The organism is Acerihabitans sp., assembly GCF_036398755.1.
GTDB lineage: Bacteria > Pseudomonadota > Gammaproteobacteria > Enterobacterales > Enterobacteriaceae > Acerihabitans.
In genome coordinates this window covers 1-52,806 of sequence record NZ_DASWOM010000095.1, presented here as the reverse complement: position 1 = coordinate 52,806, position 52,806 = coordinate 1, and the positions used below count along the sequence as shown (strand labels likewise).

At 55.7% G+C, this 52,806-nt stretch carries 44 protein-coding genes and 4 pseudogenes; 31 read left to right on the top strand and 17 right to left on the bottom strand.

What is annotated here, in order from left to right; translation table 11 throughout:
• The 3 genes from VGC33_RS16520 to VGC33_RS16510 form a co-directional block, all read right to left on the bottom strand.
• On the bottom strand, positions 1-496 hold a 496-nt coding region (locus VGC33_RS16520; protein ID WP_331121865.1), incomplete at its 3' end, for an IS3 family transposase.
• 26 nt (positions 497-522) lie between these two features.
• Entirely contained in the window at positions 523-831 is a 309-nt protein-coding gene (locus VGC33_RS16515; RefSeq protein ID WP_331121862.1) for a transposase, read from the bottom strand.
• A 118-nt stretch (positions 832-949) separates the two neighbouring features.
• The gene (locus VGC33_RS16510) at positions 950-2,125 is read right to left on the bottom strand and encodes a citrate/2-methylcitrate synthase (RefSeq protein WP_331121861.1); all 1,176 of its coding nucleotides are present in this window, start codon (positions 2,123-2,125) and stop codon (positions 950-952) included.
• A 239-nt stretch (positions 2,126-2,364) separates the two neighbouring features.
• Between VGC33_RS16510 and VGC33_RS16505 the strand changes: the two genes are divergently transcribed.
• The 9 genes from VGC33_RS16505 to VGC33_RS16465 are packed head-to-tail and all read left to right on the top strand — an operon-like array spanning position 2,365 to position 14,557.
• The gene (locus VGC33_RS16505; protein WP_331121860.1) at positions 2,365-3,513 is read left to right on the top strand and encodes a M20/M25/M40 family metallo-hydrolase; all 1,149 of its coding nucleotides are present in this window, start codon (positions 2,365-2,367) and stop codon (positions 3,511-3,513) included.
• 27 nt (positions 3,514-3,540) lie between these two features.
• The gene (locus tag VGC33_RS16500) at positions 3,541-5,181 is read left to right on the top strand and encodes an ABC transporter substrate-binding protein (RefSeq protein WP_331121859.1); all 1,641 of its coding nucleotides are present in this window, start codon (positions 3,541-3,543) and stop codon (positions 5,179-5,181) included.
• Positions 5,182-5,209: 28 nt separating this feature from the next.
• Positions 5,210-6,154: an ABC transporter permease gene (locus VGC33_RS16495; protein WP_331121858.1), complete on the top strand. Its 945-nt coding sequence runs from the start codon at positions 5,210-5,212 to the stop codon at positions 6,152-6,154.
• Positions 6,155-6,162: 8 nt separating this feature from the next.
• Entirely contained in the window at positions 6,163-7,047 is an 885-nt protein-coding gene (locus VGC33_RS16490) for an ABC transporter permease (RefSeq protein WP_331121857.1), read from the top strand.
• Positions 7,048-7,062: 15 nt separating this feature from the next.
• Entirely contained in the window at positions 7,063-8,421 is a 1,359-nt protein-coding gene (locus VGC33_RS16485) for an MmgE/PrpD family protein (RefSeq protein WP_331121856.1), read from the top strand.
• Between the two features lie 47 nt (positions 8,422-8,468).
• Complete coding sequence (locus VGC33_RS16480) at positions 8,469-10,325, top strand: hydantoinase B/oxoprolinase family protein (RefSeq protein ID WP_331121855.1); 1,857 nt, start codon at positions 8,469-8,471, stop codon at positions 10,323-10,325.
• 18 nt (positions 10,326-10,343) lie between these two features.
• Positions 10,344-12,398: a hydantoinase/oxoprolinase family protein gene (locus VGC33_RS16475; RefSeq protein WP_331121854.1), complete on the top strand. Its 2,055-nt coding sequence runs from the start codon at positions 10,344-10,346 to the stop codon at positions 12,396-12,398.
• A gap of 3 nt (positions 12,399-12,401) precedes the next feature.
• Positions 12,402-13,511 carry an ABC transporter ATP-binding protein gene (locus tag VGC33_RS16470; RefSeq protein WP_331121853.1) on the top strand — a complete coding sequence of 370 codons (1,110 nt, stop codon included), beginning with the start codon at positions 12,402-12,404 and terminating at the stop codon, positions 13,509-13,511.
• Positions 13,508-14,557 carry an ABC transporter ATP-binding protein gene (locus VGC33_RS16465; RefSeq protein WP_331121852.1) on the top strand — a complete coding sequence of 350 codons (1,050 nt, stop codon included), beginning with the start codon at positions 13,508-13,510 and terminating at the stop codon, positions 14,555-14,557. The genes VGC33_RS16470 and VGC33_RS16465 overlap by 4 nt, the downstream gene beginning before the upstream one ends.
• Here the strand turns inward: VGC33_RS16465 and VGC33_RS16460 are convergent.
• The 6 genes from VGC33_RS16460 to VGC33_RS16435 all read right to left on the bottom strand — a co-directional run bounded on the left by VGC33_RS16460 (position 14,522) and on the right by VGC33_RS16435 (position 21,060).
• Entirely contained in the window at positions 14,522-15,109 is a 588-nt protein-coding gene (locus tag VGC33_RS16460; protein WP_331121864.1) for a LysE family translocator, read from the bottom strand. The two genes, VGC33_RS16465 and VGC33_RS16460, sit on opposite strands and share 36 nt — an antisense overlap.
• 135 nt (positions 15,110-15,244) lie before the next feature.
• Complete coding sequence (locus VGC33_RS16455) at positions 15,245-16,063, bottom strand: AraC family transcriptional regulator (RefSeq protein ID WP_331121851.1); 819 nt, start codon at positions 16,061-16,063, stop codon at positions 15,245-15,247.
• A 108-nt stretch (positions 16,064-16,171) separates the two neighbouring features.
• On the bottom strand, positions 16,172-17,071 hold the full coding sequence (locus VGC33_RS16450; protein WP_331121850.1) for a dihydrodipicolinate synthase family protein: 900 nt from the start codon (positions 17,069-17,071) through the stop codon (positions 16,172-16,174).
• A 68-nt stretch (positions 17,072-17,139) separates the two neighbouring features.
• The gene (locus VGC33_RS16445; RefSeq protein WP_331121849.1) at positions 17,140-18,483 is read right to left on the bottom strand and encodes an MFS transporter; all 1,344 of its coding nucleotides are present in this window, start codon (positions 18,481-18,483) and stop codon (positions 17,140-17,142) included.
• 76 nt (positions 18,484-18,559) lie between these two features.
• Entirely contained in the window at positions 18,560-20,080 is a 1,521-nt protein-coding gene (locus tag VGC33_RS16440) for a D-arabinonate dehydratase (protein ID WP_331121848.1), read from the bottom strand.
• Between the two features lie 224 nt (positions 20,081-20,304).
• On the bottom strand, positions 20,305-21,060 hold the full coding sequence (locus VGC33_RS16435) for an IclR family transcriptional regulator (protein ID WP_331121863.1): 756 nt from the start codon (positions 21,058-21,060) through the stop codon (positions 20,305-20,307).
• A 97-nt stretch (positions 21,061-21,157) separates the two neighbouring features.
• On the opposite strand from VGC33_RS16435, the gene VGC33_RS16430 reads away from it, so the two are divergent.
• The 8 genes from VGC33_RS16430 (at position 21,158) to VGC33_RS16395 (ending at position 27,141) form a co-directional block, all read left to right on the top strand.
• Positions 21,158-21,466, top strand: a complete 309-nt coding sequence (locus VGC33_RS16430) for a hypothetical protein (protein WP_331121847.1) — start codon at positions 21,158-21,160, stop codon at positions 21,464-21,466.
• Positions 21,467-21,560: 94 nt separating this feature from the next.
• Positions 21,561-22,418, top strand: a complete 858-nt coding sequence (locus VGC33_RS16425) for a transporter substrate-binding domain-containing protein (protein WP_331121846.1) — start codon at positions 21,561-21,563, stop codon at positions 22,416-22,418.
• Between the two features lie 9 nt (positions 22,419-22,427).
• Positions 22,428-23,087, top strand: coding sequence for an amino acid ABC transporter permease (locus tag VGC33_RS16420; RefSeq protein ID WP_331121845.1), 660 nt, complete (start codon positions 22,428-22,430; stop codon positions 23,085-23,087).
• On the top strand, positions 23,084-23,725 hold the full coding sequence (locus VGC33_RS16415) for an amino acid ABC transporter permease (protein ID WP_331121844.1): 642 nt from the start codon (positions 23,084-23,086) through the stop codon (positions 23,723-23,725). Before VGC33_RS16420 ends, VGC33_RS16415 begins: the two co-directional genes overlap by 4 nt.
• Positions 23,726-23,730: 5 nt before the next feature.
• Complete coding sequence (locus VGC33_RS16410) at positions 23,731-24,543, top strand: amino acid ABC transporter ATP-binding protein (protein ID WP_331121843.1); 813 nt, start codon at positions 23,731-23,733, stop codon at positions 24,541-24,543.
• Positions 24,533-25,789, top strand: a complete 1,257-nt coding sequence (locus VGC33_RS16405; protein WP_331121842.1) for a M20 family metallo-hydrolase — start codon at positions 24,533-24,535, stop codon at positions 25,787-25,789. Before VGC33_RS16410 ends, VGC33_RS16405 begins: the two co-directional genes overlap by 11 nt.
• Positions 25,786-26,484: a DUF1989 domain-containing protein gene (locus VGC33_RS16400; protein WP_331121841.1), complete on the top strand. Its 699-nt coding sequence runs from the start codon at positions 25,786-25,788 to the stop codon at positions 26,482-26,484. The genes VGC33_RS16405 and VGC33_RS16400 overlap by 4 nt, the downstream gene beginning before the upstream one ends.
• A 66-nt stretch (positions 26,485-26,550) precedes the next feature.
• On the top strand, positions 26,551-27,141 hold the full coding sequence (locus VGC33_RS16395; RefSeq protein ID WP_331121840.1) for a cupin domain-containing protein: 591 nt from the start codon (positions 26,551-26,553) through the stop codon (positions 27,139-27,141).
• A gap of 165 nt (positions 27,142-27,306) precedes the next feature.
• Here VGC33_RS16395 and VGC33_RS16390 read toward each other — a convergent pair.
• Both VGC33_RS16390 and VGC33_RS16385 read right to left on the bottom strand, forming a co-directional pair.
• Positions 27,307-27,438 (bottom strand): annotated as a pseudogene (locus VGC33_RS16390) (integrase core domain-containing protein); the annotation flags it as partial.
• Between the two features lie 374 nt (positions 27,439-27,812).
• Positions 27,813-28,706: a LysR substrate-binding domain-containing protein gene (locus tag VGC33_RS16385; RefSeq protein ID WP_331121839.1), complete on the bottom strand. Its 894-nt coding sequence runs from the start codon at positions 28,704-28,706 to the stop codon at positions 27,813-27,815.
• 101 nt (positions 28,707-28,807) lie between these two features.
• Between VGC33_RS16385 and VGC33_RS16380 the strand changes: the two genes are divergently transcribed.
• From VGC33_RS16380 to VGC33_RS16370, 3 genes and pseudogenes are all read left to right on the top strand, one after another.
• The gene (locus VGC33_RS16380) at positions 28,808-29,137 is read left to right on the top strand and encodes a YciI family protein (protein ID WP_331121838.1); all 330 of its coding nucleotides are present in this window, start codon (positions 28,808-28,810) and stop codon (positions 29,135-29,137) included.
• Between the two features lie 20 nt (positions 29,138-29,157).
• Positions 29,158-29,742 carry an NIPSNAP family protein gene (locus VGC33_RS16375; RefSeq protein ID WP_331121837.1) on the top strand — a complete coding sequence of 195 codons (585 nt, stop codon included), beginning with the start codon at positions 29,158-29,160 and terminating at the stop codon, positions 29,740-29,742.
• A 183-nt stretch (positions 29,743-29,925) separates the two neighbouring features.
• Positions 29,926-30,448: pseudogene (locus tag VGC33_RS16370) on the top strand (DNA polymerase Y subunit UmuC family protein); the annotation flags it as partial.
• Here the strand turns inward: VGC33_RS16370 and VGC33_RS16365 are convergent.
• Positions 30,417-31,363 (bottom strand): annotated as a pseudogene (locus VGC33_RS16365) (IS3 family transposase); the annotation flags it as partial. The pseudogenes VGC33_RS16370 and VGC33_RS16365 sit on opposite strands and share 32 nt — an antisense overlap.
• A 64-nt stretch (positions 31,364-31,427) precedes the next feature.
• Here VGC33_RS16365 and VGC33_RS16360 point away from each other — a divergent pair.
• The 8 genes and pseudogenes from VGC33_RS16360 (at position 31,428) to VGC33_RS16330 (ending at position 42,017) form a co-directional block, all read left to right on the top strand.
• Entirely contained in the window at positions 31,428-32,042 is a 615-nt protein-coding gene (locus tag VGC33_RS16360) for an IS110 family RNA-guided transposase (RefSeq protein ID WP_331121836.1), read from the top strand.
• Positions 32,043-32,091: 49 nt separating this feature from the next.
• Positions 32,092-32,259: pseudogene (locus tag VGC33_RS23355) on the top strand (transposase); the annotation flags it as partial.
• Between the two features lie 165 nt (positions 32,260-32,424).
• Positions 32,425-33,459 carry a LacI family DNA-binding transcriptional regulator gene (locus VGC33_RS16355; protein ID WP_331121835.1) on the top strand — a complete coding sequence of 345 codons (1,035 nt, stop codon included), beginning with the start codon at positions 32,425-32,427 and terminating at the stop codon, positions 33,457-33,459.
• Between the two features lie 62 nt (positions 33,460-33,521).
• Positions 33,522-35,024 (top strand): xylulokinase, encoded by a 1,503-nt coding sequence (locus tag VGC33_RS16350; RefSeq protein ID WP_331121834.1) that lies wholly within the window; start codon positions 33,522-33,524, stop codon positions 35,022-35,024.
• A complete protein-coding gene (locus VGC33_RS16345) occupies positions 35,024-36,208 on the top strand; it encodes a mannitol dehydrogenase family protein (RefSeq protein WP_331121833.1) in 1,185 nt (394 codons plus the stop codon). The genes VGC33_RS16350 and VGC33_RS16345 overlap by 1 nt, the downstream gene beginning before the upstream one ends.
• Positions 36,201-37,340, top strand: a complete 1,140-nt coding sequence (locus tag VGC33_RS16340; protein WP_331121832.1) for a mannitol dehydrogenase family protein — start codon at positions 36,201-36,203, stop codon at positions 37,338-37,340. The genes VGC33_RS16345 and VGC33_RS16340 overlap by 8 nt, the downstream gene beginning before the upstream one ends.
• 103 nt (positions 37,341-37,443) lie before the next feature.
• A complete protein-coding gene (locus VGC33_RS16335; protein WP_331121831.1) occupies positions 37,444-38,730 on the top strand; it encodes an MFS transporter in 1,287 nt (428 codons plus the stop codon).
• A gap of 599 nt (positions 38,731-39,329) precedes the next feature.
• On the top strand, positions 39,330-42,017 hold the full coding sequence (locus tag VGC33_RS16330; protein ID WP_331121830.1) for a pentapeptide repeat-containing protein: 2,688 nt from the start codon (positions 39,330-39,332) through the stop codon (positions 42,015-42,017).
• 194 nt (positions 42,018-42,211) lie between these two features.
• Here VGC33_RS16330 and VGC33_RS16325 read toward each other — a convergent pair whose 3' ends face one another.
• Positions 42,212-42,661, bottom strand: coding sequence for a winged helix-turn-helix transcriptional regulator (locus VGC33_RS16325; protein ID WP_331121829.1), 450 nt, complete (start codon positions 42,659-42,661; stop codon positions 42,212-42,214).
• A 181-nt stretch (positions 42,662-42,842) separates the two neighbouring features.
• Here VGC33_RS16325 and VGC33_RS16320 point away from each other — a divergent pair, with 181 nt between their 5' ends.
• A complete protein-coding gene (locus VGC33_RS16320; protein ID WP_331121828.1) occupies positions 42,843-43,463 on the top strand; it encodes an NADPH-dependent F420 reductase in 621 nt (206 codons plus the stop codon).
• Positions 43,464-43,599: 136 nt separating this feature from the next.
• Here VGC33_RS16320 and VGC33_RS16315 read toward each other — a convergent pair whose 3' ends face one another.
• The 4 genes from VGC33_RS16315 to dkgB form a co-directional block, all read right to left on the bottom strand.
• Positions 43,600-45,780, bottom strand: a complete 2,181-nt coding sequence (locus VGC33_RS16315) for a WG repeat-containing protein (protein WP_331121827.1) — start codon at positions 45,778-45,780, stop codon at positions 43,600-43,602.
• Between the two features lie 55 nt (positions 45,781-45,835).
• Positions 45,836-47,254 carry a DUF3999 family protein gene (locus VGC33_RS16310; RefSeq protein ID WP_331121826.1) on the bottom strand — a complete coding sequence of 473 codons (1,419 nt, stop codon included), beginning with the start codon at positions 47,252-47,254 and terminating at the stop codon, positions 45,836-45,838.
• On the bottom strand, positions 47,251-49,971 hold the full coding sequence (locus tag VGC33_RS16305; RefSeq protein ID WP_331121825.1) for a DUF2339 domain-containing protein: 2,721 nt from the start codon (positions 49,969-49,971) through the stop codon (positions 47,251-47,253). Before VGC33_RS16305 ends, VGC33_RS16310 begins: the two co-directional genes overlap by 4 nt.
• A 204-nt stretch (positions 49,972-50,175) precedes the next feature.
• A complete protein-coding gene (gene dkgB / locus VGC33_RS16300) occupies positions 50,176-50,979 on the bottom strand; it encodes a 2,5-didehydrogluconate reductase DkgB (RefSeq protein ID WP_331121824.1) in 804 nt (267 codons plus the stop codon).
• A 390-nt stretch (positions 50,980-51,369) separates the two neighbouring features.
• Here dkgB and VGC33_RS16295 point away from each other — a divergent pair, with 390 nt between their 5' ends.
• Together VGC33_RS16295 and VGC33_RS16290 are read left to right on the top strand one after the other, a co-directional pair.
• Positions 51,370-51,936 (top strand): TetR/AcrR family transcriptional regulator, encoded by a 567-nt coding sequence (locus VGC33_RS16295; protein ID WP_331121823.1) that lies wholly within the window; start codon positions 51,370-51,372, stop codon positions 51,934-51,936.
• Positions 51,937-51,994: 58 nt separating this feature from the next.
• The coding region (locus VGC33_RS16290) for a quinone oxidoreductase family protein (RefSeq protein ID WP_331121822.1) at positions 51,995-52,806 on the top strand (812 nt) is incomplete at its 3' end.

Below are 52,806 nucleotides of genomic sequence, written 5' to 3'. Positions count from 1 at the left end.
TTGAAAAATAAGCTATTTCTAAAGCCTGTTTCGTTAACTGGCTGTTAGGATTAGCCGAAAAAGCCCAACCCACCACTTTTCGCGCGTATAAGTCCATTACCACCGCCAGATAAAGCCAGCTTTTCCCCGCCCAGATATAAGTCACATCTCCACACCAGACTTCATTGGGGCCGTTAACAGTGAACTGACGCTTCAAGTGATTGCTGGCTATCGTGGATTCCACATAATGTGTCTCATAGCGATGACGGCGAGGCTGTTTACTGCTTATACCTGCTTCTCGCATGAGTCGGATGACTTTGTACCGGCCAACGAATTCCCCCTGACCGCGTAGCAGGGCCGATAAACTGCGGGCGCCTGCGGCGCCACGACTCTGTGAATGAAGTGCAATCACCTGTTTTTTAAGGCGCAACCGCGCGGAATTTATCCGCCCATAGTGCAAACGTTGGTAATAATAGCTGCTGCGACTCACTCCGAATGCTGCACATAACTCTTTAATAGAATATTGCTCTTTTAGTGCGGTTATCAGTTTGACTGATTGAGCGAGTCTGACATTAAAAGAGCGGTAGCTTTTTTTAGGATTTCTTTCTCACGTTCAATTCTGCGTATTTTTGCTTCAAGCTCCTGAATGTATTGTTGTTCTGGAGTTATGGCCTTAGAGCCGGCAAGGATGGCACCTCCGCGTTCACTTTGAAGCTGATTGACCCAACGGCGTAAAGCAGTTGGACCGACATCCATTGCTTCACACGCCTGGCGTATAGAATAGCGTTGATCAAGCACCAGACTCGCGGCCTCGCGCTTAAAATCAGGAGAGAAAGAACGATTAGCAACCATAGAAACACCTCCTAAAGTTATCTCAATATAACCTCAATCGGTGTCCAAAATCATTAAGCCACAACACCGCGCGGCGTAGGGCAAGGGGGCGGGCTGACGCATTCGCGCCACCCTGTCGCTAACGTCCCGCGCTGGCGCGCGGCCGGATACGGATGCCGCTCAATTTTTGCTCCATCGCATGGGACATCCAGCCAACGGATCGGCCGGTAATAAACATAGCTTCCGCTGCCCCCAGGGGGAGTTTATAGACTCTCTCCACCACCACCAGCGCCAATTCGATATTGGGCTTCAAGCCGGTGATATGGCCGATGGTTTCGATCAGCCGGGCGACGGGCGCGGGAATCTCCAGGCGGGTAAGGATCTCACGGGCACGCGGATCACCGTCCGGATAAAGCCGGTGAAAAAAACCCGCCAGAGGCGCGGTGGAACGGGTACGGGAGGTGATGAGACGGGTCAGGTCTTCCCCCGCCATTGCCTGGCGCACCAGCTCCCTGGCCTCCGTGACCACCCCGGAATGCTCATAGCCGCAATAGGCGGTCAGGCCGGTAAGCAGGCAGGTCGCCAGATCGACATCGGTGGAGGCCGCAACGCGCACGGAAAAAGAGGACGTATTCAATTCATGCTCAGCGCAGCACACCAGTACCCGCCGGATAATATCCGCGGCGGCCGGCGCGTTCCAGCAGGTGGCCAGCGCCTCATGCAAGGTCTTGCCGATATCGGGCGGCGAGGTGACCACTGTGGCGGTTATCGCCCGCACCAGCCGTGCCGCCGAAACGAATACATCGTCGGATTCCTTGACGGAGCGCCGCACAAACGACATGAGAGTAATGGAACGGTCGATCACCGGATCGTCAATAAGCAGTTTTGCCGTTTCAGACCATCCGGGAATATCAGCGATGTCAAAATCGGCGGCGACGAACGGGTTCACCGGCGCGTTCCATAACAGCATCGCCACATCTTCCAGCGTATGGCTATCGGCCAGCTCCAGGATATCCCGGCCGCGGTAGGTCAGCATACCGTTTTGGATCTGGCTGATGCGGGTTTCCAGTACGGGCAATCCCCAGCTCAACGCGGTAGCGGCGGCCGAAGACGGCTTGCGCGCCAGGGTTTTCTGCCATATGAGCCGTTCAATATCCGCGGCGGAATAGAGCCTGGTGCGGCTACTGCCGGGCTGGGCCTCCGAATGGATAAGACCACGGCTTACATAGGAATATAACGTGGCAAAACTTACCCCCAGCCGGCGGGTGGCTTCACCCGCGTCGATCATTCCATGGATATCGCTATCGTCTATCACTGTGCCTCAGATGCATAATTATGTCATATGTTGAATTATTGATTCAAGATTGACCAAGGTTCAAGCAACAAATATCGTTACATCCATAACATAAGAAAAGCAATTTTCCCATATTACCTATACATCTGCGCTAAATACCGCAACCGGTTTTGGCGCACATTCACACTGTGAATCTTTTCCACAGCCCAATTCACTTGGCCGGTCCGTGCTTGCGGAGCGCAGAGCAGGAGCTATTCCTTATGGAACGTAACGTAACAGCCATTATGCGGCTTGTTGAACAGAATGCCGAACGACTTCTGGATGAAGCGGTGGCCATTGCGACCATTCCCGCCCCCTCATTCAATGAATCCAAGCGCGCCGCCCATATCGCGCGGCGCTTTTCAGAAGTGGGTCTTACCGATGTCGCCATCGATAATATCGGCAATGTCACGGGGCGTCGCCCCGGCAGTGGTCCACGCGTTATGGTCGTTTCCCATATGGATACCGTCTTTCCTCTCGACACCCCGCTGCAACCGCGCATTGAGGGCGATCGCATTTATTGTCCCGGCATCCGGGATAACTCCACCGCGGTGGCGAACCTCATCAGCCTCGCCCGGCTGCTGCGGGAGACGGAACTGACGCTACCATGCGAGGTGATCCTGGCGAGCAGTGTTTGCGAAGAAGGATTGGGCGATCTGCGCGGCATCCGCAAGCTGATGGATACCTGGGGCGATAAGGTTGACGCCGTGGTGGCCTATGACGGCGATCTGGGTACTGTGGTTTATGGCGGCGCCGGCAGTAAAAGATACAAAATCACCTACCGGGCCGCGGGCGGCCATAGCTTCTCGGCTTTCGGCAACCCAAGCGCGGTACATGGCCTGGCCACCGCCTGCGCCCGGTTTTGCCAGCTCCCGGTGCCCAGCGATCCCAAGACCACCCTCAACGTCGGCAAGTTCAACGGTGGCGTATCGGTCAATGTAATTGCCGAAGAGGCGGTCGCGGTGATCGATATGCGCTCGGTCTCCCAGGCGGAGCTGGAAAAGATCGCGGCCGCGGCGCTGGCTATTTTCCAGGACACGGCCAAGGAGTTTGGTTGCCGACAGGAGATTGAGAAGGTCGGCGACCGGCCCGGCGGCGGTATCGATGCGCAGCATCCGCTGATTCGTACCGCATGTGACGTATTGGCGGCGATGCGTATCACCCCTGACGTGACCTATTCCAGCACCGACGCGAACATTCCTTTTTCCCTTGGCATTCCCGCCATCGCCATCGGCTCCAGCCTGGGCAAAGGCGTCCATTCGGTCGGGGAAAGCCTGCACATTCCATCCATTGTTCTTGGCTTGCAACAGCTTATCCAATTTTTGGCCCGGCTCGATAGCACCGTCATCCCGTCCCGTAGCCGGACCTAATTGAGCAACATCAGAGAGAGGGTTCAGATGTCCACGACTACACCGCATGACGCTATGTGCTTATCCCGCCGGTCATTGCTGGCGACTCTGGCGCGAACGGTCGCGCTCGCGGCGCTGCCTGCCGGCGTGACCCACCTTGCCTTCGCTCAGGGCACCGATACACCTTCCGCCGAGGGCGGCGTGTTTACGCTGCCGGTCATCAGTAATCCGGCGCTTTGGCCACTGATCGGCGGCGTGCAAAACGTAATGGTCAATCGCGTGCTGTTCAATAACCTGACCACGTATGACGATCCAGGACAAAAAGTGGTCGGCGATCTTGCTGACAACTGGACGGTAGCGGAAGACGGGCTGAGCTGGACGTTCAATTTGCGCAAGGATGTGAAATGGCACGACGGTACGGCCTTCACCGCGGACGACGTTATTTTTACCATTAATAAGGTCTGGCTCAATCCAGAGATTAGCTTTCCTCAGCGATCCAATTTCACCATGCTGGTCCGGGCGGAAAAAATCGATGACCACAGCGTCAGGTTGATCACCACCGACCCGACCCCCGCATTGCCGGTATTGTTGGGTTACCTGGCGCCGATACTGCCGGTGCATAGTCTGGGCACCTGGACCGCCGGGCAATTCACGCAGCCCGCCGCTTTTTCCAAACGGCCCATCGGCACCGGACCGTTTAAATTTGCTGAATTCGTCCCCGGCTCGTACGTTCGCCTGACGCGGTTTGATGATTTTTTTGGTGGCAAGCCGCAGCTGAGCGCCGTGACGTTCAAAGTCATGCCCGATATTGAGCAGCAATTCGCCCAGTTGCAAAGCGGACAGCTCGATTGGATGCTGATCGAGCCTTACCAAGTGGATGCCATCAAATCCAATCCCAAGCTGCGGATTAACGAAGTGCTGTCGAATACCTATTTCTTCGTTAGCCTCAACAACGCGGTTTTTCCATTCAACGACAAGCACGTGCGTCAGGCACTGGCCTATGCCACCGATCGCCGTTCGATTATTGAAAGCAGCCTGTTCGGTATGGCTGAGCCGGCGGCTTCACCCATTACGCCGGTTCTCGCCAAATACCATAACAGCCAAGTTGAAAGCTACGACTTTAATTTATCACGGGCCGCTCAGATTTTAGATGATGCCGGCTGGAAGGCGGGCGCGGGCGGCATCAGGAGTAAGGAAGGCAAACCGCTCAAGTTTGTGCTTGAGGTGGACGCGGGCAATATGACCCGGCAACAGATTGCCCTGATCCTGCAAGATACCTGGAAGAAGCTGGGCGTCGACATCACCATCAAATCCGGTGATTTTGGGGCGCTGGTACAGCGCTTGCGCGCTAAACCCTCCGATGTCCAAGCGGCGATTACCTGGTATATCACCGCGCCCGATCCCGACATCATCACCTATTACGGTTCGAACCGGTCGCTGAATATCGCCAAGTATTCGAATCCGGAAACCGACGCCCTGCTGGAAAAAGGCCGCCTGACGGTGGACGAGCCCGAGCGCATCAGGATTTACCAGAAGGTACAGGCGCTTATCGCGGATGATGCGCCGGTCATCTTTCTGTATTACGCCCACGATATTGAATGCGTTTCCTCCTCGATCCAGGGGTGGTCGCCCACGCTGGGGTATCGATACAGCCTGGGTAAAATCGCCGCTGTTCGGCGGACCCGATAACAGAATTGACTAAACAAGGCGGAAGCCAATGGTACGGTATTTTATGCGCCGATCGATCAGCGCGGCGGTGCTTCTCCTGGTGGTGTCTTTTGTGGCCTTCATGCTTATCACTATGGCGCCCGGGGGTCCCTCGATTCTGATCGATCCCGGCATGTCGCCGGAAGACGCGGCGTTAATGAAAAAGCTGATGGGACTGGATCAGCCTTTTATCGTCCAGTACGGACACTGGCTAAGCGGCGTTCTGCGGGGGGATTTCGGCACATCGCTCAGCGTCCGGCTGCCCGTCGCGGGCATTATCGCCCAGCAATTGCCTAATACCCTGTTGCTGGCGGCATGCTCGCTGGTGGTCGCCGTGCTGATATCGGTGCCCCTGGGCGTGATGTCGGCCAGGCGGCGCAATAGTCTGTTCGATCATGCCACGGCGATGTTCAGTTTTTTCGGTTTGTCCGTTCCGCCGTTCTGGTTTGGGCTGATTTTGGTGATTATTTTTTCCATCAAACTCTCCTGGCTGCCGGCGGGGGGAATGGTCAGCGAAGGGGGCGGCGGATTTCTGGATGTGGTCAGTCACCTGGTGTTGCCCACGCTGGTACTGGCGGTGGCCAATATGGCGGAGCTGGTGCGCTATACCCGCTCGGCCATGATTACGGTACTGCAGGAAGATTTCATCCGCACCGCCCGGGCGAAGGGACTCAGCGAGCGCGTCACTGTTTACAAACATGCGCTGGCCAACGCCCTGGTGCCGGTAGTGACGGTGATTGGATTATTGATCCCCCGGTTATTCGGCGGCGCAGCGATCACCGAAACCGTATTTGGCTGGCCCGGTATGGGACAGCTTGCCGTGCGGGCAGCGTTTGAACGGGACTATCCGGTCATTATGGCGGTAACGTTGGTGACGTCCGCCATCGTGATAGTCGCCAGTTTTATCGTGGATTTGTTATACGCGTGGATCGATCCGCGCATCTCATTGAAGTGAGGACCGCCATGACACTGCAACAGATACAGCCATTACCCGACGCCGCGGCGCCGATGAGCCGCTCCCCGGGGCGGCGGGCATTGCGTCGTTTTTGCCGCAATAAAGGCGCGGTGATTGCCTTGTTTCTGCTTATCGTACTGAGCCTTGGCGCTCTCCTCGCACCGGTGATCGCGCCCTTCCCGCCAAACCAGATGTCGTTGCGAGACCGCATGCAGCCACCGGGGCTGGTCCATTTATTAGGGACGGATGAGAATGGCCGCGATGTCTTTTCCCGCTTGATCTACGGCGCGCAAATTTCCTTGTCGGTAGGGGTTTCGGCGGTAATTTTCTCAGTGGCCATCGGCACGTTGATCGGTGGGATGGCCGGATTTTCCGGCGGCAGGATCGATAGCATCCTGATGCGGATCACCGATGGCATGCTATCGGTGCCCATCTTCTTTTTTATGCTCACCGTGCTGGCGCTCTTTGGCTCGACGCTGTTCCACATTGTTATCGTCATCGGCGTCACCAGTTGGATGAGCGTCGCCCGCATCGTGCGGGGCGAGGTATTGCGCAACCGGGAACTGGTGTATGTCGAGGCGGCCCGGGCGCTGGGCGCGACGCCCTCCCGGCTGTTCTTCAAGCATATCCTGCCGCAGTCATGGCCCGCCATCATCGTATCAGCAACCCTCGGCATCGGCTGGGCGATCCTGATTGAATCCTCCTTATCCTTTCTCGGGCTTGGCGTGCAGCCGCCGGATCCGAGTTGGGGGAACATGCTTTCCAACGCGCGCGGTTATATGTGGAACGCGCCGATGTTGGCCTTTATTCCCGGCATGGTGATTTTCATCACGGTCCTGCTGTTCAACTGGCTGGGCGACGGTCTGCGTGACGCGCTCGATACCGGCTTATAAACGGGGATGATGGCGATGAACATGCTCGAATATCTCGCCCGCTGGAGCCGGAACGGCGAAGGCTTCAGCTTGGCGGCCCGGCAAGGGGCCGCCGAGGCGATCCGCGATACGCTGGCCTGCATGATAGCCGGCGCCGGGGATCCGGTCGTGCAGATGACCCGGCAGGCATATCGCGCCAGCCTCACCGCCGGCGCCAGCGTCGCGATCGGCGGTGGCGCCGGCGCTCCTGGCGTTGCGGCGCTGATCAACGCCACGGCGGCGCATGCGCTCGATTACGATGACACATTCCGTCCGCTGATGGGTCATGCTTCCGCCGTGCTGGTCCCCGCCTTGCTGGCCACGGCGCAGGCGGCCGGCGCTGATGGCCGGCAGCTGGTGGCAAGCTATCTGGTGGGACTGCAAGCGCAGGCAGTCATCGGCGCGGTGATGAACCCGGGCCATTATGCCGCCGGCTGGCACGCCACCTCAACGATTGGCGCCATCGGCGCCGCGGCGGGCGCGGCCTGGCTGCTGGGGCTGGATGAAGCAGGCATCCTCCAGGCCATGTGCCTCGCCATCAGCATGGCCGCCGGGGTGAAGGGACAATTCGGCACCGCGGCCAAACCGCTTCATGCCGGTCTCGCGGCGCGCAATGCGGTTGAGGCCGCCGCGCTTGCCGCCGCCGGCATGCGCGGCAACCCCGGGATCATGGATCATCCCTTTGGGTTTGCTTCCCTGTACGCCGCCGCCGGCAGGCCTTGGCAGGAGGCGATCGCCGACACCGGCAAGCTGCATGTCATCGAAGCCATAGGTCTGTCGCCGAAACGACATCCTTGTTGCGCCTCTACCCATAACGCCATCGATATGCTGCTGGACCTGAAAGCCGCCCACGGCTTTGCGGCGCAAGACGTTATTTTGCTGGATTGCCTGGTGGGCTCTATCAATAAAGACAATCTTCCGTACACCGAGCCGGCCAATGAGATGCAGGCGCGCTTCTCAATGCATTACTGCCTTGCCGTCGCCTTGGCCAACAACCGGCTGCGCCTGGCGGATTTCACCCCTGACGCCATTTTCGACCCGGCGATTCGCCGTTTCCTGCCGCTGACGCGGATGCATGCGGCGGATCCCGCCAGGGAGGATAAGTCTGGCTATGTGACGCACAAACTCAGCGTTCATCTGCGGGATGGCAGGCGGTTATGCGCCGCGCGGGCCATGGCCAAGGGCGACCTGTCGGAACCCTTTGGTTCAGATGACCGCCGGGAGAAATTTTTTGACTGTTGTCATGGCCGCCTGGATCAGCAGACCGCCAATGAGCTGTATGAGCAACTCCATCACCTTGATCGGCAAGATAATATTGAATTTATAGCGGGTGCCTTACGGCAACCCGGTAATTAAATATGCGTGCGCTACGCCGCGCAATTTATCGGAAAGGGTATTCATTTATGCAAAATCTCGTTGTGGCACGCGGTACCCGGCCGGCGCAGAGCGTTACGCCGGTCATGCTGGAAATCGTCAAAGGGGCGCTGAGTTCCGCGCAGTCTGAAATGGAGCGTCTGTTGCAGCGCACCGCCATGTCGCCGGTGATCCGTGAAAAACAGGACTATTTCTGCGGCCTGTTTGATCGGCAAGGCCGTCTGCTGATTGGCACCAAGTTGCCGCTATTGGGCAATATTCTCGACCCGGTGCTGGAATTTTTCCCCATGGAGGAGATGAAACCGGGAGACGTCTATTGGTATGACGATCCTTATCTCTCCAAGGGCGGTGTGTCCCACACGCCGGATCAGGTTTTTATCAGCCCAATCTTTGTTGCGGGCCAACTGGTCGGCTTTACCCATTCATGGGCGCATTTTCTGGATATTGGCGGCACGCATTCCGGGTCAACCACGCCGGATGCGACCGAAATTTTCCATGAAGGCATTCTGATCCCGCCGGTCAGGCTTTATCGCGAAGGGGTGCTGAACGAAGATCTGTTCCGCACCTTTGTCCGCAACTCACGTTTCCCCGACATGATAAAAGGCGATGTGCGCGCCATGATGGCAGCCGTAGAGCTGGGTCGTCTGCGCATGGTCGAATTATTCGAACGGTTTGGCATAGAGACCGCCCATCAGGCTTTTGAACAACTGATCAATCAGACCAGGGAGTTTGCCCGCGCCCGGCTCGACGCCATCTTTACCCCCGGTAGCTATAGGTTCGCCGAGCTTATCGACCAGGACGGGCATGGCACGACGTCTATCGCCATCCGCATGACGCTCACCGCCGCCAACGGAAAGCTGATCCTTGATGCCACCGATACCGACGATCAAACCCTTGGACCGATTAACTTCCTCATGCATCCGTCCGTGGTGCAGATGGTGTTCGGCATCTATGCCCTGGCGGGACATCCGGAATTTATGTTCAACGAAGGGCTGCTGGGGATTATCGATGAAGTGAAACTGCGCGAAGGCAGCGTCATCCAGCCCCGTTTCCCCGCCTCTCTCGGGCAGCGCTCAGTGACCGTATCGCGGGTGACCAGCGCTTGCCTGGGCCTTATCGGCGTTGCCCGCCCTGATTTGGCCCTGGCCTCCAGCTCCGCCTATAGCGCCAACAAATTGCGCGGCGTGTTCATGGGCAGCGGCAAAGTGTTTCTTAAAACCCTGGCCATCGCCGCCGGCCAGGGCGCGCGCCCCGCTTCCGATGGGCCGGACGCGGTGTATTTCCTCAACCAGCAAAATTATCCCCTTGAGTTCGCGGAACAAAATTACCCCCTGATCATGCGGCAATACGCCATTAATCAGGATTCGGGCGGACCGGGGCGGTGGCGCGGGGGCTGCGGCGTTATCCGTGAATTTGCGATGATCTCGAAGTCCGCCTCCATTTCCATTCGCATGAGCAATGTGGACTATCCCGCCTATGGCGTAAACGGCGGCATGAGCGGCCGCTCCGGCCGGTTCGTGCTCAATCCCGGCACGCCCGGCGAAAAAATCCTGCCCAGCCTGCAAGATGGCGTGGCGCTTGCAACGGGCGATGTATTGCAAATCGCCATGCCGGGTGGTGGCGGGTTTGGCCATCCTTTCGATCGCGAACCCGAGCGGGTATTACGCGATGTTCTGGCCGGCTTCGTCAGCGTCGAAAGCGCGCAGGAAGACTATGGCGTCATTCTTGATGTCGAGTCGCAGTCCGTCAATATGGCCGCGACCCGGGAACACCGCGCGGCGTACCGCTGGCCAACCAAACTATTCCATCGTTGCCGTTATTTTGATGCCGAAGAGTGGTGGGACCACGCCGACACCCTCAGCCAATCCCAACATTCGCGCGTTTAACCCTAAGGGTCGTTTATCATGGATCACATGCTTTCCATCGCTGTCGATACTGGCGGCACGTTTACTGATATTACATTGGTCGATCGCCGTACCGGCAAACTCTATAAGGCTAAAACGCCCTCGACGCCGGAAGATCCGTCGGTGGGTTTCGTGACGGGTATGCGGCGCATCCTCGCCGATACCGGTATGCGGGCTGAGGACGTCAGCCACGTTTTTCATGGCACAACGGTTGCCACTAATACCATCCTGGAGATGGATGGCGCCGAATGCGCCTTGCTGACCACCACCGGATTCCGGCATGTACTGGAAATCGGACGGCACGATATTCCCCGCAACGAGAATATCTATTCCTGGGTGAAGCCGGAACGACCGGTGCCGGCCGAACGCATCTATGAAATTGACGGCCGCATGGATTTTGAAGGACATGAACTGGCGCCGCTATCCGAGGAGAAGGTGCGCGCCGCCATTATCCGCATCAAGCGTCTAAACATTAAGGCTATCGCGGTGTGTTATCTGCATTCTTATGCCAACGCCAGCCATGAGCAGCGGACCCGCGCCATTATCGCGCAAGAGTATCCGCAAGCGCTGGTGTCGCTGTCGTCAGAGGTCTTGCCGACCTTCCGGGAATTCGAGCGCAGCATGGCGACGCTGCTGAACTGTTACGTCATGCCAAAGGTATCGAGCTATGTCATTCGTCTGGAACAACGGATCGCGGCCGATGGCGTTAACGGCCGCCTGCTGCTGATGAAATCCAGCGGCGGCGTGACCGGGGTGGAGACTATTCGCCGCCAGCCGGTCCAAACCGCCTTGTCGGGTCCGGCTGCGGGGGTGATCGGCGCCGGGCTGGTCGGTCGGCTCGCGGGCGAGAGCAAGCTGATTTCGTTTGATGTCGGCGGCACCTCGGCGGATATCTGCCTGATCAATGGCGGTGATGCCAATGTGACCACGGAAGGCCATGTAGGCGATTGGCCGCTGAGTTTGCCGATGATCGATATCCATACTATTGGCGCCGGCGGCGGTTCGATTGCCCGCCTGGTCAATGGTTCGCTGCTGGTGGGGCCCATGAGCGCCGGCGCCATGCCGGGACCCGTTTGCTACGGCCGCGGCGGCAAAGAGCCCACGGTGACGGACGCGCATCTGGTGCTCGGCCATTTAACGCCCCGCCTGTTAAACGGCGAAATGACGCTGGATATCGACGCGGCGGCCAACGCTATCGAAGAATACATTGCCAAACCCTTAGGCTTGTCGGTCGAAGATGCCGCAAGCGGCATTATCGATATCGCCAATAATAATATGATGGGCGCCATCCGCGAAGTGTCAGTGGTGCGCGGCCACGATCCGGCCGATTTCGCCCTGGTGCCTTTCGGCGGCGCCGGACCGCTGCATAGCGGCTTTCTGACCCGCCTGTTAGGTATGAAGGCCGCTATCATCTCCCCAGAAGCCGGCGTGTTATCGAGTCTGGGGTTGCTGTCCTCCGATCTGAAAAACGATTTCTCCGTTACCTGTATCCTGCGCGCGCCGGATTACGACCTCGAACGTCTGGCGCATTCGTTCAGCGAACTGAACGCCGGCGCGGTCGCCTGGCTTGACGCTGAACAGGTGCCTGACGCGGGCCGCGCCATTGAATGGTATGTGGGCATGCGTTATATCCACCAGGGTTTTGAACTGACCATACCCTGGCAAGGCAGCGACGTAACGCTTGATGAATTACAGCGGGCGATAGCGAGTTTTCATGCCGCACATCACCAATTGTATACTTTCTCGCAACCCGAAATGCCGGTGGAAGTGGTGCTGGCCCGCGTCAAGGCCACGGGCCGGCTGGCCAAACCGCAATTGCCTAAGCTCGGTACGGAAGAGGCGCCGGCCACGGAGGCCATGAGCGGCAGCCAGCGGGTATATGCCGGCGGGGAATGGCTGACCTGCCCTATCTATGAACGGGTCCGGCTGGGCGCCGCCGCCGCCGTCAAGGGGCCGGCGATCATCGAACAACTGGATGCGACCACCTATCTGCTGCCCGGGCAAATTGCCCGGGTGGACGCCTACGGCAACCTTATTGTGCGCGAGGACGATTGAGCGATGCCAAAACCAAAACCACTCATTGATGTTCGCGACCTGGAAACGGTCTATGACACCGAAGACGGCGTAGTACGCGCCGTTGATGGCGTCAGCTTTCAAGTCCAGGCAGGCGAGACGCTGGCGATCGTTGGTGAATCTGGTTGCGGCAAAAGTCAAACCTGCCTGTCTATCATGCGTCTGATTGATAAGCCGGGCAGGATTGCCGGCGGGACGATTTTATTCCGCGATCGCCATCTGCTTTCTTACTCAGAGAAAGACATGAGCACCATTCGCGGCAATAAAATCTCGATGATCTTTCAGGAGCCGATGACCTCGCTGAATCCTATTTTCACCATAGGATCACAGTTGTCCGAGGCCATCCGTCTGCATCAGGGCCTGTCGCGCGCCGCCGCCGCCCGGGAGGCGATCGAGGCGCTGCGCCTGGTCGGCATTCCCTCGCCGGAGCGGCGCGTGCGGGATTACCCGCACCAGCTTTCGGGCGGCATGCGCCAACGGGTAATGATTGCGATGGCGTTGTTCACCCATCCCGACCTGCTTATCGCCGATGAGCCGACCACCGCGCTGGATGTGACGATCCAGGCGCAGGTGCTTGAGTTGATGAAGCAGCTTAAACACACGCTTAATATGTCGATTATTCTGGTGACGCACGATCTCGGCGTGGTGGCGGAGATGGCGGAGCGGGTCATTGTGATGTATTGCGGCCGTGTGGTGGAAAGCGCTGATGTATTTTCACTGTTTGCCCATCCCGGGCATCCGTATACCGAAGGACTGCTCAACGCCATGCCACGCATGGACATTGAACAGGAAACGTTATTTGTTATCGAAGGCAACGTGCCTAATCCGAAACATTTCCCGGGCGGCTGCCGTTTCCATCCGCGCTGTATTTACGTCCAGGATATCTGCCGGCAAAACGATCCGCCATTACGCGAAGTTATCGCCGGACGCCACATCGCCTGTCATTTCGCGCAGGAGCGGATTGACGGTATCCCGATTTCGTTCCGGGCGCCGCCAGCTATCGTCCCGCCGTCACCGTCGCTGCCGGGATGCCCCGCACCCGCCGGGGAGCCGGCGGCGGAAAAGCCACCGTTGAAAAGAGGTCAAGCCCGATGACGTCACATCCGTTGCCGGCCAGCAACCCGCTTTTGCAGGTTGACGGCTTGAAAAAATATTTTCCCGCTAAAGGACGGCGGGGTACGATGCTCAAGGCCGTGGATGGCGTGAGTTTTACTCTGGCGAAAGGCGAAACCCTCGCCCTTATCGGCGAGTCGGGGTCGGGCAAAACCACGGTTGGCAAGACTATCCTACGCTTGCACGAGCCGACGGCGGGTCGGGCCATCTTTGAAGGCGTCGATATATTTGGGCTCATGCCTCGTCAACTGCGCAATCGCCGGCGTGATATGCAGATCATTTTCCAGGATCCCTTCGCCTCGCTCAACCCGCGCATGACGGTGGAGGAGCTGATCTCCGAGCCGTTCGATATTCACGGGCTGGCGGGTGGCCCGGACAGGGCGCGACGTATTGCGCGTCTGCTTGATCTGGTGGGGCTGGCCACGTTCCACGCCAGGCGATACCCCCATGAGTTTTCCGGCGGCCAGCGCCAGCGTATCGGCATTGCGCGCGCGCTGGCCCTCGATCCAAAGCTTATTGTCTGTGATGAGCCGGTTTCGGCCCTGGATGTATCCATACAATCGCAGATCCTCAACCTGCTGCGCCAACTCCAGCAGGAGCTTGATCTCAGCTATCTGTTTATCGCCCACGGGATGGCGGCGGTTAAACATATTTCTCATCGGGTGGCGGTGATGTATCTCGGGAAAATTATGGAAATCGCGCCGACGCGCATGCTTTATTCGACACCGCTTCATCCCTATAGCGAAGCGCTGATGTCGGCCATCCCGGTGCCGGACCCCACAGTGAGGCGCCAGCGCATTATTCTGGAAGGCGATATCCCGACGCCGCTTAATGTACCGGGCGGGTGCCGGTTCCATACCCGCTGCCCCTACGCCGCGTCCGTGGGAGATAAGTGCCGTACCGTCGAGCCCACACTTAGCGATATGGGCGATGGCCGCCTGGTGGCCTGCCATTTGCGCGATAAACCCGGCGCTTACCCGTCCGCGGCCACCTTATCCGTGCTTTCCGCTGGCAAGCAGCTCATATAACATAATGGCCGCCACGATTATCAGCAGCCCGCCCATCAATTGGTTGAAGCGTGAGAAATAACCGGTATGGGTCACGCTGCGGCCTATCAATGCCCCCAACAGCGCGTAGCAACCCGGCGCGCCGGCGCCGCCAATACCTAATAGCAACGACAGCAGAAAAATCGTGTTGCCGGTCACATGGGCGGCCGGGAACATCATCGTGGTGATTGGCAGCACCACCAGCATGCTTTTTGGATTAAAAGACTGAATCAAAAATCCATTCCAGAAGGTTAATCTTTTCATCGGGGCCGCCGTGACGTTAGCATCGATATCCACCCGGCTGTGCAGTATTTTTATCCCGAGATAAAAGGTATAAGCGATCCCCGCCACGCTGATATAGGGTAAATACGCGGCGGTGATTAATGACTCGCCAAGATAACCAAACAGAATAAAAAGACAAAACAAAGACATGCCAACGCCGATAAAAAAACCGACGGTACGGCGCAATTGACCGGTTAATCCCGCGCCGAGGCCCATGATGTTAACCGGTCCCGGGCTATACATCACACTCACAGCAAACAAAAATATTTCCACCCTTCTCTCCTCGTGTCCAAGCCACTAATCAGAACAAAATTGAACCCTGATTTATGGCGACGTTGTTGAGAGAGTAAACCGTGCGGAAACGCTATTCTTGTAGGTTTGTGCAGCCTAGGTTGCCGGGGACACCATCTTTTTCCATTTATAAGGCGATATGCCGAAGGCCTGGCCAAAGTGTCGGCTCATATGGCTTTGATCATAAAATCCGGCCGCCAGCGCCGCCTCCACCAATGTTTGCCCGCCTATCAGCGCCTTTTTAACAATATCCAGCCGCCGCATGATCAGATAACGGTGTGGCGACGTGCCGAACATCTGGCGAAAATCACGGGAAAGCCCCCAGCGATCGCGGTTTGCATGTTCCGACAATTGTTCAATAGTGACAGGGGAGCCAAGGTTGTCATGGATAAATGCCCTGGCGCGTTCGGCGGCGGCATAATCCAGCGCGGCCCGCGGCAGAGGCGGGGTTGCGCCGGAAACCGCATTTAACGCCAGCGCCAGATCGTACAGGGCGTCATCCTTTTCCAGCGATTCAAGCGGCGAGTCCAGCGCGCCCAATAATACCTTTGTCGCCGTAATCAGCCGGGCGTCGCAAGAAACTCCCCCCGGGATAAACGGCAGCGACCTGCCCGGTAAAACCTGCTGTATCAGCGCGGGTTCGATGTACATCATCCGGTAGAGAAAACCGTCCTCATTGCCGGCATGACCGTCATGCAATTCGTCGGGATGCAATACCATGATGCCGCCGGGCAGGTTGTTGCGCAGCGCGCCCCGATAGCGAAAACTCTGAACTCCGGCAACCGTCTGGCCGATGGCATAGGTATCATGACGATGGGGATCGTAAGCATGGCCGGAGAAAAAGGCTTCTATGGCTTCGATATGATGCGAACCCGGGCTGTGTACGATCCAGTCCCGGCCGTGGTTTGGTTTCATCGTTGCACGATCCTGTTATTCCGGAGGTATCGCCGTGATGTGATAGGCAAGACACAGTTTGCCACCATCCACAGACCCCCGGCGCATCACTTCGTGCTGCGATCGCCCCTACCTGATATTATGGATAATGTCTTTTACCAGGCTGATTTTCTCCGGGGATAATTTTCTGGCGGGGGCAATGACCTCGGTGGAGATAGCCACCCCGCTGGCGTTGATCGCTTCCTTGATCACCCCAAAAAATGGCGTTTCCAGCGCATAAAGCGGAGAAAGTTTGGCCAGGCGGCGCTGCAGGGAGAACGCGCGTTCATAGTCTTTTGCAATAAACGCCTTATAGATGCCGCCGGTGACTTCCGGCGCAAAGTTAAAGGTGGCGGGAATACCGCCATGCCCCCCGAGAATAAGCGTATCCAGCATATATTCGTCATATCCGGAGAAAATGATAAAGTCCGGCCTGAAGCCATGCACCAGATTAATGACTTCACGGGTGTGACTGATATTATCGATGGTATCTTTTATGCCGATGATATTGGGCACGTCGCGCGCCAGTCTGGTGATGACCTCCAGGCCGATATCCTGCCCGGTGAGGGCGGGAAAATTATACAGGAATACCGGTAGCGGGGTTGATTCCGCGATAGTGCGATAGTGATGATAAAGATAATCGCTATTCAGCTGCGCATAATAGGGGTTGACCACCAGCACCGCATCGGCCCCTATGGCGGCGGCATGTTGGCCGTACTCAATGGTCTCGGCGGTGCCGGGCGCGGCGATACCGAGCAGCACCGGCACCCGGCCGTCGACGTAGTTGACACAGAATTCGGCTACCGCCAGCCGGGTTTCATGGGACATATGGCAAAATTCTCCGCCGCTGCCCAGTATCAGCATGCCATTGGCGCCGCTGGTGATAATATGGTCCAGCAGCCTTGCCATGCCGGCTTCATCCAGATGGCCCTTACCGTCGACAATGGTCGGGACGGGTGGGAAAACACCTTTAAATTTATCAATATTCATTTAATACCACCGTATTGGGTCTATGAAAATCAGGGCTAGGTTTCGTCGCAATATCACAGGGTTTATCGTTATCTGACCGCTTCCACCCTTCCCTCCGGGCTTAACTGTTCATTGCCGATTTTTTTATCGAAATTAATGGCCAGCGAGCAGAGCAGATAACCTACCGCCGCGGCGGCAAAGAACATCATTGCGGCATAATAATTTCCAGTAGCCTGTACCAGAAAACCGATAAAGATGGGAATGATCGCCGCGGAAAGATTGCTGCTGAAATTCATCGCGCCACAGAGGGTTCCCGCGACCTTTTGCGCGCCGAGCAATGAAGGGATGGACCAGTAGACGCTTGCCCAGCGTAATGGAAACATCGCCACGGCGAGCAGGATTACCGCCATGATTGGATTGGTGCTATTGGCGCAAAGGAAAATGCCTGCCCCCGCGGTGATGGCTGAAATAGCCAGCATGGTATGCAGTACTTTGTTGGTGTCGCCGCCGCTGTTGCGCCAGCGGTCCATAATGTAGCCGCCGGTGAGCTGGCCGGCAAAGCAGCATAAAAAGATGATCGCCATGGCCCCGCCCATTGATTTGATATCAAAACCATAGGTTTTTTGAAAATAAAGCGGCAGCCAGGTCATCAAGCCATAAAATACGGTGCTGTAGCAAATCCATCCGCCGATAAGGGCCAGGGTGTTGCGCTGTTTGAAATAAGGTTTTATCTCCGCGAAGGTATATTTTTTACTGGGCTCCGCCGCGGACGGATTGCCGGCGATGATATGATCCAGCTCGGCTTGGTTGATTTTTGGATGCTCATGCGGATAGGTGCGGATATACCAATAGGCTAGCAAGCCGGCAAGCACGGTGGCGACGCCGGCAATAATAAACGCCATGCGCCATGAGCCGAATACCGCGATTAACCAGGTCAGGACAATAGCGCCCATGGCGGTGCCCAGCGCCGCGCCGCCGTCAAGCAGCATGGAGCCGCGTCCACGCTCGGTCGGGGTCAGCCAGGTGCCCATCAGTTTTGCCCCGGCCGGCATAATGGGCGATTCCGAGATACCCAGGCCAACCCGGGTCAGCGCAAGTAATACCGTGGTATGGCACATCGCGCCCAGCGCCTGGAATATTCCCCAGATGATGGTGGCCCAGGCGATGATAATGCGCGCTTTAAAGCGGTCCGCCATGATGCCGCTGGGCAGTTGCATCAGGGCATAGGCCCAAAAAAAGGTGCTATGCAGTAATCCGATGACCACCGCATCCTGGATATTGAATTCCCTGACGATATGCGGCATGGCAATCGCCAGGGACGTACGATCCATATAGTTAATCGCGCCCAGTAATAACAGGATAAGGAATATTCGCCATCTGACATTGGTAGGCTTGCCGTAGCTGCTGTTTGTATTTGTTATGTTATTAGACATAATGGTTACCTAAACCATATATACGTTATATGGCTTTTTATTAATCTATTTTGTAGGGAAGATTACCGTCGACAGATTACATAATCGAACCGATATTCCACGGGACAAATTCCGCGCTGCCATAACCGAACTGCTCGCTTTTGGTTTTTTTACCCGAAGCCATGTCCAGAATCATGCCGTAAAGTCGTTCGCCCACATCGGCGATGCTTTCCGTGCCGTCGACGACATTGCCACAGTTAAGGTCCATATCCTCTTCCTGCCGCCGCCATAACGTATTATTGGTCGCCAGTTTTAAACAAGGCGTGGGTTTACTGCCAAAGGCGGAACCCCGGCCGGTGGTAAAACACAGTACGTTGGCGCCGCCGGCAATCTGACCGGTCACCGCAATGGGGTCATAGCCCGGGGTATCCATGAACACCAGTCCTTTTGCCGTCACGGGTTCCGCATATTCATACACTTCGACCAAATTGGTCGTGCCGCCCTTGGCGATGCCGCCGAGGGATTTTTCCAGCACCGTGGTGAGCCCGCCGGTTTTATTTCCCGCCGACGGGTTATTGTTCATTTCACTGTTGGTTCTGCGGCAGTAATCTTCCCACCATTCTATCCGCGCGATAAGCTTCTTGCCCACCTCCGGCGAAACGGCCCGCCGGGTCAACAAATGCTCCGCGCCGTAGATCTCCGAGGTTTCCGAGAGAATGGCGCTACCGCCCTGCCGGACGATTTTATCGACGGCATAACCCAGCACCGGATTGGCCGAAATGCCCGAATAGCTGTCGGAGCCGCCACATTCCAGCGCCAGGATAAGTTCCGCTACCGGCACCGGCTCACGTTTGACCTGATTGGCCGTTGCCAGCATGCCATCGATAAGCGCGATGCCTTTATCGATGGTCTTGCGCGTTCCGCCGCTTTCCTGGATGGTCATGGTATGCAATGCCGGACCTTCCTCCAGCCGCTCAACCCGAATCAAGTCCTTGATTTGATTTGACTCACATCCCAGGCCGATAATAATGACGCCGGCAAAATTAACATGACGCGCATAACCGCTGAGCGTGCGGCGCATGACCACCATCGCTTCGCTGTCGAAACCAATGGCGCAGCCGAAGCTTTGCGGCAGCGCGACCACGCCGTCGACGTTCGGATAGTCTTCCAGGCCGGTTTTTTTATAATGATCTTCGATGGCGCGCGCCACGGTAGCGCTGCAGTTGACGCTGGTTAATATGCCGATGAAATTGCGGGTTGCGACACGCCCGTCGGCGCGGCGGATGCCCATGAAAGTATCCCGCGTTGCGTCGGGGACAAGGTCGATCGTATCTTCACCGTAGGCATAATCGCGGGCGAAGTCACCCATGCCCAGATTATGGGTATGAATATGTTCCCCTTTGGCGATAGGTTTTGCGGCAAAACCGATGATCTGGCCGTAGCGCTTAACGGCTTCACCTTGCTTGATATCGCGCAGCGCAATTTTATGCCCCTCGGGAATAGCCGTCAGCACGGTAAGCTGCTCATGCTGCAGCACGGTGCCGGCTTGGATCGGGCTGCGGGCAATGACGACATCATCTTTGGGATTGAGTTTAATAACCGGATAAACCTGGCTCATCACAATGCTCCTGAATCACGTAGCGGTAAGATTGACCATCTGGGTCTTGTTCTTTATACAGAACTACAGTTCTTTTAATAGAACAATTTTGCTCGCTGGGATTTGGGGTGTCAACGCATTGAACAGAAAGTTATCGCTTTTGTGACTGTCTTCAAATTAATCGATGAGTCTGTTTTTTAAGCGCCGGCGCGCCGTGGCGGCGCGCCTTGCTGGCGGAGGCGGGGTTACTTGATTTTGTCGGTAATCGTCCTGGCGGCCTGCGCCAGGAGTGTCGCTATTTCTTCGTGATGGTTTTCAGGCAGTTGAAAAGAAACGCCGGATACGCTGATGGCGGCAATCACGCGCTGATTACCGTCGAACACCGGGACGGCGATACATCTTACCCCCTCGCTGTCCTCTTCATTATCGTAGGCCCAGCCGCGTTGCCGGACCAGGGCGAGCTCGGCGTTAAGCCGCCGCTTATCGGTGATGGTGGTGCCGGTATAGCGTGGCAGCGTCTCTTCATCGGTCAGCAGCGCGTTTCTTTCCTCGACGGTCAACCATGCCATCAGCGCCTTGCCCAGGCCTGAACTGTGCAGCGAGAGTCGCTTGCCTTCCCAACTGCGGATCACGATGGCGCGGGGGCTTTCTAATTTTGCCAGGTATATCGGGGTATTCCCTTCCAACACGCCCAGATGGCATGTCAGCTCAGTGCTATCGCGCAGGTTAACCAGCACCGGCATGGCGATATTTTTGATATCAAACTGCTGGATGGCTTTATTGCCAAGCTCATATAAGCGCAGCCCTAAACAATATTTATCGCCAACCTGCCTTATCAGCCCATGCGTTATCATCCCGCTCAGCAAGGAGGAAGTGGTGCTTTTTGCCATGTTCAGGCCTTGATAAATCTGCGTGAACGTGGCCCCTTTTTTATCGGAGAGGTAATCGCAGATATCCACGACTTTATCAAGCGCGGGAACTTGAGTAGTTATTTTTTTCATCATAAGGCCGCTTTCGGGCAAGAGTGGCAATGCCGGTTATCAAATTCAGAACCGTAGCATAACTCTTTTTATTTCAGGGTGCTAACGGAACACCGGTTTGTCCGGCGCGTCGGGTCAAAAAGGTAACGGCCCCTTTACCGTCTTCTTCCGCGGCAGCCCGATCGATCCGCTGCGGTTTTTCCAGCCGGCTGATGACCTTGGGATCCATTCCCGCTACAGGCGCCTGCCGCACAATATAGGTGCAACGGCGCACCACCGGCAGACATCGGGCCGACGTCAACACATCAATGTTGTTTCGCCTTGCGGCAATGTATCGCTTTTTTACTTTCCCCTCCGCTTAATAAAACACCGGAAATACTTAAAATATCATCATAAACAGTCAGATAAAACTTTAGATATTTTTTAACCGGCGCAATGAACTTACTGGCACATTTCATGCTTATATCATTTCATGCAAGTAACTTGAATAACAGGAATGTCACTTTCACCGGGGGAATACCATGCTATTGAGTAAAGTCACCACCGCGCTGTGCGCGTCCGCATTATGTATTGCCAGCGGGCTCGCCTTGCCCGCGAGCGCCGCCGATCTGCTGGATCGCGTTACCGCCGATAAAACGCTGACCATCGCCACCGAAGCCCGCTATGCGCCGTTTGAGTTTGTTCAAGATGGCAACATCGTCGGGTATGATGTCGACCTGATGAACCATATCGTGCAAAAACACCTGCCGGGAGTAAAGGTGAAACAACTGGATCTGCCGTTCCAGGGGATACTGCCGGGGCTGGACGCCAAGAAATTTGATTTTGTGGTTACCGCGGTCACCGTCAATAAACAACGCATGGAACATTTCGCCTTTACGGTGCCGATCGCCGAATCCACCGTCGCCCTGCTTAAACGCGACAGCGATACCTCCATGGCCTCGCTTGACGATCTCAGCGGCAAAGTTGTCGGCTCGCAGGCCGGCTCCGGCCAGCTCCAGGTGCTGCAGTTATTCGATCAGCAGCTGAAAGCCGGCAACAAACCGGGCCTGAAAGAAATCAAGCAGTACGTCTCTTTTGATGAAGCCTATGCGGATCTGGCCAATAAACGCCTTGACGGCGTGGCGCAGTCGTTGGCCAACCTCGGTCCGCTGATCAAAAGCCGCCCCGGCATGTTCGGCACGCTGAAACCCATGCTTGGCCCGACTACCTACTTTGGCTGGACCGGGCGTAAAGACGAGGATAGCGCCCGGCTGGTCAAGCTGTTCAGCGACGGTATTGCCGAGGCCAATCGCGACGGCACGATGCGGGCGCTGCAGGAGAAATGGTTTGGCTTTACCATGGACGTGCCGGCGGATCGGATGCCGGCGCCCAGCCTGTAAGGCGGCGGCATGGCAGATTTCTACTCGTTGTTGCTTTCCTGGCTTCCCGTCCTGCTCAACGGCGCGGTAACGACCGCGTCATTGTGCCTGACCGCCATCGTCGCCGGCTTTTTTGTCGGCGTGGGCCTTCATCTGATGGCGCTCAGCCGGCTATGGATATGGCGGGGTATTGCCGGCGCCTGGGTCAGCCTGTTTCGCGGCACCCCAGTGCTGGCGCAAATGCTGCTGTGCTTTTATCTCCCCGGCGAGCTGGGGCTGGAGATGTCCGGCTACCTCGCCGCCGTCCTGGCCCTGACGTTCAATACCGCGGCCTACCAATCGCAGATTCTGCGCAGCGGTTTTGCCGCCATCCCGCCCGGTCAATTGGAAGCGGCGGAAACCTGCGGCCTAAGCACCCGGCAAGCACTCTGGCATATCCAGGTGCCGCAGGTACTGCGCCTGACGCTGCCCGCACTGGTGTCCGAGCTGATTGATGTCATCAAGGCCTCCGCCGTGGTGTCTGTCATCGCCATTACCGATCTGATGCGGGTGGGACAGCAACTCGCCTCGTCAACCTACCGTCCCCTGCAGGTCTATATCGCCACCGCGCTGGTCTATCTGCTGCTGACCAGCCTGCTGGCGCTATTGGGCCGCTATTTCGAACGTCGCTGGGTGAAGGAAAGAACATGAAAGATCTTCTTCTCTATTTGCCTGATTATCTGCGCGCGATGGGCATCACCCTGTGGCTCAGCGCGTGTTCGGCGCTGTTGGGCGGCCTGCTGGGGTTCGCCGTCCATGCGCTGTGCCGGCGGCGGCGGGCGGCATACGCGCTGTGGCGCGCCTATGTATGGCTGATTCGCGGCACCCCCTACCTGGCGCAGCTGGCGGTGATTTACTTCGGGCTGCCGTCGGTGGGCATCATGCTCAGCGCCACCGGAGCCACCATTTTATCGCTGACCTTATACAGCGCCGCCTATTTCAGCGAAATCTTCCGCTCCAGCTGGCAAAGCATCACCCGCGGCCAGCTGGAAGCGGCGGAAGTCCATGCCATTTCGCGCTGGCAGAGCTTCTGGCATATCCAAACGCCGCAGGCGGTCCGCTTCAGCCTGCCGCTGCTCGGCAACCAGTTGATCCTGACGATTAAAGAAAGCGCGGTGGCCTCGGTTATCACCGTGCCCGAGCTCACCATGACGACGGGACAAATCGTCGCCAATACCTATACCTATGTCCTGCCCTACGCATTGCTGATCCTGAGCTATTGGCTGTTGGCGCAGGCCGTCAGCCTGGGCATTCGCCTGCTCGGTCGCTGGCAGACCTCTCAAGGATAATATTTATGGCCGAATCCATTATCGAACTGCGCGGCGTCGGCAAATCATTTGATGGCCACCGGGTGCTGAAGAATATCAACCTGGCGGTCGACGCCGGCGAGATCGTGACGCTTATCGGGCCCTCCGGTTCGGGCAAAACCACCGCGCTGCGCTGCATGAACTTCCTTGAAGCCTACGATGAAGGAGAAATCCGCATTAAGGGCCAGCTATTGGGCTACAGCGGACCGGGGCGCGAGCCGCGCCATCGCGACGGCGCCGCGCTGATCGCGGAAGTACGCCGTCCGCTGGCCATGGTGTTTCAGCAGTTTAATCTGTGGCCGCATATGACGGTGCTGGAGAACGTTGCGGCGCCGCTGGTACTGGGCAAAAAGCTGTCGCGCCAGGAAGCGCGCCGCCGCGCCGCCGCCGCCCTGGCGCAGGTGGGCATGACGGAAAAAGCCGACGCCTGGCCGTCCCGCCTGTCCGGCGGGCAACAGCAGCGCGTCGGCATTGCACGCGCCCTGGCGCTGGAACCGGAACTGCTGCTCCTGGATGAGCCGACGTCGGCGCTGGACCCCGAACGGGTGGAAGAAGTACTGGATGTGATCAGGGCGCTGGCGCAAAAAGGCATCACTATGGTGATGGTCACCCATGAGATGTCGTTCGCGGCGCATATTTCTTCGCGCATTGTCTTTATGGCCGAGGGTTGCGTGGTGGAAAGCGGGCCGCCGGGCACGCTGCTGCGTAGCCCGCGCACCGAACGCCTTCGGGCCTTTCTCGCCCCCTGGTTCCAGCGCCCGCTGCAACTTGACGAGCCGGAGGCCGGCCATGTCCAGTGAACCGGGCATGCTGGTCGCGGGTTACGTACGCCAGGAGCGACTGCTCGACAACCTGGCCGCTCTCGCCCGTTTCGGCGCGCTGCCGGCCGGCGGGGTGAATCGCCAAGCCCTGTCCGCTGAAGACCTGGCCGCCAGGGAATGGATTATCGATCTGGCCGTGGCGTTGGGCTGCGAGGTGACCACCGACCAATGCGCCAACCTGTTTATCCGCCGCGCCGGGTTGCGGGATTTGCCGCCGGTGGTGACCGGCAGCCATATCGACACTCAGCCGTGCGGCGGAAACCTGGACGGGTGCTATGGGGTGATGGCGGGCATTGAATGTCTCTTCGCGCTTAATGAGGCCGGTATCGTCACCCAGCGGCCGCTGGAGGTGGTTATCTGGACCAACGAAGAAGGCAGCCGCTTCTCTCCCGGCGCCATGGGCTCCTGCGCCTTTGTCAACCCGGAGCGCCTGACGGATTACCTGGATAATCAAGACCAGGACGGCATAAAGGTCAGCGCCGCGCTGGCCGAGTGCCACCGCCGCTTTGCCGCGCTTGGGCGCCGCGCCCGCCATCCGATGGCGGCTTTTATCGAACTGCATATTGAACAAGGCCCGGTGCTTGAGCAGGCCGGCCTGCCCCTGGCCGTGGTGCAGGGCATCCAGGGCGTGAGATGGTACCAAATCCGCTGTCTTGGCCGCAGCGCCCATGCGGGAACCACGCCGATGGACCGACGCGAGGACGCCATGACGCTGGCGCGGCGCGTGGCGGACCGCATTGAACAGGCGGTGGCCGATGTGCCGGCGGACCAGTTGCGTTTAACCTTTGGCTGCTGGCAGGTGGCGCCCAACGCCATTAACACCGTGGCGGGCGAGGTTGGCTTTACGGTGGATTTCCGTTATCCCGACGCCGCCGTACTGGACCGCTTTGACGCGGCGATCGCAAGCCTTGCCGCCGGCAACGTGATCATTACGCCGATGCTGAGCCAGCCGCCGGTGGCCTTCGACGCGCAGCTGCTGGCGCGGCAGCGGGCGTGTTGCGCGGCGCTGGCCATTCCCGCCGGCCAGCTGGTTTCCGGTGCGTTCCATGACGCCATGCATTTGGCCGCACACTGTCCCACCGGCATGTTTTTTGTTCCCAGCCGCGACGGCGTCAGCCATAACCCGGCCGAATATACCGATCCCCATTCGCTCTGGCTTGGCGCCAGGGCCCTCGCCTGCTGTCTGACGGAGCTGGCAAACCCATTAACAGGAGTCACATTATGAGCACCACCCACTACCCGGCCTGCTGTGAAAAAGATAACGGCACGGCGCTTGGCACCAACGCCACCGCCACCTCGCCGATTTCAGCCGACGGCACGCCGCTGCCCGGCGAGCTGTATACGGTACCCGCCCGCTGCGGCCGCGCGGTTCGCCTGCATAAAGGCCAGGTTATCCGCATTGTCAATACGCCGGGAAGCCAGGTGTGCGATACCTGGCTGTTCAACAGCGAAGACCTGAGCGAGTTCTCCTCCATGGAACATACCCGCGCGTTTATCGACCGGATCATCCCCAAGCCGGGCGATGCGCTGGTCACCAACCAGCGGCGGCCCATCGGCACCCTGCTGGCCGACGCGTCGCCGGGCGTGCATGATACCCTGATCGCCGCCTGCGACCTGTTCCGCTACAGCAATATGGGCATTACCGAATACCATGACAGCTGCGCGGACAATATGCGCCTGGCGCTGAACGCCATCGGCCTGCGCGCCCGCGAAGTGCCACAGCCGCTCAATCTGTGGATGAATACCCCGGTGAATCCCGATTACAGCATCTCCTGGCTACCGGCCGTCAGCAAAGCGGGCGACTATGTGGAGATCCGCGCCGAGCTGGACTGCATTGTGGTGATGTCCGCCTGCCCGCAGGACATCGTGCCAATCAATGGTTGTAATCCGCAAGCGATTCATTTTAGTGTAACTGAATAACCTGTTACGCCATCCGTGGTCCGGCGGACCACGGATGGCGTTCACCTACATAACCGATAACCTGTCATGAAAAAAAACGGCGACACCAGCGGTACGGTATTACCCAACCTGGGCATGCGATTGCGCCATGCCCGCTTGGCGCAGGAATTGACCTTGAAGCAATTGGCGCAAAAGGTGGAATGCTCCGAGAGCCTGCTGTCCAAACTGGAAAACGAGCTGGCCTCCCCCTCCTTGGCCATGCTGCACCGGCTGGCCCGTTCACTGGAGACCAATATTTCCGACCTGATGGCCGAAAACTGGGTGGCTGATTCCCCGGTGCTGAAACCGGAACAGCGGCGGCGCAAACGGTTTATACAGCGCAATAAACAGGGCGGCATCGACCTGGAAAATTTGACGTATAACCATAAAGGCGGCCTGTTGCAGGGCAATATCCACATTATCGAACCGGGAGTGGCCAGCGATGGGCTGATTGAACATCATGGCGAGGAAATGGGCTATGTGCTGGCCGGCGAACTTGAGTTGTACCTGGGCGAAGAAACCCATCTCCTGGCTGCCGGCGACTCATTTTATTTCCCCAGCCATATCCCCCACGGCTATTGCAACATCGGGACAACGGTCGCGCAGGTGCTGTGGGTCAATACGCCGGTCACGTTCTGAGTTCCCTCGGCGCGGCAGTCGATCCTGGGCCGCGCTGGTTTTGAGATCGCGCTATAAACCGGATGGTGTTTATATACCGCCAACCGGGACTGGAACCTTAATACAGACACTACCCGAGCGGGAATGGACTGCCCCTAGGATCGTGGGCACTTCTGGCCTATAGGCTGATGATTTCCGCCGACGCTGATATTCTCTTGGTGAGCGATATCCCAATGCGCTGTGTGGGTGATATTCGTTGTAGTGCTCGAACGCCAGTGACAGGTTTATTACCGCCGTCTGGCTATCCGGTTTTGGCATTCAAGTCATCCTAGTAAACGCTGATACAAATTTAACATTAACGTAAGCCACAGCAAAATAGATTTAACCTTCTTGGCAAGTTTTCTCTTTGTTAGCCCTCGTTTAAGCCTATTATCGAATTACAGGGTTTTAAATGTCCCTGTAATAAAAATAAATAAAAACAATAAATTATTATCCTTATCGTGGCTTTTTACATCATTGTCTCTCAAACCCCAATGCCAGCATCCGTCCGAGGACGGATTATTTCTGACAGAACAGTTTCATCTTCTGTCTGCCTGAAAAATAGACAATTTAATTTTTACTGACCTGCGGCCGTTAATGCTACAGAACCCCCGAAAGCGGACATAAGTGGCGCACCGCGCTTAGCAGATTAATCAGTTAAAATATTCACACAGTTCATCTATGAAAACCTTATAGCGGGTTTCGTTTTTTCGGGACGGATCATATAACAAATTCATCGTCCGCTCCGGAATTTTATGGTCTTCCAGGATGGTGATGAGTTGTCCTTTTTTAATCGGTTGTTCAAGTCCTTTTTCATAGCCAATCAGAACGCCAGTTCCTTGCAATGCCGCTTCAAGCAATGCCCCCCAGTCGTTTATTGCCAGCCGGGACTTTACCTTCACCTCTGTGTTCCCCTTTGCGCTGACGAAGGGCCAGTGATGCAGCAATCCCGTCGGCCAGGGAAAAAAACCAAGGCACTCATGCTGATTTAGATCTGAGGGATGCCTCGGCCAGCCATGTATTGTCAGATATTGGGGGGCAGCACACACGATTAACCGGTAGGCGAACAGCGGTTTCGTGGCAAGCCTGAGGTTTTTATCGAGTTCACCAATTCGAAGAACCATATCAAAATTCTCAGAAGCGGGATTAATAACTTCATCGGACAGTGTGAGTTCAATATTCATTTGTGGATAACGCGCCATAAACTGGCTCAAAAACCCCACCAAAGCGTAACGCCCGAATGTTACTGGAGCATTCACTCTCAGCGTACCGGAAAGGACTTCGACAGTCCCGCTGGCTTCCCTGTCAGCATTATCAATAGCTTTCAAAATAGTCTCGCACCGCCTGAAGTACTGACAGCCTGCAGGCGTAAGGCTCTGCTTGCGCGTTGTTCTGTTCAGCAGGCGGGTCGCCAACTGCTTCTCCAGTGTTGCTATATGGCGAGCGACCATTTGAGGAGACATGCCGAGCTTGTCTGCGGCGGTGACAAAAGAGCCGGTCTGCACCGTGGTAATGAAAGCCTGCATCCCAGTCAATTTATCAAGCATTAACCACTCCTAGTTGTTTCAGAATGAAATGTTGGGCCATTTTAAAAGCCGTCAGTAGTTATTATGATCGATTATAAATAATCGCAAGGTTTAGAAAATCTATGAGCATCTATGTTGTGAGAATGGGTCATCCGGATGGACTTGAGTGGAGCATCTTTGTCCGTGAACATGTGCTTTACCTGAAAGAGCTTATCCGACAGGGAAAACTGATAGCTTCAGGTCCACTGAAGAACACTGCGTTACGGGCTGGCTTTCTTATATTTAAGGCAGAAACGCTGGAGGAAGTGAATGCAATGATTGGTGCAGATCCCTTTGCCCGTGAAAATCTCATTGTACAAATGGATATTCAGGAGTGGGATCCGCTTTTCGGTAAACTGAGTGGGTTTTCAAGTCGTATCACGGTCAACGAATTGTCTGATTTAGTTGATTAAACGAGGCAGTGGAGGAAGAAATGATTTACGAACTATGCCGTATTCAGGCATCTGCACTTACTTTTAAATCTGTCGCTAAACGGGCACTGCATGCACAGGGACCAGGCTTGCTTCTCGGGGTATGGCAGAGTGAAATTGGTGCGTTATTTCAGATAGTTTTGCTACGTTCATGGCCCAATGAAGCTGCACAGCGGGAAGCTCATGAACAGAGGCTTCTCGTGGCTGATGGAATGGGCATCCGGCCGGGCGAAAGTATTAGTTATGAATGCTTTAGTAAGTTTCCATTTCTGCCAGAGGTTACTTCTCCCCCGCAGGGAAAGGTTTTTGAACTGCGTACTTATTATCTTCGGCCGGGGGGGTTAACGCCCACCCTGAAGGGATGGGAAAAAGCGTTAAAACCGGCTCAGGAATACACTTCACATCTGGTGATCAACATGTATGCTTCAGACGGTCTCGACCGCATTATTCATTTATGGTCATTTGATTCGCTGGAACAACGTGCTGAATTACGCGCAAAGTATTACGCCCTTAATCTGTGGCCGCCGGAGGGGGGGCCGGAGCAGATAGTGTATGCCAGTAATACTATTCTGATGCCAATCGGGTGAGCGGGCGTTAAAGGTGGCAGGGCGACAGTCTTGCTTCTGCCATTTTTAGCTACTTCTGCATGCCGAATCTGCAGGAGCTGTGAGCAGCGGTTGTAATGTGATACAGCCAGCGATTGAAACCTGATACACCTCTTTGGGGTTCTACGCCGGCAATTTCGGCGGCCCGGCGTAGAACCCCAGATACGGCGGTTATGGGAGCAAGTCAGAAGCGGTACCGGACTGACGATCGGGGTCGGTATCGGTGCCACAAAACGCTGGCGAAATCTGCGCAGTATGCGTCAAAAAAAGTGGCCACAATTCCGGGGCATTCTCGCGCTGACTCCGGCAAATCCACGGCGAACAGAAAAGCTGCTATCCCTGCAGCCGGTTGAAGAAATATGGGGCGTGGGAAACCGGATAGCGAAGAAACTGCAGGTTATGGGGAGCACAACTGTCCTGCAGCTGCCCCTGGCTAACCAGATGTTTATCCTGAAGAATTTTAGCGTTGTACTCGAGCGAACTGTTAGGGAACTGAACGGAAAGAGCTGTATCTCGCTCGAAGAAGTACCGCCGGCATATCTCGGCCTTTATCAAAACTTGGTCGTTCGCCTCCAAAGAGTCATATTACGGGAATATTTCGACGGAAAAACGGATTACACCAAAGCGTGAAACCCGGGACATTATCACCGCTGCGGTTAACGCGCTGGACAGGGTCTGGGTACCCGGTGGATTTGACCCCATATATCCATACACCTATTCCCGCTTAGGCTGATGGTTTCCCCCTGCGCCGATATTCTCTTGGTGAGCGATTTCCTAAAGCGCTGTGCGGGTGATATTCGTTGTAATGTTCGAACGCTAACGACAGGTTTAACACTGCCGTCTGGCTGTCCGGTTTTGGCATCATGCCGATATAATCACGCTTCATCGTCTTAACGAAGCTTTCTGCTACACCGTTACTTTGTGGACTTCTGATCGCGGTCGTTCGGGGCTCCAGGCCCAGCATTTTAGCGAAGCTCCGGGTTTCATCGGCACGATAGGCCGAACCGTTATCCGTCAGCCATTCGGTGGGCGCTGTCGGCAGGTTTTGCCCGAACCGGCGTTCAACTGAGCGTAGCATAACGTCCTGTACCGTATCGCTGTCATAACCGCCGGTGCTGGCCGCCCAGTCCAAGGCTTCCCTGTCGCCACAGTCGATGGCGAAGGTGACTCGCAGCTTTTCGCCGTTATCGCATCGGAACTCGAAGCCATCCGAACTCCAGCGCCGATTGCTTGCGTCCACCGCCACCCGGCCTGTATGACGACGGGTATCCGGTGTGGGACGGGGTTTCGACTCTAACAACAAGCCGTTGTCACGCATCACGCGCCATACCCGTTTTGCGTTCACCCTCGCCAGACCTTCCTGCTCCGAACGGCGGCGCAGATTAGCCCAGATGCGTCGATAGCCATAACTCGGCAGGTCGGCCACTTCGGCACGGATGCGGGCCAATAATTCGGCGTCATCCTGATGCCGCTGCTTGCGGCCATCTTGCCAATCAGCCTGCCGGTAACGATAAAGCGAGAGCTGCGCACGTGACACATCCAGGGCTTCACTCACTGGTTTTACTCGCCGTCCCCGGGCAATAAGGGTCCGTGCGCAATCCATTAATGGGATGGTTCGCCCCCGTGTATAATTCTGGGGTTACGCCAACTCACTAATGAGGTGCATAATGAAAAACAAACCGATCCCGGATATTGTTTATTTAGGCATTGATATTGGTAAAAATTCCTTTCATATCGTCGGCCTTAATTCGAGCGGTAAACCTGTATTCCGAGCAAGGATGACAAGAGAACGGCTAATTGATTTTTTTTCCCGATCGTCATCAATGACGGTTGGAATGGAGGCCTGTCCAGGCAGTAATTGGCTTTCCAGGAAGGCTAAAGCATACGGACATCTGGCCCGAATTGTTCCCGCTCAATTTGTAAAACCTTTTGTCAAATCAAACAAAACCGATATTGTTGATGCTGAAGCCATCGCCGAAGCCATTTCACGTCCTACGATGCGCTACGTTGCACCAAAAACTGAGGCACAGCTTGATTTACAGGCCCTGCACCGGGTTCGGCAACGTTTAGTTTCACATAAAACATCTGTTATAAATCAGGCCAGGGCGTTTTTACTTGAGTACGGCATTACCATTGGTACTGGTGCGACTTATTTTGTCCGCGATGTTCCGGATAAACTGACAGATGAAAACAATGAGTTCACGCCTGCAATGCGAACCGTTCTTAACGAGCTTTGGATGGAATATAAAGCCATCGAAGAACGTTTACTGCTGGTTACGTAAAAGAATTGAGCAGCATGCCAGTGCAGACGATACTGCAACGAGGCTAACTTCCGTGCCCGGTATTGGTAAATTAACCGCAACAGCAATCACTGCTTTTGCCGGAAATGGCAATCAGTTTAAATCTGGTCGAGATCTTGCTGCCTGGTTGGGGTTGGTCCCGCGAGAATACTCTACTGGAGGTAAACAGCGGCTGCTGGGCATCAGCAAACGCGGAAACCCCTATCGTCGTCATGAACCTTATACCGGTTATCGTCGTTTCCCGTTTGAGCGTTACTACTTCCCCCCTTTCGTCCATTGCGGCCAGTAGGTTTTGTTACCTGGATCACAAATCCATCACGGTGACTTTGACTGTATGGTAAACAAATATTAAATTATTTTAAAAATGAAACGTTTCATTTTGGGTGAAGGAATGGTTGCAACAATAAAAGACGTTGCCGGGCTGGCCGGCGTATCGCTTGGTACCGTATCAAAAGTGATCAATGGCGACCAAAGCGTAAGCGATAAACGCAGCGAGCGGGTCAAGGTGGCAATAGCGACGTTAGGCTATTCACCCAATAGCATTGCGCAAAATTTGCGCACGGCCAATTCAAAAACGATTTCGGTATTGCTGGCCAATATCACCAACCCTTTTCAGATGGCGCTGGCAAAGGGAATCGAAGAAGTTGCGGTGGAGCACAACTACAACCTGGCGGTCAGCTCAACCAATGAACGGGTAGAAAAAGAACTCGACAGTCTGGAGATGTTCGAGCGTAACCGAAGTGACGGCATCATTATCTGCAGTACGGGTAAAACCAAAGAAAAGATCTGCTCCCTTATTGAAAAGAATATCCCCGTGGTGATGGTGGATCGTTTTGTTCCCGGAATTCCCTGTGATTACGTCGGAGATAATTTCCCGCGCGCTATTGAAATCGCGCTTCAACATCTGCAGGCGCTCGGGCATAACCGCATCGGTATTATTCACGGTGACATGAACACTTACCATGGCGCATACCGGCACGGCCTGGTCTTGAAAAAGATGCGCAAATTGGGGCTCCCCCATGATACAAATTTGCACAAAACAGGACCCTACACCTACGAACAGGGCGGAAACGCATTCAGGGAATTAATGGCCATGTCTGTTCCCCCGACGGCGGTGCTGGCGGTAAATAACGTCCTGTGCGCGGGCGCAATCAATGCAGCGAACAATAGCGAAGTGAACATTCCCGGGGATGTTTCCCTGGTTCTCATCAATGAAAACAATTTTATGTGGGATATCGTTTCACCGGGCATCACAATGGTTACCCAGTCTCCGCTGACCATTGGCCGAAGCGCCGCGAATATTATCTTTGAGCGCCTGCGCGGCAAAGAAAAAATGGCGTTTACCAATACGCTATTTGAACCCACCCTTGTGGTTAGGGAGTCGACGCGCATTCTTTAATTATTTTATTTTTAAAATGAAACGTTTCATTTTTACAGGTAATCATAAAAAAGGCATATAAAATGCAAAGTTCGGTAATTCTTACCCTGGATATAGGGACAACATCATGCAAGTTGGTTCTCGTCAACCAGCATGGTCATGAATTGTTCTCTGACAAAACACACTACCCCCTTTTTTTCCCTAAAGCAGGCCATGTTGAACAGAACCCGCAGGAGATCTGGTCAAACATCCAAGGGATGCTCAGGAGCCTATCGCGAAACGCCGGTAAAGCATACAACATCGAAGCGATGGCGATAAGCTCGCAAATTAGCGCGCATTTTCTGGTGGATGCCGAAGGGAATCCGCTTACCAACATTATCTCTTGGATGGACAGCCGGGCCGCAAAAGAAGCGCGTGATCTGGTTAATAGTTACACAAAAGCGGAACTGCGCGAAGAGTTGGGAATGGATATGCTGATTGGTCCGGCATTCATTCCTCCCAAGCTGAAGTGGCTGGCGGTGAACCAGCCGCAAACGCTGGCGCGTGCGCGTTATCTGGTGCAAATCAAAGAATACGTGATCTGGCAACTTACCGGCGAATGGCGCTCGGATCTGACCAGCCTCAAGGGTATCGTTAACCAGCAAAATCGGCGCCTCTCAAGCAAACTGCTGCGTTGGGCCGGCGCGCCGGACGGCATCATCCCTCCTTGCGGCGATCCCTGGGACATCGCAGGCCATATAAAACCGGACGTGGCCGGCAACCTCAATCTCCCCGGCGGCGTGCCCGTCATTCTGGGCTGGAACGATTTGAACGCGGCCGTCCTTGGCACGGTTGGGATTCCGCGCCACAAAAGCGGGTTTGACGTCACGGGAACATCCGAGCATATCGGCTTTGTGAGTGCGGATTCACTGCACACCTCTCCTGAGGGAATCAATTGTCTGCCGTTTGTTGATGATGTGATGCTGTCTTATGGCGTGACCTCTTCAGGCGGTCAGGCGTTGCAGTGGTATATGAATAATATTGCGGTTAGCAAAAATTATGTCGACATCGAACGCCATGTCAATCGTGTGCCGGCCGGGGCTGAACAGCTGATATTTCTTCCTTACATCAACGGTGAGCGTAACCCGTGGTGGAATCCAAACGCGCAGGGCGTATTTTTTGGCCTGCGGGCGCACCATACCAAAGACCATATGACGCGCGCGGTGCTGGAAGGGGTCGGATTCGCCCTAAAAGCGAACACGGTACGCCTGGAGACAATGCCGTCTGAATTCGTTGTTTCCGGCGGCGCCAGCTCTCTCGACATCTGGAACCAAATCAAAGCGGATATCATCGGCGTGCCCTTTAAAAAGCTCAACACCACTGAAGCGGGATGTCTGGGTGTGGCTATTTTGGCCGGCTATGCGCTGGGCTGGTATCCCTCACTGGCGGCCGCCTCCGAAAATATGATTCGCACATCGAAAGTGTATACCCCCAAGATTGAAAATCATCTGATGTATAACCAAAAATTCGAAACCTATTTGGGGTTGTATGACGCGTTGAAACCTGTCTTTGACATCAATATTAATCAAACCGAGGTAGTGGAATAATGAAAGCCATAATTTACGGTGCGGGAAAAATTTCTCGCGGATTTCTCTCGCAATTATTATATCTGGCAGATTATGAGATTGTTTATGTAGACATCAATGCCGCACTTCTTGAGCAATTAAACACGCGTAAGCAATTTACCGTTCATGTAATGGGCGCCGAAGAGAAAAATACGATCATAACCGGTTTTAGATGTTTTTCTTTGAGCGATACCGCCGCTGTCGCGCGAGAATTGAAGGAGGCGGATATTGCATTTACCTCCGTTGGCGGAAAAAATTTGCAATCGCTTGGCGCGACCATTGCCGCATCGTTAACCGAGGTATTCAAAACCGGTGGGTTGAAAGGTAACCTGAATATCATTACCTGCGAAAACTGGAAAGATCCGGCCAGCGTATTGGCCGAGAGCATCAGAAGCCACCTAAGCGATGGCGATGCAGACCTTTTCGAGAACACCATCGGGGTGGCCCAAGCCGTGGTGATGCGTTCCGCCGTTGATCCGACGGCTGAAATGCTGGAACGCGATCCGCTGATTGTACCCGTACAGGATTTCTGGCAGTTGCCGGTCAACATTGACAGCATCAAAGGCGAACCGCCGGTTATCAAGGGCATTATCTATCAGGAAAACTTCGCTGGTTTCCTTGAACGTAAAATTTATACCTATAACACCGGCAACGCGACTATCGCTTATCTCGGCTATCTGAAGAAATGCTACGCGTTGGCGGATGCCGCTAACGATAAATTCATTGTTTCCGTTCTTGACCAGGTCTATCACGAAACCAACAAAGCGCTGTCCTTAAAGCATAAGTGCAGTCTGGATGAACAAACTAAATTCTCCGAGCAAGCCAAGCGTAAATACCAGGACTACGCCATCATTGATGACGTCCGCCGCCATGCCAATGACCCGATAAGAAAACTCGGCCCGGATGATCGTCTTATCGGCGCGGCCAAGCTGATGCAGCAATATGATCTTCCTGTGGATGGAATCAGTATTTCAATTGCCGCGGCTCTCTATTATGACAACCCGACAGATGCGCTTGCCGTTTCATTGAAATCAATGAGAGAACAGCATGGCGTGGATTATGTTTTGGAAACCGTCTGCAAAATTTCTCCCGATGGAACCTTAGCGAAAACCATCAAGGAAAAAATTGAATATCTTAAAAAAATAGGAATTATTGGTCATGAGTAACACGCCATCAGCAGTAATAATCGGAGCAGGACAAACCGGACGTGGTTTTATTTCCAGGTTTCTGGTTAAAAGTGGTTATCACCTGACATTTATCGACAAAAACAAGAAGACAATAAAATATCTTAAGGAAGATAATTTTTTTACTATTCATTGCTTTGACGAAACCGTGCGGCCAGTACATATCCATGGTTTTGATGCACATTTGGCGGGTAGCGACGAAGCGCTGCAATCAATGGTCCATGCTGATTTGCTCTTTGTCTCGGTTGGCCAGCAGAATTTGCCAATTATTGCAAAAGACATCGCCCAGGCAGTCAGTCAACGCCGTCGGGCGGGGCTTCCAACGCTTAAAGTACTGACATGCGAGAATGGCGTGTCGCCAGGCCGGATTCTGACCGATGCGATTAACGGCTACCTCGATGCGCCTGGAGGCGTGGTGGTATCGGAAGTGGCGATTTTCTGTACCACCAATGTGCTCAGGAGAACCCGCCTGGATATCGGTACGGAAAACTATAACCGTGTTCCCTACAATGCGGCGGTATTGGGCGGCGCTCTGCCAATCGAAGGTTTTGATGCTGAAGCCGATATGGGTAAATTGCTTAAGCGTAAAATCTATACGTATAACTTTATCAGTGCGTGCGTCACTTATCTCGGTGCTTATAAAGGTATCGAGGATTATGCGACTTCCGCAAATGATGAGGAAGTGCGTAAGCTTATCTTTAGAGTAGTGCCGGAGCTGAATAAAGCGCTGTGCAAAGTATTAGATGTTGATGCGCAGTCGCAGAAAGCTTTTTCGGACAATGCATTAAAGAAATTTAGCGACCATACGATTGAAGATTATGTCAGCAAAAATGCGCGCGACGTCTCCCGTAAACTTCGCCCTGACGATCGTATGATCGCACCGGCCAGGATGATTATTGATAACAACGGGGATACCGAAACCATTGCCATCGTAATAGCCGTCGCTATCCTTTGGGGTGAAAAAAATGAAAAGCTGCTGGAAACCTATAACAGCGTGGGATCGGTTCTCACTACGCTGAGCCAGGTACCGGCAGATTCAGCGCTTCTACGGCAGGTTGAGAATTTTTATGCGGCGTTGAAAAAAGGCACGACCATTACTCAACTGCTGAAATAACAATGTAGTTGAAAAAAGGAACGCACAGGCTGAATAAATCTATTTGGCGTGTGTTTCCTGCACTTAAAATCCGTACCTTACTATAATTATACCAGAGGTTGATATGCGTAATAACAAACCAACTAAAGTCCGGTTCTTTATTCTTTTCATGGTGTTTATTTCTGTGGTGATAAACTATATGGACAGAAGTAATCTTTCTATTGCCGGGCCACATATCGCAAAGGAATTGGGTTTATCTACCATTCAGATGGGCTACATCTATTCTGCCTTCGGCTGGACATACGCCCTGCTGCAAATTCCGGGTGGTTTCATCGTCGATAAAGTTCTTCCACGCATGCTCTATAGCATAATGCTGATCGGCTGGTCAGCAATGACACTGCTCATGGGCGTAGCGCAGGGTTTCAACGCGCTGTTTGGTCTTCGCCTCGCAATCGGCGTATTTGAAGTCCCGGCATTTCCTACCAACAACAAGATTGTGACAGCCTGGTTTCCAGAACATGAAAAGGGGAAAGCCATTGCCTGCTATACGTCTGGCCAGTTCGTGGGTGTGGCATTCCTGACCCCGATATTGGTCGCGATTCAGACCTGGCTGGGCTGGCAAGGGATGTTTATTCTGATGGGTGTAATCGGCGTCATCTGGGGGATTATCTGGTACGCGCTTTATCGTCAACCCACCGAGCATAAGAGTGTAAACCAGGCTGAAATTGACTATATCAAGCAGGGCGGTGGCGTTATTTCAGCCACTACCGATAATGCGGAAAGCGGTAAACAAAAAATCGAGTGGTCTCAGATAAAAATGGCATTTTCACGCCGGAAATTATGGGGCATTTATATTGGCCAGTTTGCTTCAACATCCATGCTGTGGTTCTTTTTGACCTGGTTTCCAACATATTTGGTGCAGTATCGTGGGCTGGACTTCATTAAGGTAGGATTTCTGACGTCGATTCCCTTCCTTGCCGCATTTATCGGCGTTCTGCTGGGAGGGACATTCTCCGACTGGTTGATCAAACGTGGTCATAGCATCACCTTAGCGCGTAAACTGCCGGTTATTTTAGGCCTGTTACTTTCCACATCTATTGTGGGCGCCAATTTCACTGATAATACCACTCTGGTTGTGTTATTCATGACCATTGCGTTTTTCGGGAATGGTTTTTCTTCAATCACCTGGACGTTGGTATCGGCGATTGCTCCGGTTAAGGCTATCGGTATCACTGGCGGCACGTTTAACTTTATGGGAAACCTGTCATCGATCTTTATTCCGATCGTGATTGGCTATCTGGTTAGCGGGGGCAATTTTGCACCGGCCTTGATTTTTGTCTCAATTATCGCTTTAATCGGCGCGCTTTCGTACATATTTATCGTCGGTAAAGTTGAACGGGTTTCCTTGTAGAGGACCTGTCCGGTTTCATTGTGTGGCCCGATAATTTACGGGCCACCGATATTTGCCTTCACGGTTAAGCAAAATACCCTCGGCCTATAGCATCACATCGCCGCCGTTAGGGGAAAGATTTTGCCCGACATAATAGGAGCCGGCTTCGGACGCCAGCAATAGGGCGGTTGGCGCGGATCCCAGACAAGCGGACAGGTCAAAACTCCCACAAAAAACAGAGGGGACTACCAGGGAATGGAGGCGGGCTTTTCGCATGTTCAGCGTCCCTTTCGCATCGGGAAACTCAGCCGTAATGTCCCGGCGGGTGTAACGCGGCGGGTCGCAGTCAAGCGCCTGGAAGCACTGGCAGCCGCATATCCTGAAAAACAGCGCCTGACCGGGGTGGCTGACCTCAGCACGCCGCCCGTCTGCCCGCCGACATGAGCAACCCACTCACTAAAACTTTATTGTTTAAATAGTAGGTATCTGAACTCTGGCATGATTAAACGACGACTCGCAGCAAAATATCCTTTTGTAGCAAGAAGATTATTTGCTGTAAATAATGTTGCCCGTATTAAATAAATAATGAAATTGCGCATATTCGCCCTGAGAAAATAATTATGCCATCTAATAATATAAACTTTACACCTATAAATCGCATGGCGGTTCAGATAGCGGATATCGTCACCGAACGCTCAGATGCCCAGGCGCTATCTGCCCAGAATCTTCTTGATCACATTGAAAATTTTTTCATGGGTGGTTATGTGGGCAGTCAGCACATCGAGCAATATGATTCGTTTGCTAAAGCGTTGGCGGGCGCTTTACACCGGCCATTCATGTACAGAAGTATTTTCACTATTCCGCAGACGCTTATCGTTGGTTTTTCCGGCTGTAGGGTTACGTTCATACACCTGGGAGAAAGTCTAAAAACCGGTCCCGCGATCGTTGAGGTGAGTAAGGACGGGGAGAGTGTCAAGTCAGAGATTGACAAGAATATCTATTGCCGCGTCTGCACCGTTTTGCTGATTCGACAGCAGCTTGACCTTGCCCACAGCGCCATAACCCTTAACAGCTCGGGGAATATAGCCATGGCGGGCATCAACCTTAGCACGGCTAACCTGAGCGGGATCGACTTGAGATATGCCGACCTGAGCGGGGTTGACCTGAAAAGAACCAAGCTGAACTTTGCCAAACTTGAAAAGGCCAATCTGAGCAAGGCCAACCTTCAGGGCGCCAACTTGACCGGGGCTAATCTTCAAGGGGCCGGTCTGGAAGCGGCTGATTTGAGCTGGGCCGAACTATCCGAGGCTAAGTTAAACGGGGCTATCATGCGCCGGGCAAATCTGGAAGAGGCTAACCTGCGCGCCGCTGAACTCGGCAAGACCGACTTGTGCCATGCCAACCTGACTAATACTTATCTTGTCCATGCCATCCTATACAGGGCCACGCTGTGCGGGGCTATGATGGATAAGGCCACCCTGCGCAAAGCTACACTGCGCGGGGCCAATCTGAGCGGGGCTAACCTGCGCAAGGCTGACCTGCGTGAGGCTAACCTGCGCAATGCTGACCTGCGCGAGGCTAACCTACGCAAGGCTGACCTGCGCGAGGCTAACCTGCGCGAGGCTACCCTGAGCGGGGCCAACCTGAGCGGTGCTGACCTGCACAAAGCTAATCTACACTTTGCAAACTTACAGGAGGCCAACCTGTCTGGCGCTAACCTGAACCAGGTCGATCTGCAAAGGGCCGACTTACAGACGGCCGACCTCAGCAATGCTGATTTGACTGGGGCTGACTTATTGCGTGGAAACTTAAAGGCGGCTAACCTGTCCGGGGCAATCCTTAAAAATAGCATCCTGATTGGCGTTGAGCTAAACGGGGCTAATCTGGGCCGCGATCCGCAGGCGGATTCCCTGTTGTTATTACCCCGCTGGACCCCCTGTAACCTGGACCTTTATCTCAATCATGTCCATAACACCACGAGCGGTAGCCTGCTGACCATGATGGACAGCATTGATGAGCGGTACGCGAGCCTCAAGGTAAAAATGGCGCGTAAGATAATGAAATCATTGAAAAATATAGACATATCCAGCGTCACCCAGGCCCTGTTGGATGTCCTGGCCAAAGCTCCCTACGATAAAGATAACGCCATAGCCCGTTGGCTTGAAAAGATCTGCGAACAGCTTCTGGTTCAATATAACAATCGGGTCATGGAGCCATTGCACAAAAATACATTCAAGCAGGTGGTCGGTCTGTTCAAACGCCGGCCGGAACGGATGTTCTCCGATAACGGCGCCTTTATTCAACTGATATATCAAGGCGTCATGTCTCGATACGATGACGTCAAAACCAACGTAACCGGGCTCTATCACCTTTACCTGAGTCATGAAAAGGTGAAACGGTATACCGCATTGGACGATTTCGGCAATTATGGCGAGCAGCGGCCCGACTGGAAAAATGAATTTGCCGCCAACTACATCCTCGTCTCGTCTCAGCCCGGCGGGCCGGTGATGCTGCTTTCACAGCAGACGCTGAAAGGGATGCTGGTACCTGACCCCGCTAACCCGGTCTGGGGCCATTACTACTTGTATAACAGCCTGGGGCAAAATTCGCCGCCGGATGTTCAGCCGGAAAATCTTAAGCCAGGGGATCACCCGCCCAGGATACTGTTCAGACAGCATTTCAAATTGTTCCTGGGGCCTTTTGTATTCGCCAATAACCAAGCCGGTTTTACCAAATTATTTGAGATATTATTCGAGGGCGACCTACGGCAGGTATTTATTGCCGCCACCCGCGCCACAAGATCGGATAGAAAGCTGGTGAGCGCGTCCGAGCAAATTATGCTACGCGAGATCTTCAGCCCTATCTTGTCCACTTCAACCGCTTCAGGCGACTATGGTCTGACAAAAGAACACTACGGCGCCATTATCAAGGCCTATGGCTTGTCCACTGACGGTGATACACACAGGGGCAAGGTGCTGCTAAGCCTGGCGGCGTTATTCACCAAATTTTCATCCAGCGCGATTTTTGGTACGGAGTTAGATTCACCGGAAATGATCAGACGTTATGCTTATGCGCTAATGGCAAAGGCGCACGCCCTTGATGCGTCAATTTTTGAGCGCAAGGTGGGCAGTGAAGATGGAGGTAATGATGAGTCTGTCGATAACTTTACCGACTGGAAAAATCACCTGCTGGGCCTGAATGATGCTTTCACGTGCGCCGGCGTATTAACCCACGCGATGCTCGGCCATATCCGGGATCGGTTTCCTGATGTCTTGGCGGATATCATTCCTCCCGCCTGGAATTTATAGTTCGATAACAATCTCGCTGAAAACGCGCTTCGGCTGGTGAGCCGGGGCCGGAAAATTTTGTTTGGAAAGAGGAGTAATATTCTCCAGCCTATCGTTTCGGCTCGAAAGTCTGCTGGCTGATATCCCCGGCATAACGGACGTGGTTTTCACGCTGTTGGTTCGAGAGAACGCTGACGGGCATGAGTTCTACCATATCATTCCTTGCCATCAGGAAACATACATCCGCCATTGCGGACCAGCGCCTTCACCTCTTCGCCCACCTGCGCGGGGCTTCGGCTTAATCGCGCAACAAACTCCTTGCTGCGTAGCACGTATGACTTCGCATCGTGCTTCGCGCTCCAAAGGACAATGTTAAGCACGATGGGAATGAGATCCAGGCCTTTCTCGGTCAGCGTGTAGAAGTCCTTGCGCCTGTCGTCGGGGCTGGGCGCCCTCGAGAGAATGCCTTGCTGTTCAAGAAAGGCCAGGCGGGAAGCAAGGACATTGGTCGCGATCCCTTCTTCCGATTTCAGGAACTCGCCATAGGTCTTCTTGCCGGCAAAAACGATGTCGCGAATGATCAGGAGCGACCACCGATCGCCGAAGATCTCCACGCCATAGTTCACTGCACAGTGGGACCGGATTTCTTTACTCGTCGATTTCATGGCGGGATCTTAACATCGCTTGCATGTCGCAAGCAAATCCCCCAGATTACTTTTTTTTTGCAAGCAACATTGCTTGCTTATTGCAAGTGATATGGCTAATATGACCTGTATGCTGAGCGCGGACGCTGGGTCGCGCCGACAGTCCATGAACGATCAACCCATATCGGTAAGGAAACTGCACATGAGCACTATCAGCATCATCGGCTCGGGCGGTATGGCCGCGGCCATCGCGGGTCGTACCGTCAAGGCCGGGCACACCGTCGAGGTGGTCAGCCGCGACCCCGCCAAGGCACAAGCGCTGGCCGACCAGTTTGCAGCCGGCTCGAGCATAGGGATGTACGGCGCCGCGCCGGCGGGCGACATCGTCATCCTCGCCGTGCCTTACGCCAGTGCGGCTTCAGTGGTGGCCGATTACGGCGACGCGCTGGTCGGCAAGGTGATCATCGACATCACCAATCCGGTTGCCCCCGACCTTTCGGGCCTGGTCACCCCCCACGGTAGTTCCGGCGCGCAGGAGATAGCCAGGAGCGCCCCCGCCGGCGCGCATGTCGTGAAGGCGTTCAACACCCTCTTCGGCCACGTACTTGCCCGTGACGGACGCCTGGACGCATTCATCGCAGCCGACGATCCGCAGGCCAAGGCGCGCGTTTCGGCCTTCATCGCGAGTCTCGGGCTGCGTCCGTTCGATGTCGGCGGCCTGTATATGGCGCAGACGCTCGAGGCGCTCGGTCTGCTGATGATCGGCCTGGCCCGAAACGGCGCCGGCACCTGGGACATCGCCATGAACGTCGATATCGGCTGAATCACCGGCGCCACATCCTCACCGGCAGGTCCGCCGACGTTCATCGACGGCGCACCCCATAGCAGCATCGATAACTTAAACTTCATGGTGGCACATCGCTGTAAAACACCCTAAGCAGGACCCTCTCGTCTCCTGACTATTGGTTTTTAAAGCTGTCGACAACCTTGCCATCGGCATCGTAAACCAGGGTATATCCCTCTTTTTGCGGATCGAACACCGTGTATCTGGCGTCGTTGCTGTTGGCGCCGGCCTGGTACTGGCTATAATGGCCCAGTTTTTTGACCTGGGTGTTGTTCCTGTCAATCAACACCAATCCATCAAAATCCGCCGGCTGGGCGGCGGCGAGGTTTTTCTGAAACGGCGCGATAGACTCGTATTCAACGGGAATGCTCAGTTTACCGGACAGGTCGATGGCGCCGTATTTACCCTCTTTATTGACCACCGCCATCCCGTTTGAGAAAGGCTCTACCTGCTCATAGGGCAACACAAAGGGCAATACGTTGCCCTGCGGATCGATAAACGCATATTTTTTGCTGCCGGTATGGATAACGAGCAGCGGCTGATCGTCAACATAGGTTCCGATGGCGCTGGTTTGCGGCGGGTTTATTTTTTTACCCTTGAGATCGAACACATCCCTGATTTCGGTTTTGGGTGCGGTGGCATAGAGATAATTATCCTTTAGTTCCACCATGTTATATTTTGGCGGCAGTAGTTGTTGGCCGGATAAAGTATATGCCCCGTAGGTATCCGCCGATTCATAGGTTTTATCCCCTACCCTGGCAACCAACACATCACCGCTGATCTTCGGGTTGACGAAATTCATCGGCACGGTGAATTTATGCTGCTTGAGATCATAAACGCCATAGGGACCATTCGTTTCACGTTCCACCAGCAGCAGGTCGTCATTGATTTTTGTTTCGATAATATCAAAAGTAAAAGGGGTGAGCCTGTTGGTGCCGGGCGCGAAATAATAGTATTTTACGATGGATTCAGACATGTCTTCAGCAAGCGGTTTGTGTTGGACCACCATGCGATAGACCCCCTTCGCTTCAGTATAATCAGCGCCGATAAAGGTGGGTTTTATCAGCCACTTGCCATTTTTATCGATAAAGCCGGCGGCTTCGGTTTTGGCGTCATAGGCGATATACCGGTCCTGTGGCGGCGTGCGATTGGTCATCACCAGCTCCGTACTGTGCGTTTCCAGCGGGTCCAGCACCGTAATCTCGATGCGCTGCGGCATGGCTTCGAAGTCGTATTCCGCCCGCACATTTTTTACCGCGTCGGGTTTTACCGGCAGGTTTTTGGCAAAGGCCAGCAGCCGATCCTGTATGCTTCCACTGGTTTTGAACTGGCTGAAATCACGCTCGATAGCCAATAGTTCCTGGTAATAACCGTTCAGATTCGCCCTGTCCTGTTCGCTGGGCAGCGAGCTGGAGTTATTGCCGACATTGCGTAACGGTTTATCGGTCGGCGCGGCATATCCCTGCACCACATAGCTGGCGTCTTTGGGGGCGGCTATAATCAACGACGCCGACTTTCCCTGGATGGCGGTGAGCTGATAAGACTCCCCATGATCAAAGGCCACCTTGGGGTGATCTTTATCCAGTACGATCTTTTTAGCCCGCGGGTAGCTGGAATACGCCACCGCCACGGTGAGGTTATCCGCCGGTTTGTTGACCGAGAGTTTCATTTGATCGAGGGCTAAAGAACCGGCGGCATTATCCTGGCCGGTTTTATCCCCCGCTTCGGCAAACGTCTGTTCAGTGCCGTCGCGGAAGTAAACCCGGTTAATGGCATAATGCTGGACCTGGTTGTCCTCCGGGGTCTGGGCGCGTTTCCAAATGCCATCCAGCGGTTCGGTCAGCAATTTGATGATGGAGCCGTTGCTGTATATTTCCTGATAAAAATGGATTGGCTTATCTTTGATCGCCGCCAGTTCCCGCGCGATCTCCGCGGTGGTAAAAGGCACGAACACCGGTTCATATTGCAACGCCTCGGCGCTCTGCCCGCTAATGCCGGTTTCCACCGGGGCGATTTTTAGCGTCAGGCGTTGCATCGCATTGATGGTATTAATGAAATCCCCGGTTTGCGCAATCAGGTAATTCAGCCTTTTTTTGGCTTCCGGCAGCGGCAAGCTGCCGATATCCTCGGCGCCGCCCTCGTTGAGATCGTTGGGGGCGAAATGTTGGCTTACCACCATGTCATCGCCGCTGCTTTCATTCGTCAGCGCATTGGCATAATACGCGCTGCCCCCCAGGGCGAGCAGGGCCAGGATGGCAACGGGCGCCGGCGTCATTTTTATTTTTTTATTTTCCATTCTTTTTGCACCCACTGTTGTTCAGACCAAAAGGACCCGGTGATGCCGCGCCGGCTTATTCCTCTGTGCCGGACGGCGGCGCGGCGCGATTGATATCACGCCACAGCCGCCACGCCATCCAGGCCAGGGACAGGGCGCCCGCCGCCAGCAACGCCCACAGCCCATATCGCATCCAGGCGGCGCGGCGCGCCGCCGGCGCCGGCTCGGTCAGCCTGGCTGCGCCGCCCAGGGTAATGCGCTTATCCAGGGTCGCCATGTCCAGGGCGTCGCTGTTTATATCGCCGGGTATCAATGCGTCCATCGGCAGCGCGGCGTCCCCGGCGGCGCGAGAGCCCCAGGCCAGCAGCCAGGGTCCTTTGCCGCCGGCGTTAAACACCAGTTCCACCCGCGGCCGCCGGCCGCTGATTTTAGGCAAGAAATCGTCCCATTGGGTATCGATTGCCGTTATACGCACCCCCTGGACCAGGCGCGCCGGTTCGAAATCCACAGGTTTAGCCGGGTGTTCCTCCAGGTTATAAAATACCCGCTTATCCAACGCTACCCAGGCGGCATCAGGACTTGGACGGGTTTCAATGGCCAGCGGCAGCACGGAGTTAGGTTCGGCGGGCTCAATGGTCAAGGCGCTGAGATACTGTGGGCGCGTCAGTTGGTAAATTCCCTGCTGGTGCCGCTTATCGTCCAGCCCCTTAAGCGGCAGCGTCATCTGTTCCACTTCCGGCCCCACGGTAGCGCCGATCCCCTCCGCCGAGGCGATAGGCGGCAGGGCCTGCTCATTTTCGGCATACATCAGCAGCAGCCAGTAGCGGGCGCTGGCGCCGTATTCAGCCAAATCGATTTGATTCAATATCAGGCGGTCGCGGTCAGCGGATAAATCCAGCAGCGGCACCCCATCCGCCCTGGGTTGCCATTGCTTCATATCGTCGCTGCCCAGCAGCGTGCCCGATGCCTGACTGGTATGGCCCGCCGGCCAGCCGAGGGTAATGTGTCCCAGATCGATATTCCCCTGCTCCGCTCCGGCCACCAACAGGTAAGAGGCGCGCACCCTGGTCTCATTGACCGGCGCCGAGACCACCAGTTCGGTGCCGTCCGGGCGCTTGAGCGCGAGAATTTTATTGCCGTCCTCCTGTTGCGACTGCCTGGCGATGCGCAGGGGGAAAACGGTGAGCGGCACCCGTAACGGCTGGATTTTCGGCGCCTCAATGGCCCGTAGCGCGAACGACACCTGACGGCCCTGCTGATCGAAGACGCGCAGATCGCGCAAATCCGGCCAGGCGGTCTGCTGATACACATCGTCCGGAAGCGTTAAGCGATAAAACGCGTTCCCACCGGCAGTATTGATTTCCCGGCCCCAGGCAAAATCCTGCGGTTCAGGCGCCGCCGGCACCGCACAGGCGGCGTTCACCGCCGCCAGCAAAAGCGCCGGCGCCAGCAGCCCGCGGCCCAATGTGGTTTTTTTTAGCCAAGAATCGATCATTGCGGCTCCTTGCCGGTGACGCGCCGGGGCGGCAGCGGGACGAAATAACCGATAACCAGCATCAGTATCGCCACGCCGAGGAATGCGACAGCACGGCCCAGCCCGCCACCGGCGGCGCCGTCTATCAGGAAAAGTTTTATCACGGTTACGATAAGCACGCCGACGCCGCAAAACCAAAGGGTGCGCGAACCGGCGCGCCGGGCGGATAGCATGGCCAGCAGCGCCGCGAACGTCCAGGCCAGGGCAAAGCTGGTTTGCACCAGCCGCGAGCGCCAAAGCCCCTCAACAGACCAGGGTAGCCCGCCGTACCAGGCCAAAATCCTTAGCAAGGCGCCATTTAGCCACCATACCGCCAGCACCAATACCAGCAGGCGCAAATACCCCATGGCGGCGCCACCCGGCCAGGCGCGGCGCAGCCACCACCCCAGCATGAGCAGGGCAAATAGCGCGCTTTCCTCCAGGGGATTGATCAGCGGCACAAAACGCCAGCCCACCGTCTGGCCGTCCAGCAGATTGCCGACGGCCAGCAGCAGCGCCATCAGGGGCAATACCGGTAACAGGGCATAGTGCCAATACAGGCCGCGCCATGTGCGCAGGGGCCAACGCCCCCGGCAATCCAGCCCCCACACCAAAAACACCGGCAGCGCCAGGGCGGTCATGACCAGCGCAAATTGCCACTCGGTATCGCCCCAGGGCAGTCCGGCGGCGCGCCAGACCGCTTCGCTGACCAGCAGCGCCGACAGCAGCCAGAACCCGCTCACATGCAATAGCCCGGATATTGAGGACGGTAGCCATACCGGTGCCGACCCGGCGGCGGTATGGCTTTCATTGCGCCTGAGCCACCACGCCCCCGACGCGACGGCCACCAGCCAGACGGCGCTCCAGGCGCCGGCCGACAGCGGATGGCCCCGACCGATGAGCTGCAACGCCAGCGCGGCCGCGGCGGCGGGCCACAACAGCCAAACGGTGTGCCGCAGCCGCGGCAGCGGCAAGCGGGAGGCCAGCCACAGCCATAACCAGCACGACAACGTCATCAGCAGCAAAAACAGCATGGCGGCGCGGGAAACATCAGGCATCAGCCGCTCGGCAACCCCCACCAGGGTCCACAGCCAAAACAGCACCGAGGCGCAGAGGAATGCCAGGCTAAAGCGGGCATAATGGCTGGCGGGAGCGGTATGGCGGTGCCAGAGCGCCCCCCCGGCCAGCGCGGCCAGGGCCAATAAGCCGAATACCGTGGTAAAGGATATCAGGGTCATGCCATGGCTGAAGGCACGCACCGCGGAGCACGCCGCCAGAAGCATCACCAGGCTGCCGCTCCAGTAAAAGCGGCGCTGCCCCTGGGTAATGCCAAGCCAGACCATGCCCAGCCCTTCCAGGGTCCAGGCGATAGCGGTCCACTGGGCGGACAGGGCCAACGGAATCGACAGCGTGGCAAAAGCCGCGGCCAGCGCCAGGGCGGCCAGGCTCATCATGCGGCCTTTGACCGGGGCGCGTTTAAAGGCCAGGCGCGCGCCCAGCAGATAGAACAGACCAAAGCCGAGCGCCGAGAACGCCGGACCGAAATGCCAGTGCTGGCTGATAATATACTGATAACCAAAGCCCACCAGCGGCGGGCCGAACAGTAGCGTGCCGTCCACCGCCCACTGTCCTTTAAAGGATGTTTTTACGCCGAACATCAGGCTGAGCAGCCCGAAGAGTATCAGGTTAGCCACCAGGAAGAGTTGACAACTCAGGTAATAGGCCGTCTGGTAATGGCTGTAGCCCCACAGGCCGCCGATGCCGAAGGTAAAGATAAAGCCCAGCAGGTTCAACGCGCGCCAGGACTGCCAGCGGCTCACCGCCAGGATGCCGCAAGAGATGCACAGGTAATAGCTGAACAGGGCCACGTGGCTGCCCGATCCGTCGGACAGCAGCAGCGGCGCCAGGTAACCGCCCAGGCTGGCCAGCATCGCCAGGCTTAACGATGACTGCAACACCGCCAGCGCGACGCTGGCCGCGCAAATCACCAGCATCAGCACCAAGGCCATGGCTAAGGGAAGCTGATGGTAAAGTTTACATGCGCCGAACACGGTAATATAAAACGCACCCACCGCGCCACCCTGCAAAATCAGGGCATACAGGCGTTGCCGCAACCGCAGCCGCCAGCCCACGGCCAGCAGGACCAGGCTTATTACCGCGGCGCCGGCCAGACGCATTTCGATGGTCAGGTAATTTTGCTCGATACTGTAGCGCAGCAAATAGGCCAGGCCGAAAAACAGCAGCGCGACGCCCAGCTTGGCCAAGGGGTTGCCGCGCATAAACCAGCTGAAGATACCGGAAAACAGCGAGGAGAGCGCAGGCGACGGCGGTCGGCCAGCGGGCGTTACAGCCGTCCCGAGGACGCGCCGCGCGGACGCCCATAACCCGCCGGCGGGAATACCCCATCCGGCGCCGTCAACCGCGTCCGCGGCTGACCCGTCGGTCTCAGGGTGAGGGCTTGCGGCCGCGGCGGCGATATCCGGACCGCGCGCCGTCGCGCGCCGGGCGGGAGCGCCGGAATCGGCATGGGTATGATGATTAGCCATGGCCTGGCTGGTCAGCCACGCCACCTGTTCGGCAACAGCAGCCAATTGCTGCCGGGTATGCTTTAAGCGATAAAACATTATCAGCAGCAGTAGCGGCACTATAAGCAGCAGCAAAACAATCGCGACGATCCCCAGCAAAATCACGCCATCCATAGAACCGCCCGCGGTCAATTGTTAAATCTACGTTACCAATAGTTTTAACATTAGCCCATATTTCCCGGCAAGACTATAAATAACAAGCGCCGCGAATAAAACGTGCTGATCAGTGAGGTCTCGCCCTGTCACGGTTAATTCCGGCGCTGAAACCGAGCCGGTCGCAAGCAGGGGCTGTACGGCGGGATGGCAGTGAAATCCCCGTTAATCCCACGCCGGCGCCAGGCCTTCGGGACTGACCTCACGGCCGTTACGCTCCAACAAGGCAATCCTGGCCATATCCTCGGCGTCCAGGCGCAGGTCGCGGGCCAGCAGATTACCGGCGAGGTTTTCGCGCTTGGTCGAGGAAGGAATCACCGCATAGCCCAGTTGCAACGCCCAAGCCAAAGCAACCTGCGCGACCGTGACGCGGTGTTTCCCGGCAATCTGCGCCAGTACCGGATCCTTTAACACCTTACCGTAGGCCAACGTCATATAGGACGTGACGGTGATCCCTTGTTCCTTGAGGAATGCCGTCAGCTTATGGTTCTGAAGGTAAGGACTGAGTTCTATCTGATTGGTGGCGATTTCACCCTTACCAACCACATCAATGGCCTGCCTGGTGAGTTCGATGTTGAAGTTGGACACACCTATCTGGCGCGTCAGCCCCAGCGCCTTGGCCTCGGCCAGCGCAGCCATGAATTCGGCCGGTTCGACGCCGTTACCCGGCGCCGGCCAGTGAATCAGCGTCAGGTCCACATAGTCGGTGCGCAGTTTCTTCAGACTCGCGCGCAAACTGGGAACCAATTTGTCTGAAGCGTAATGATCGGTCCAGATCTTGGTGGTGATGAACAGCTCGCTACGCTTGATACCGCTCTCGGCGATAGCCTGGCCGACCTCGGCCTCGTTGCCGTAGATTTGTGCGGTGTCCACCGCGCGGTAGCCCAGTTCCAGTGCATTACGCACCGAATCGATGACCGCCTGGCCAGTCAGACGGAAGGTACCGACGCCGAAGGAAGGAATACTCATGATTAACTCCTGATAAGGTTAAGAAGCAAAGAATAAAAAAGCGGTCAGATTTGTGCCGGTCCAGGAACCGCCGGCCACGCCCAGCGCGTATAGACAGATCAAGCGCGGCGCCGGAGGCAATGAAATCCGGCAAGTTAACCGATGGGTGACAGTGTGCAAGATTTATATTTGCAGATTAAGCCCTGTATCTACCAAATTCTTTTGATTTAATATCAACAATGAAAGCCGCCGCGCTCATCGGCGGCCACCGTATCCGCCCGGCCGCCTCACGAACCGCCTTGACGCTCCCTTCGCAGGCCGTGACGATGTCCGGATAACCTGTAACGCAGGCGGGCGGCGGGTCAACGCTAATTCTTGACCAACCATTCCAATACACCTACAATCGATTGTATGGCCAGACCCAAAGAATTCGATATAGACATAGCGCTTGATGCGGCAATCGAGGTGTTCCGCGAGCACGGCTTCGCGGGATCCTCCACGCAAATGCTGACAAAAGCGATGCGGATCGGAAAGCAAAGCCTTTACGACACCTTCGGTGACAAATGGCGGCTTTACTGTTCCGCGCTTCAAAAATATGCCCGCGCGGAAACGGCTGAACATATCAAGATCCTGCAGGAGGGGGTGAAGGCCATCGAAGGCGTGGAACGCATGATCGAACGTGTTGTGGCGCAAGCGCGTCGGCCCTGTCTCGGGGTGGGCTCCATCAATGAATTTGCCGACAGCCATGCCGATCTCGTTGACATTCGCCTATCCGCCGGACGGGCGCTGCGCGTTGCGCTCTTGGGCAACATCGCCCGGGCAAAGCTGGATGGCGATATGGGCGCTGACCTCAATCCCGAACAGGGGGCGGCCTTTTTGCTCGCAAACGTGGCGGCGATTCGCCTTGCCGCGCGGGGTGGCGCGAGCCAGGCCGAGCTGTCCGGCCTGGCTCGGTTGACTTTGAAGGCGCTCAAATAAGCACGTTCCTTTTTTTTTGCTCAATTCTGGACCGATCATTCAATAACAAAGGTGATAAATGAAAGCAATTGTCATGACTATGCCGGGGGGCGCCGAAGTGCTCAAACAGATCGAGCTGCCCACCCCGGTTCCCGCCGCGGGCCAGGCTCTGGTGGAAGTCCGCGCCGCTGGCGTAAACTTTATGGACATCGGCATCAGGCGGGGTAATTTCTGGACCGGGACCAATCCCAAGGTGTTGGGCGTCGAAGGAGCAGGTCGCGTCTTGGCGGTCGGCGAAGGGGCGCAGGGGATATCGCCAGGGCAACGCGTGGCGTGGGTTTATGCGCCAGGCAGCTATGCGCAGAATATTGTCATTCCCGCCGCCTCTCTTGTGGCGATACCGGAGGAAATAGATTATCGAACCGCGGCGTCCGTTATGATGCAGGGCCTGACCGCCAGCCACTTCGCCACGGATTTTTACCCGATACAGCCCGGCGATATCGCCCTGGTTCATGCGGCGGCAGGCGGCGTCGGCCTGCTTTTGACCCAAATCATCAAGCTGCGCGGCGGACAGGTCATTGGGCGGGTCTCTTCACCCGATAAAGTCGCCATCGCCAAGGAAGCGGGCGCTGACCAGGTGATTGTGGACGCGGAAGGACATTTCGCGCAGGAAGCAATTCGCCTTTCAGGCGGCGAAGGCGTACATGTCGTCTATGACGGTTCCGGCCCGAAGACGTTTCAAGCCTCGCTGGACTCGCTTCGGATCTCGGGCACCTTCTGCTGGTTTGGCCCCGTGCTCGGCGGACCCGACGCGCTGGATATATTGATGCTGCCCAAAAGCATTAAAATCGGCTACGCCGTCTTTTCCCATCATGTCCGCACGCCTGAACT

Coding starts and splice junctions, on each gene's coding strand:
- VGC33_RS16515 (WP_331121862.1), bottom strand. CDS start 831: ATGGTTGCTAATCGTTCTTTCTCTCCTGATTTTAAGCGCGAGGCCGCG.
- VGC33_RS16505 (WP_331121860.1), top strand. CDS start 2,365: ATGGAACGTAACGTAACAGCCATTATGCGGCTTGTTGAACAGAATGCC.
- VGC33_RS16500 (WP_331121859.1), top strand. CDS start 3,541: ATGTCCACGACTACACCGCATGACGCTATGTGCTTATCCCGCCGGTCA.
- VGC33_RS16495 (WP_331121858.1), top strand. CDS start 5,210: ATGGTACGGTATTTTATGCGCCGATCGATCAGCGCGGCGGTGCTTCTC.
- VGC33_RS16490 (WP_331121857.1), top strand. CDS start 6,163: ATGACACTGCAACAGATACAGCCATTACCCGACGCCGCGGCGCCGATG.
- VGC33_RS16485 (WP_331121856.1), top strand. CDS start 7,063: ATGAACATGCTCGAATATCTCGCCCGCTGGAGCCGGAACGGCGAAGGC.
- VGC33_RS16480 (WP_331121855.1), top strand. CDS start 8,469: ATGCAAAATCTCGTTGTGGCACGCGGTACCCGGCCGGCGCAGAGCGTT.
- VGC33_RS16475 (WP_331121854.1), top strand. CDS start 10,344: ATGGATCACATGCTTTCCATCGCTGTCGATACTGGCGGCACGTTTACT.
- VGC33_RS16470 (WP_331121853.1), top strand. CDS start 12,402: ATGCCAAAACCAAAACCACTCATTGATGTTCGCGACCTGGAAACGGTC.
- VGC33_RS16465 (WP_331121852.1), top strand. CDS start 13,508: ATGACGTCACATCCGTTGCCGGCCAGCAACCCGCTTTTGCAGGTTGAC.
- VGC33_RS16455 (WP_331121851.1), bottom strand. CDS start 16,063: ATGAAACCAAACCACGGCCGGGACTGGATCGTACACAGCCCGGGTTCG.
- VGC33_RS16450 (WP_331121850.1), bottom strand. CDS start 17,071: ATGAATATTGATAAATTTAAAGGTGTTTTCCCACCCGTCCCGACCATT.
- VGC33_RS16445 (WP_331121849.1), bottom strand. CDS start 18,483: ATGTCTAATAACATAACAAATACAAACAGCAGCTACGGCAAGCCTACC.
- VGC33_RS16440 (WP_331121848.1), bottom strand. CDS start 20,080: ATGAGCCAGGTTTATCCGGTTATTAAACTCAATCCCAAAGATGATGTC.
- VGC33_RS16435 (WP_331121863.1), bottom strand. CDS start 21,060: ATGAAAAAAATAACTACTCAAGTTCCCGCGCTTGATAAAGTCGTGGAT.
- VGC33_RS16425 (WP_331121846.1), top strand. CDS start 21,561: ATGCTATTGAGTAAAGTCACCACCGCGCTGTGCGCGTCCGCATTATGT.
- VGC33_RS16420 (WP_331121845.1), top strand. CDS start 22,428: ATGGCAGATTTCTACTCGTTGTTGCTTTCCTGGCTTCCCGTCCTGCTC.
- VGC33_RS16415 (WP_331121844.1), top strand. CDS start 23,084: ATGAAAGATCTTCTTCTCTATTTGCCTGATTATCTGCGCGCGATGGGC.
- VGC33_RS16410 (WP_331121843.1), top strand. CDS start 23,731: ATGGCCGAATCCATTATCGAACTGCGCGGCGTCGGCAAATCATTTGAT.
- VGC33_RS16405 (WP_331121842.1), top strand. CDS start 24,533: ATGTCCAGTGAACCGGGCATGCTGGTCGCGGGTTACGTACGCCAGGAG.
- VGC33_RS16400 (WP_331121841.1), top strand. CDS start 25,786: ATGAGCACCACCCACTACCCGGCCTGCTGTGAAAAAGATAACGGCACG.
- VGC33_RS16395 (WP_331121840.1), top strand. CDS start 26,551: ATGAAAAAAAACGGCGACACCAGCGGTACGGTATTACCCAACCTGGGC.
- VGC33_RS16385 (WP_331121839.1), bottom strand. CDS start 28,706: ATGCTTGATAAATTGACTGGGATGCAGGCTTTCATTACCACGGTGCAG.
- VGC33_RS16380 (WP_331121838.1), top strand. CDS start 28,808: ATGAGCATCTATGTTGTGAGAATGGGTCATCCGGATGGACTTGAGTGG.
- VGC33_RS16375 (WP_331121837.1), top strand. CDS start 29,158: ATGATTTACGAACTATGCCGTATTCAGGCATCTGCACTTACTTTTAAA.
- VGC33_RS16360 (WP_331121836.1), top strand. CDS start 31,428: ATGAAAAACAAACCGATCCCGGATATTGTTTATTTAGGCATTGATATT.
- VGC33_RS16355 (WP_331121835.1), top strand. CDS start 32,425: ATGAAACGTTTCATTTTGGGTGAAGGAATGGTTGCAACAATAAAAGAC.
- VGC33_RS16350 (WP_331121834.1), top strand. CDS start 33,522: ATGCAAAGTTCGGTAATTCTTACCCTGGATATAGGGACAACATCATGC.
- VGC33_RS16345 (WP_331121833.1), top strand. CDS start 35,024: ATGAAAGCCATAATTTACGGTGCGGGAAAAATTTCTCGCGGATTTCTC.
- VGC33_RS16340 (WP_331121832.1), top strand. CDS start 36,201: ATGAGTAACACGCCATCAGCAGTAATAATCGGAGCAGGACAAACCGGA.
- VGC33_RS16335 (WP_331121831.1), top strand. CDS start 37,444: ATGCGTAATAACAAACCAACTAAAGTCCGGTTCTTTATTCTTTTCATG.
- VGC33_RS16330 (WP_331121830.1), top strand. CDS start 39,330: ATGCCATCTAATAATATAAACTTTACACCTATAAATCGCATGGCGGTT.
- VGC33_RS16325 (WP_331121829.1), bottom strand. CDS start 42,661: ATGAAATCGACGAGTAAAGAAATCCGGTCCCACTGTGCAGTGAACTAT.
- VGC33_RS16320 (WP_331121828.1), top strand. CDS start 42,843: ATGAGCACTATCAGCATCATCGGCTCGGGCGGTATGGCCGCGGCCATC.
- VGC33_RS16315 (WP_331121827.1), bottom strand. CDS start 45,780: ATGGAAAATAAAAAAATAAAAATGACGCCGGCGCCCGTTGCCATCCTG.
- VGC33_RS16310 (WP_331121826.1), bottom strand. CDS start 47,254: ATGATCGATTCTTGGCTAAAAAAAACCACATTGGGCCGCGGGCTGCTG.
- VGC33_RS16305 (WP_331121825.1), bottom strand. CDS start 49,971: ATGGATGGCGTGATTTTGCTGGGGATCGTCGCGATTGTTTTGCTGCTG.
- dkgB (WP_331121824.1), bottom strand. CDS start 50,979: ATGAGTATTCCTTCCTTCGGCGTCGGTACCTTCCGTCTGACTGGCCAG.
- VGC33_RS16295 (WP_331121823.1), top strand. CDS start 51,370: ATGGCCAGACCCAAAGAATTCGATATAGACATAGCGCTTGATGCGGCA.